This window comes from Streptomyces sp. NPDC028635 (assembly GCF_040637635.1).
In the GTDB taxonomy this organism is placed as follows: domain Bacteria; phylum Actinomycetota; class Actinomycetes; order Streptomycetales; family Streptomycetaceae; genus Streptomyces.
Genome location: NZ_JBEZWX010000038.1, coordinates 1 through 56843, shown reverse-complemented (window position 1 = coordinate 56843; position 56843 = coordinate 1). Strand labels below are relative to the sequence as shown.

The 56843-nt window shown below is 70.4% G+C and carries 47 protein-coding genes and 4 pseudogenes (1 of these 51 running past the window's edge); 19 read left to right on the top strand and 32 right to left on the bottom strand.

Annotated elements, in window-relative coordinates; translation table 11 throughout:
- From AB0E88_RS29470 to AB0E88_RS29425, 10 genes and pseudogenes are all read right to left on the bottom strand, one after another.
- Positions 1–987 (bottom strand): annotated as a pseudogene (locus AB0E88_RS29470) (MFS transporter); its annotated part reaches 207 nt to the left of the window's first position; the annotation flags it as partial.
- Positions 988–1094: 107 nt separating this feature from the next.
- The gene (locus AB0E88_RS29465) at positions 1095–2117 is read right to left on the bottom strand and encodes an ABC transporter substrate-binding protein (protein WP_361636785.1); all 1023 of its coding nucleotides are present in this window, start codon (positions 2115–2117) and stop codon (positions 1095–1097) included.
- Positions 2114–2908, bottom strand: coding sequence for an ABC transporter ATP-binding protein (locus tag AB0E88_RS29460; RefSeq protein WP_361636782.1), 795 nt, complete (start codon positions 2906–2908; stop codon positions 2114–2116). The genes AB0E88_RS29465 and AB0E88_RS29460 overlap by 4 nt, the downstream gene beginning before the upstream one ends.
- The gene (locus tag AB0E88_RS29455; RefSeq protein ID WP_361636779.1) at positions 2908–4038 is read right to left on the bottom strand and encodes an iron ABC transporter permease; all 1131 of its coding nucleotides are present in this window, start codon (positions 4036–4038) and stop codon (positions 2908–2910) included. Before AB0E88_RS29455 ends, AB0E88_RS29460 begins: the two co-directional genes overlap by 1 nt.
- 300 nt (positions 4039–4338) lie before the next feature.
- The gene (locus AB0E88_RS29450) at positions 4339–5685 is read right to left on the bottom strand and encodes a YcaO-like family protein (protein WP_361636777.1); all 1347 of its coding nucleotides are present in this window, start codon (positions 5683–5685) and stop codon (positions 4339–4341) included.
- A 10-nt stretch (positions 5686–5695) separates the two neighbouring features.
- Entirely contained in the window at positions 5696–7027 is a 1332-nt protein-coding gene (locus tag AB0E88_RS29445) for a YcaO-like family protein (RefSeq protein ID WP_361636774.1), read from the bottom strand.
- On the bottom strand, positions 7024–8613 hold the full coding sequence (locus AB0E88_RS29440; RefSeq protein ID WP_361636771.1) for a CocE/NonD family hydrolase: 1590 nt from the start codon (positions 8611–8613) through the stop codon (positions 7024–7026). Before AB0E88_RS29440 ends, AB0E88_RS29445 begins: the two co-directional genes overlap by 4 nt.
- Positions 8610–9446 carry a hypothetical protein gene (locus AB0E88_RS29435; protein WP_361636768.1) on the bottom strand — a complete coding sequence of 279 codons (837 nt, stop codon included), beginning with the start codon at positions 9444–9446 and terminating at the stop codon, positions 8610–8612. The genes AB0E88_RS29440 and AB0E88_RS29435 overlap by 4 nt, the downstream gene beginning before the upstream one ends.
- Positions 9447–9582: 136 nt before the next feature.
- A complete protein-coding gene (locus AB0E88_RS29430; RefSeq protein ID WP_361636765.1) occupies positions 9583–9771 on the bottom strand; it encodes a streptamidine-related RiPP repeat protein in 189 nt (62 codons plus the stop codon).
- 709 nt (positions 9772–10480) lie between these two features.
- On the bottom strand, positions 10481–10933 hold the full coding sequence (locus AB0E88_RS29425; RefSeq protein WP_361636762.1) for a MarR family transcriptional regulator: 453 nt from the start codon (positions 10931–10933) through the stop codon (positions 10481–10483).
- A 98-nt stretch (positions 10934–11031) separates the two neighbouring features.
- Here AB0E88_RS29425 and AB0E88_RS29420 point away from each other — a divergent pair, with 98 nt between their 5' ends.
- Positions 11032–11433 carry a hypothetical protein gene (locus AB0E88_RS29420; protein ID WP_361636759.1) on the top strand — a complete coding sequence of 134 codons (402 nt, stop codon included), beginning with the start codon at positions 11032–11034 and terminating at the stop codon, positions 11431–11433.
- Positions 11434–11446: 13 nt separating this feature from the next.
- Here AB0E88_RS29420 and AB0E88_RS29415 read toward each other — a convergent pair whose 3' ends face one another.
- On the bottom strand, positions 11447–12322 hold the full coding sequence (locus AB0E88_RS29415; RefSeq protein WP_361636756.1) for a helix-turn-helix transcriptional regulator: 876 nt from the start codon (positions 12320–12322) through the stop codon (positions 11447–11449).
- A 175-nt stretch (positions 12323–12497) separates the two neighbouring features.
- Here AB0E88_RS29415 and AB0E88_RS29410 point away from each other — a divergent pair, with 175 nt between their 5' ends.
- Positions 12498–13361 carry an NAD(P)-dependent oxidoreductase gene (locus AB0E88_RS29410; protein ID WP_361636753.1) on the top strand — a complete coding sequence of 288 codons (864 nt, stop codon included), beginning with the start codon at positions 12498–12500 and terminating at the stop codon, positions 13359–13361.
- Between the two features lie 214 nt (positions 13362–13575).
- Here the strand turns inward: AB0E88_RS29410 and AB0E88_RS29405 are convergent, their stop codons facing one another.
- The gene (locus tag AB0E88_RS29405) at positions 13576–14475 is read right to left on the bottom strand and encodes a LysR family transcriptional regulator (RefSeq protein ID WP_361636750.1); all 900 of its coding nucleotides are present in this window, start codon (positions 14473–14475) and stop codon (positions 13576–13578) included.
- A 285-nt stretch (positions 14476–14760) separates the two neighbouring features.
- Between AB0E88_RS29405 and AB0E88_RS29400 the strand changes: the two genes are divergently transcribed.
- From AB0E88_RS29400 to AB0E88_RS29390, 3 genes are all read left to right on the top strand, one after another.
- Positions 14761–15990: a serine hydrolase domain-containing protein gene (locus tag AB0E88_RS29400; RefSeq protein ID WP_361636747.1), complete on the top strand. Its 1230-nt coding sequence runs from the start codon at positions 14761–14763 to the stop codon at positions 15988–15990.
- 85 nt (positions 15991–16075) lie between these two features.
- Positions 16076–16477 (top strand): hypothetical protein, encoded by a 402-nt coding sequence (locus tag AB0E88_RS29395; RefSeq protein ID WP_361636744.1) that lies wholly within the window; start codon positions 16076–16078, stop codon positions 16475–16477.
- A gap of 797 nt (positions 16478–17274) precedes the next feature.
- Positions 17275–17463: a hypothetical protein gene (locus tag AB0E88_RS29390; RefSeq protein WP_361636742.1), complete on the top strand. Its 189-nt coding sequence runs from the start codon at positions 17275–17277 to the stop codon at positions 17461–17463.
- A 287-nt stretch (positions 17464–17750) separates the two neighbouring features.
- On the opposite strand, the gene AB0E88_RS29385 is transcribed toward AB0E88_RS29390, so the two are convergent.
- The 3 genes from AB0E88_RS29385 to AB0E88_RS29375 all read right to left on the bottom strand — a co-directional run bounded on the left by AB0E88_RS29385 (position 17751) and on the right by AB0E88_RS29375 (position 19678).
- The gene (locus AB0E88_RS29385) at positions 17751–18365 is read right to left on the bottom strand and encodes a DUF4865 family protein (protein WP_361636739.1); all 615 of its coding nucleotides are present in this window, start codon (positions 18363–18365) and stop codon (positions 17751–17753) included.
- Between the two features lie 27 nt (positions 18366–18392).
- Positions 18393–18803 (bottom strand): cupin domain-containing protein, encoded by a 411-nt coding sequence (locus AB0E88_RS29380; protein WP_361636736.1) that lies wholly within the window; start codon positions 18801–18803, stop codon positions 18393–18395.
- A 77-nt stretch (positions 18804–18880) separates the two neighbouring features.
- Positions 18881–19678: an MBL fold metallo-hydrolase gene (locus AB0E88_RS29375; RefSeq protein ID WP_361636733.1), complete on the bottom strand. Its 798-nt coding sequence runs from the start codon at positions 19676–19678 to the stop codon at positions 18881–18883.
- 79 nt (positions 19679–19757) lie between these two features.
- Here AB0E88_RS29375 and AB0E88_RS29370 point away from each other — a divergent pair, with 79 nt between their 5' ends.
- A complete protein-coding gene (locus AB0E88_RS29370; RefSeq protein WP_361636730.1) occupies positions 19758–20372 on the top strand; it encodes a TetR/AcrR family transcriptional regulator in 615 nt (204 codons plus the stop codon).
- Between the two features lie 127 nt (positions 20373–20499).
- Complete coding sequence (locus AB0E88_RS29365; protein WP_361636728.1) at positions 20500–20712, top strand: hypothetical protein; 213 nt, start codon at positions 20500–20502, stop codon at positions 20710–20712.
- Between the two features lie 225 nt (positions 20713–20937).
- Here AB0E88_RS29365 and AB0E88_RS29360 read toward each other — a convergent pair whose 3' ends face one another.
- Positions 20938–21102, bottom strand: coding sequence for a hypothetical protein (locus AB0E88_RS29360; protein ID WP_361636725.1), 165 nt, complete (start codon positions 21100–21102; stop codon positions 20938–20940).
- A 531-nt stretch (positions 21103–21633) separates the two neighbouring features.
- On the opposite strand from AB0E88_RS29360, the gene AB0E88_RS29355 reads away from it, so the two are divergent.
- Positions 21634–21876 carry a YozE family protein gene (locus AB0E88_RS29355; protein ID WP_361636722.1) on the top strand — a complete coding sequence of 81 codons (243 nt, stop codon included), beginning with the start codon at positions 21634–21636 and terminating at the stop codon, positions 21874–21876.
- Positions 21877–21903: 27 nt separating this feature from the next.
- Here AB0E88_RS29355 and AB0E88_RS29350 read toward each other — a convergent pair whose 3' ends face one another.
- Both AB0E88_RS29350 and AB0E88_RS29345 read right to left on the bottom strand, forming a co-directional pair.
- Positions 21904–22845 (bottom strand): diacylglycerol kinase family protein, encoded by a 942-nt coding sequence (locus tag AB0E88_RS29350; RefSeq protein WP_361636719.1) that lies wholly within the window; start codon positions 22843–22845, stop codon positions 21904–21906.
- Between the two features lie 199 nt (positions 22846–23044).
- The gene (locus AB0E88_RS29345) at positions 23045–23728 is read right to left on the bottom strand and encodes an HdeD family acid-resistance protein (protein ID WP_361636716.1); all 684 of its coding nucleotides are present in this window, start codon (positions 23726–23728) and stop codon (positions 23045–23047) included.
- Positions 23729–23963: 235 nt separating this feature from the next.
- On the opposite strand from AB0E88_RS29345, the pseudogene AB0E88_RS29340 reads away from it, so the two are divergent.
- The 5 genes and pseudogenes from AB0E88_RS29340 to AB0E88_RS29320 form a co-directional block, all read left to right on the top strand.
- Positions 23964–24056 (top strand): annotated as a pseudogene (locus tag AB0E88_RS29340) (IS5/IS1182 family transposase); the annotation flags it as partial.
- Positions 24057–24367: 311 nt separating this feature from the next.
- On the top strand, positions 24368–25426 hold the full coding sequence (locus AB0E88_RS29335) for a threonine aldolase family protein (RefSeq protein WP_361636713.1): 1059 nt from the start codon (positions 24368–24370) through the stop codon (positions 25424–25426).
- Positions 25427–25431: 5 nt separating this feature from the next.
- The gene (locus AB0E88_RS29330; protein ID WP_361636711.1) at positions 25432–26235 is read left to right on the top strand and encodes a TSUP family transporter; all 804 of its coding nucleotides are present in this window, start codon (positions 25432–25434) and stop codon (positions 26233–26235) included.
- An 800-nt stretch (positions 26236–27035) separates the two neighbouring features.
- Positions 27036–27545: a SigE family RNA polymerase sigma factor gene (locus AB0E88_RS29325; protein ID WP_361636708.1), complete on the top strand. Its 510-nt coding sequence runs from the start codon at positions 27036–27038 to the stop codon at positions 27543–27545.
- Between the two features lie 60 nt (positions 27546–27605).
- A complete protein-coding gene (locus AB0E88_RS29320; RefSeq protein WP_361636705.1) occupies positions 27606–28319 on the top strand; it encodes a hypothetical protein in 714 nt (237 codons plus the stop codon).
- Between the two features lie 33 nt (positions 28320–28352).
- On the opposite strand, the gene AB0E88_RS29315 is transcribed toward AB0E88_RS29320, so the two are convergent.
- On the bottom strand, positions 28353–28889 hold the full coding sequence (locus AB0E88_RS29315; protein WP_361636702.1) for a DUF6417 family protein: 537 nt from the start codon (positions 28887–28889) through the stop codon (positions 28353–28355).
- Between the two features lie 1087 nt (positions 28890–29976).
- Here AB0E88_RS29315 and AB0E88_RS29310 point away from each other — a divergent pair.
- Positions 29977–30570, top strand: coding sequence for a hypothetical protein (locus tag AB0E88_RS29310; protein WP_361636699.1), 594 nt, complete (start codon positions 29977–29979; stop codon positions 30568–30570).
- A gap of 1125 nt (positions 30571–31695) precedes the next feature.
- Here AB0E88_RS29310 and AB0E88_RS29305 read toward each other — a convergent pair.
- The 4 genes from AB0E88_RS29305 to AB0E88_RS29290 are packed head-to-tail and all read right to left on the bottom strand — an operon-like array spanning position 31696 to position 37397.
- Entirely contained in the window at positions 31696–33663 is a 1968-nt protein-coding gene (locus AB0E88_RS29305) for an acetoacetate--CoA ligase (protein WP_361636696.1), read from the bottom strand.
- On the bottom strand, positions 33660–35240 hold the full coding sequence (locus AB0E88_RS29300) for a bifunctional 3-(3-hydroxy-phenyl)propionate/3-hydroxycinnamic acid hydroxylase (protein WP_361636694.1): 1581 nt from the start codon (positions 35238–35240) through the stop codon (positions 33660–33662). Before AB0E88_RS29300 ends, AB0E88_RS29305 begins: the two co-directional genes overlap by 4 nt.
- Positions 35241–35259: 19 nt before the next feature.
- Positions 35260–36198, bottom strand: a complete 939-nt coding sequence (locus AB0E88_RS29295) for a fumarylacetoacetate hydrolase family protein (protein WP_361636691.1) — start codon at positions 36196–36198, stop codon at positions 35260–35262.
- Between the two features lie 53 nt (positions 36199–36251).
- Positions 36252–37397, bottom strand: coding sequence for a VOC family protein (locus tag AB0E88_RS29290; RefSeq protein ID WP_361636688.1), 1146 nt, complete (start codon positions 37395–37397; stop codon positions 36252–36254).
- 133 nt (positions 37398–37530) lie between these two features.
- Here AB0E88_RS29290 and AB0E88_RS29285 point away from each other — a divergent pair, with 133 nt between their 5' ends.
- On the top strand, positions 37531–38166 hold the full coding sequence (locus AB0E88_RS29285) for a TetR/AcrR family transcriptional regulator (RefSeq protein WP_361636685.1): 636 nt from the start codon (positions 37531–37533) through the stop codon (positions 38164–38166).
- A 67-nt stretch (positions 38167–38233) separates the two neighbouring features.
- Here AB0E88_RS29285 and AB0E88_RS29280 read toward each other — a convergent pair.
- A pseudogene (locus tag AB0E88_RS29280) lies at positions 38234–38404 on the bottom strand (IS256 family transposase); the annotation flags it as partial.
- Positions 38405–39090: 686 nt separating this feature from the next.
- Positions 39091–39630 (bottom strand): YrhB domain-containing protein, encoded by a 540-nt coding sequence (locus tag AB0E88_RS29275; protein WP_361636683.1) that lies wholly within the window; start codon positions 39628–39630, stop codon positions 39091–39093.
- Between the two features lie 286 nt (positions 39631–39916).
- On the opposite strand from AB0E88_RS29275, the gene AB0E88_RS29270 reads away from it, so the two are divergent.
- The gene (locus tag AB0E88_RS29270) at positions 39917–41887 is read left to right on the top strand and encodes an acyl-CoA dehydrogenase (RefSeq protein ID WP_361636680.1); all 1971 of its coding nucleotides are present in this window, start codon (positions 39917–39919) and stop codon (positions 41885–41887) included.
- A 45-nt stretch (positions 41888–41932) separates the two neighbouring features.
- Here AB0E88_RS29270 and AB0E88_RS29265 read toward each other — a convergent pair whose 3' ends face one another.
- The 5 genes from AB0E88_RS29265 to panD form a co-directional block, all read right to left on the bottom strand.
- On the bottom strand, positions 41933–42712 hold the full coding sequence (locus AB0E88_RS29265) for an EamA family transporter (RefSeq protein WP_361636677.1): 780 nt from the start codon (positions 42710–42712) through the stop codon (positions 41933–41935).
- Between the two features lie 251 nt (positions 42713–42963).
- A complete protein-coding gene (locus AB0E88_RS29260; RefSeq protein WP_361636674.1) occupies positions 42964–44049 on the bottom strand; it encodes a hypothetical protein in 1086 nt (361 codons plus the stop codon).
- Positions 44046–44798, bottom strand: coding sequence for a TauD/TfdA family dioxygenase (locus AB0E88_RS29255; protein ID WP_361636671.1), 753 nt, complete (start codon positions 44796–44798; stop codon positions 44046–44048). The genes AB0E88_RS29260 and AB0E88_RS29255 overlap by 4 nt, the downstream gene beginning before the upstream one ends.
- A 64-nt stretch (positions 44799–44862) precedes the next feature.
- The gene (locus tag AB0E88_RS29250) at positions 44863–46242 is read right to left on the bottom strand and encodes a DUF6002 family protein (protein WP_361636668.1); all 1380 of its coding nucleotides are present in this window, start codon (positions 46240–46242) and stop codon (positions 44863–44865) included.
- Positions 46243–46366: 124 nt separating this feature from the next.
- Positions 46367–46786, bottom strand: coding sequence for an aspartate 1-decarboxylase (panD, locus tag AB0E88_RS29245; protein ID WP_361636665.1), 420 nt, complete (start codon positions 46784–46786; stop codon positions 46367–46369).
- Positions 46787–47180: 394 nt separating this feature from the next.
- On the opposite strand from panD, the pseudogene AB0E88_RS29240 reads away from it, so the two are divergent.
- Positions 47181–47297 (top strand): annotated as a pseudogene (locus tag AB0E88_RS29240) (IS982 family transposase); the annotation flags it as partial.
- 3 nt (positions 47298–47300) lie between these two features.
- Here AB0E88_RS29240 and AB0E88_RS29235 read toward each other — a convergent pair.
- Positions 47301–48479, bottom strand: a complete 1179-nt coding sequence (locus tag AB0E88_RS29235) for a Cmx/CmrA family chloramphenicol efflux MFS transporter (protein WP_361636663.1) — start codon at positions 48477–48479, stop codon at positions 47301–47303.
- A gap of 565 nt (positions 48480–49044) precedes the next feature.
- On the opposite strand from AB0E88_RS29235, the gene AB0E88_RS29230 reads away from it, so the two are divergent.
- Positions 49045–49236 carry a hypothetical protein gene (locus AB0E88_RS29230; protein WP_361636660.1) on the top strand — a complete coding sequence of 64 codons (192 nt, stop codon included), beginning with the start codon at positions 49045–49047 and terminating at the stop codon, positions 49234–49236.
- A gap of 370 nt (positions 49237–49606) precedes the next feature.
- On the opposite strand, the gene AB0E88_RS29225 is transcribed toward AB0E88_RS29230, so the two are convergent.
- The gene (locus AB0E88_RS29225) at positions 49607–49834 is read right to left on the bottom strand and encodes a hypothetical protein (protein ID WP_361636657.1); all 228 of its coding nucleotides are present in this window, start codon (positions 49832–49834) and stop codon (positions 49607–49609) included.
- Between the two features lie 879 nt (positions 49835–50713).
- On the opposite strand from AB0E88_RS29225, the gene AB0E88_RS29220 reads away from it, so the two are divergent.
- The coding region (locus tag AB0E88_RS29220) for a DNRLRE domain-containing protein (RefSeq protein WP_361636803.1) at positions 50714–56843 on the top strand (6130 nt) is incomplete at its 3' end.

Here is a 56843-nt window from a genome sequence, read left to right as displayed (position 1 = left end):
GTTGAGGCTGACCAGGGCGTTGGCCATCTGCCAGCAGACGAGGGCGGCGAGTCCGGTCGTCAGGCCCGGGGCCAGCGCCCAGCAGGCCAGGAAGGCGGCGTTGGCAGCGAGGCCGCCGAGGGTGATCCAGCCGACCGGCGCGGTTTTCTGAAGGCGCGGCAGGACGGTGGCGGCGATGAGCGCGCCGAGGGCGGCTGCGGCCCAGAGCAGTCCGATGCGCCTGTCGTCGGTGGGCAGGCCGAAGCGGCGTACGGCGGTGACGACGATCAGTGCGACGACCGCCCCTTCGGTGAAGCTGTTGCCGATGCCCAGGAGGGTCAAGGGGCGCACGAGTGGGTGGCGGCGGATGTAGGAGAGCCCTTCGGCGATGTCGGCGGTGAGTGATCGACGGGGGGCGCCGGGCATCGCGGGTTGCGGGGCTGTGGCGGACAGGGTGAGGCGGGTGAGGAGGAGCGCGGCCGCTGTGTAGCTGAGGGCGTCGAGGGTGATGGCCGCCGGTGCGTCGAGGGTGGATATGAGTACGCCGGCGGCGGGTGGCCCCAGCAGGCTGATCAGGGTGCTCGCGCTCATCATGCGACCGGTGGCGCGGGCGATGCCGTCGCGGCCGACCAGGGCGGTGAGGGCACCGAACGCCGCCGCGTCGAAGAAGACGAACACGGCGGAGACGGCCGGTCCGGTCAGCAGCAGTTGCGCGGTGGTGAGCAGGTCGAGTGCGGCCGCGGCGGGTATCGCCGCTATGAGGGCGGCGCTGAGCCAGCTGCACCGGCTCAGTGTGCGGCGCCGGTCCCAGCGGTCGGCGAGCGCGCCCGCGGGTAGGCCGAGCACAAGGTAGGGAACGGCCTCCAGCGCGGTCAGGAGACCACTGAGGGACGCGCTGCCGGTGCGCTGGTACAGCAGGACCGGCAGCGCGACGGTGGTGACCGCGGAGCCGGACCAGGAGACGGCCCGTGCGGTGAAGAAGAGGCCGAAGCCTGTGCGATTGGCCATGGTCGGGTTCCTCGGGCGGTGGTGGGAGAACCGTGGGAGGACCAACACGAAAGGCGAATCCTGGGCGGCGGAGGGTCCTCCCACGGCTGCGGGCGCGGCGGCGGGTTTCAGAAGGCTTGCGGGTGCAGGGACTTGGCGAGGGTGACGGTTCCGTCGACGGCGCGGAGTTCGGAGAAGTCGGCGGCGGGTACGGCGACGAGCCGGTCGTCGCGGACGGCCTTGGTGGCGGCCAGGTGGGTCCGCAGCCACTGCTCCGATGCCTTCCGGTCGGCGTCGCCGGTGTAGTTGTAGACGAGTACGTCTGGGTTCTTCTTGGCGAGGGCTTCGGCGGAGAGCGGGGCGAAGTTGCTGCCCTCGGGGCCGGTGCCGGTCATCAGGTCCTTGCCGCCGGCCCTGGTGAGAATGTCGGAGTAGAGGCCGCCGGAGAGGGCGTAGAGCTGCTTGTCGACGATCTGCACCATGGCGACAGGTGTGGCGGGTCGGCCCTTGAGGGCCGTGTCGACGGTGGCGAGTTGCCTGCGGGTGTCGGCTGCGGCCTCGCGGGCGGGAGTTCCAGCGTCCAAGAGGTTGCCGAGCGCGGTGAGGTCCGCGGTGGTGGTGTCGAGGGTGGCGGTGCCGGTGGCCTTGGGGCAGAAGGCGCTGTCGATGTAGACGGGGACACCGAGTTTGTCCAGTTCGGCGATGGTGGGGAGCTTCTTGCCGTCGAACTGGTATTCGCCGTCGGCGAGGATGAAGTCGGGGCGGGCGGCGAGGAGGGACTCGCGGGAGATCTCCCCGGGTGCGAGGACCTTCACCTTGGCGTACTCGGTCGCGTAGGCGGGTTTGGGTGGGGACTGGTCGGTCCAGGTCTGGCCGGCGATCCGGTCCTTCAGGCCGAGTCGCAGCAGCAGTTCGGTGTTGGAGGGGAAGAACGACACGATGCGCTGGGGCGCGCTCTCGACCCGTACGGTGCGTCCGCAGTTGACGGCCTGGGCCGGGTAGGCCGTACGAGTGCCTCCGGCGGCCGCGTTGGCCGCCGGCCTGCCGTGGGTGGCGGGGGCCGGCGAGGTGCAGGCAGTCAGGAGGGTGGCAAGGACGGCCGCCGCAGCGCCGGACAGGGCGAGTCCCGGCCGACGGGAAGGGTGGTTCATGTGTCTACTCCGTTGGTGCTCGTGTCGCTTGGGGCGAAGCTCAACTGGGGGCGTCCGGTGAGCGGGTTGGTGGTGAGGGCGGCGCGGACGTGGAAGACGTCGTCGAGCAGTTCCGGGGTGAGCACGTCCCGGGGCGGTCCCGAGGTGACGAGGTGTCCGTCGTGCAGGACGTGGAGGCGGTCGCAGTAGGCGGCCGCGAGGTTCAGGTCGTGCAGTGCGGTGAGCGTGGTCACGCCGAGATCGCGGACGAGTTCCATCAGGTCCAGTTGGGTGCCGATGTCGAGGTGGTTGGTCGGCTCGTCGAGCACCAGCAACCGGCCTTGCTGGGCCAGGGCGCGGGCGAGCAGGACACGCTGTTTCTCGCCACCGGACAGGGTCGCGTACGGACGGCCGGCGGCGTGGGTCATGCCGACGCGCTCCAGTGCGTCCGTGACGATCCGGCGGTCGGCGGTACGGTCCTGGGTCCAGGCGGCGCTGTGCGGGGTCCGTCCGGCTGCCGCCACTTCGGCGACGGTGAAGTCGAAGGCGGCCGGGTTCTCCTGGGCGACCACGGAGGTCCGGCGGGCGGAGGTGCGCGGCGTGAGGTTGCGCCACACATCGTCTCCGCCGACCAGTACGGCGCCGGAGCCGGGCCGCAGCGCCCGGTAGACGGCCCGGAGCAGGCTGGACTTGCCGCTGCCGTTGGGTCCGACGATGCCGGTGACCTCTCCGGGCGCCGCGTGCAGGGTCGCCCCCGTGACGACCCGGACGCCACCGATGTCCAGGGTCACCGCTTCGAGGCGGGTCTCCATCAGGACTCCCTTCCGGCGAGGCCCTGGGCGCGTTCGCGGCGCAGGAGCCACAGGAAGAAGGGGGTGCCGGCCACTGCGGTGAGGATGCCGAGCGGCAGTTCCATGGGGGCGGCAACGGTGCGGGCGGCCAGGTCGGCGAGGAGCAGGAAGAGCGCTCCGGCGAGCGCGGTGGCAGGCAGGAGCGAGCGGTGGTCGGCGCCGATGAGCAGGCGCACACTGTGCGGGACGACCAGCCCGACGAAGGAGATCCCTCCGGCGACCGCGATGACCGCCGCCGTCAGCACGGCCGCCACGGCGAGGAGTTGCAGCCGCAGCGCGTGGACGCGGACGCCCAGGAGAACGGCGGTCTCCTCTCCCATGGCCAGCGCGTTCAGCGAGCGTCCGTGCAGCAGCAACCAGGCGGTGCAGGCCACGACCAGGGCGGCGGGCAGACCCAGGTCCCGCCACTGGGCGCCGGCCACGGAGCCCAGCAGCCAGAAGAGGACGCCGGAGAGCTGGTCGGGTCTGGCGCGCAGTTGGAGGTAGCTGGTGACTCCCTGGAGCAGGTACGACAGGGCGACCCCGGCCAGCACCAGCCGGGCGGGGGCGAGGGAACCGTCCCTGCGGCCCAGGGCGATGACCAGCGCGAGCGTCGCGCAAGCTCCCGCGAAGGCCGCTGCCGACACTCCGACGTGGAGCGGACCGAGCAGCCCGGCGGGGCCGAGGGTGAGCACGGCGACGGCGGCCAGGGAGGCGCCCGAGGTGACGCCGAGGACGTAGGGGTCGGCGAGCGGGTTGCGTACGACGGTCTGCAACACCGCCCCGGCAACCGCCAGTCCCGCTCCCGCGGCCAGCGCCAGCAGGGTACGGGGCATACGGGAACCCCAGATGATGGCGTCGTCGATCCCGCTGACGCCGGCCGGCCTGCCGTCCCCGGTCAGGTGGGAGACCAGATCGCGCCAGACCTCGCCGGCCGGCAGCGAGGCCGCGCCGAGCGCGACCGAGGCGAGAACGGCGGCCGGAAGGAGCAGCAGCAGGCAGGCGATCAGCGCACCGGCGGGGACCGCGCGGCTGCGCCCGGCGCTGCCCGTGCTTCCGGAACGGGAGGCAGTGGGGCGCGTGTTGGGCGACGACCCCGGGTACGGCACCATGACGCGGGCGGTCCGCAGGCCAGGCCGAGGCCGCGACTCCGCCTCCGGCGAAGACAGGGAACGGGGCTCGGCGACCGGCTCGGGGGCGGTCTCACGTTCCGGTGCGGGGGCGGCATCGGGTTCGGGTTGGTGTCTGGACGTGGGTGGGGGCTCGGGCCTTCGACCCGGCTCGGGCTGCGGTACGGGTGGCCTGTCCGAGGGATCTGCTCGGCCAACGGCGGGCGGCGGGGTGGTCACGATGTGGCCCTTCGGGCGTGTCTCGGTCGTGTGCTGAACGATGTCGTCGGCGCAAGGGAGCGCTCAGTGGGGCAGGGGCAGGGCGCGGCGGCGGGCGCCCCGCAGGGAGTCGGCGAGCCGGTCGCCGCCGAGAAACGGCATTCCGGCCGCGGTGTTGGAATAGAGGCCCGGGACGACCACACGGACCACGTGCAGGCCCGCTGCCCGGACATCGGGTGTCGTCACGTCCACGGCGACTGCTCGGTGGCCTGCGCGGTGGAGACGTGCCACCAGCGCGTCGAGTGTCTCCCCTGCTGATCGGCCTGGCGGGACCGGCTCGGACGGATGGGCGGTGCCCGTCGCGTCCTCTCCCTCCTTCAGGGCCAGGGCCAGTTCCGCTTCGAAGGCGTCCTGTATCCGGTGATCCAGGTACAGCTGAAGGTGGCAGCCGTAGTCCACAACATCCCGCAGGTCGCTGCGGTAGGCGGCGGCGTAGTCGCGTTCGGCGCGCCAGGGCTTGAGAGGGCTGCGGGGGTCGGCGGCGGCGCGCATGTAGGGGCCGTGCGGGTCGTCGTAGTCGGAGGTGAAGAGCTGGAGTTGGAGGGCCTCGCCGTACGCCTTGAGGAGCGCTGCCTCCTCGTCGGCGCGGGCGGCGACGCCGAGGGTGAGGTATCCGGTGGCGGTGTCATGCACCAGCGCCCCGGCGACCGGCAGCCCGAAGAGGTCGGGAAAGGCGAGGAAACGGGTGTCCAGGTCACCGCCGGGCCCCCGGGCGAACCGCTCCAACCAGGCGGGGGGTGCGATGGGGCGCAGGCCGGCGCGGCCGTGCCAGCCGAGGGTCATGGCGTCCCGTTCGACGACTTCGGCGAGCGCGCCGAGGCAGGCGTCGTACAGCGTGGGCCCGGCGGCGAGGCCGGCCTGGATGACGGGGTTGGTGCGCGGGCCGCGCGGCAGGACGTCGGCGGAGACGTAGGACACCCACACGAGGGACGCCGGGACGAGGACGGGTCCGCCGTCGGCCAGGTCGGTGCCCTCGGCCCACTCCACGACCAGGTCAGGGGTGAACTCGGTGACGGGGAAAGCCGGGTCGGCGTACTGCTCCCGCCCGTAGAGGGCGAGGGTGTCCGGGTCGATCGCGCGCAGGCCCCGGACGCACAGTTCCCGGTAGGAAGCGCGCACCAGTTCCGTGGGCACCAGGTTGCCGCAGTACCGCTCCGCCGCCTCGCCGAGGGCCGCGCCGAGGGCGGCGTCCGGGTCGGCGAAGGCGTAACCGGCGCCCGCGGAGTCGGCGGGCCACGGGCAGAAGCGGGAGGTGTCGCACAGTTCGGACGCGATGAGCTGGAAGCCTGCGGGAAAGCGGCCCGGTATCGGCGCCTGGGCCAGGCGGCGCACGATTCCGGTGCGCGGATCCGTCAGGAGCGGGTACGGCATGGTGTCCTCGTCAGGCCAGCGGGAGGGGATGGGGGTACAGCGCGTCCACGGGCCGGAGCCGGGAGCCGCCCAGATACGGGAACGCGGGCGGGGCGTTGCCGATCAGGCCGGGGACGACGACACGTACGACGCTGAGCCCGGCGGCGGCGACATCCTGGGTCGTCAGATCGACGCTGTGGGCGCGCAGTCCGGCGGCGGCGAGCCGTTCCAGGTAGACACGGCGCGGGTCTTCCTCCCGTACGGCCGGGATGTCGGCGAAGGCGAGGGCAGTCCGGTCCGGTCCGCGCAGGCGGTCCAGGGGTGCGCCCTGCATCCGGGGGTCGAGGTAGAGCTGGGCGATGGCCGGCAGGTCGGTCAGATCCCGGTAGTCGGGGCGAAAGGCGTCCCGGTAGGTGCGGTCCGCGCGGTAGGGGCGGAAGACATGGCTTTCCAGCGTCCCGGCGTCGACCGCCTGCCAGACCTCACTGCCCGGTTCGGCGAGCTGCCGGGTGAGGGAGTAGAGACCGTACGCCTCGACGAGCGCCTTCTCGGCGGCCGCCTCGGGGGTCGCCCGGCAGGCGCTGCCGAAGGCCACCACGCCACGCTCGCGGTCCTCCAGGAAGGCGGCGGCGACCGGCACGCCGAACTCGGAGGGGACGTGCAGCAGACGTACGTCCGGGCCCGGTCCTTCGCCGGGTGCGGGGCCGCCGAGACGCGAGGTCACGGTGCCGGCGTCGCTGATCGCGGAGGCCGGGGCGCCGGTGCTCCACCAGATGGTCGTGGCGTCGCGTTCCAGCAGCTCTTCGAGGGCGAAGCGCTCGGCGTGGGCGCGGTTCTCACCCGCCGCGATGCCGGAGTAGACCAGGGAGTGGGTGGGGGGCTCGGCGGCCCGCGGGCCGTGGAAGTAGTCGAGCCAGGCGAGGGAGGCGGGGACCATGGTCTCGCGTCCGTCGTGCAGGTCCCGGCCCGTCGTCCAGGCGACCGGCAGGTCGCGGGTGAAGGGGACGAAGGGGAAACCAGAGGTGGCGTACTGGGCAGGCGAGTACAGGGCGAGCGTGTCCGGGTCCAGCGCTTGCACACCCTCCGCGATCAGTTCGCGGTACGAGGCGATGCGCAGGCAGCCCGGGACGGCGTTGCCGCAGTACCGTTCGACGGCCTCACCGACGGCGGCGCGCCGCGCCCGTTCGTGGTCCCCGGCGGAGGCACCGAAGCCGAAGCGGTCGGCGAGCCACGGCGCGAACACATCGGTGCGGGCGACGCTGGCGCCGTAGCCGACCCACATCCGGGGCAGCCCGGGGCGGCGGCGCTGCGGTTCCAGCCGGGTGATCAGGCCGGTCCTCGGGTCGAGCAGGGCGTTGGTCACGGCGACGTCTCCTCCGTGGCGGTGCGGGGCAGGATCAGACGGGTGCCGTCGATCGGCCTGATGCGTACGGTCTGCTCGGCCACGGCGACGGAGGTGCTCCGGCAACGGTCGGCACCGGTACCGAGAGAGCGGGCCAGCCGGGGGAAGTCGCTGCTGGTGATCTCCAGTTGCAGCCGCGACCCGGCCGGGACCGAGACGGCGAGCGGACTCAGCCCGATCTCGTGGCGACTGCCGGATCCCGTACGTGCCGTGTCGACGCTGCCGTGGGCGAGTTCCAGCCGGCGGCCGTCGGAGGTGATCTCGGTCAGCCGCACGATCCAGTCCGTGGCGGGCGCGCTGCTGCGAGCGTCCAGGACCACGCTCGGCCGGCCCGCGACCGTCAGCGCTTGTGTGAGCGGGGCGCCGGTGAACCGTACGGCGTCGCCACGGGCGGCCAGGGGGGCCCGGTCCACGCCCGGCGCGCGGGAGGGGTACGGATCGGCGGGGTTGTAGAGGAAGCCGAACTCGGCGCCGACGGCCGGTGGGTGCGGGGCGAGGGCGCCGGCGGGGTGGGCGTACCAGACCGAGTCGGTGCTCGGGGGCGGCCAGGACGGGCCGGTCCACCATCGGTCGGCGCCCACGGTGAAGACGCGCGCCTCGCTGGTACCGTGCCCCGGCCCGGCCAGCACCTGTCGCAGCCAGTCGACCTGAAGCGCGCCCAGGTCGAGGCGTGCGTCCGGCCCGTGCTCCCGGTCTCCGATGCGCGTACCTGGGGCGTAGGCGAGATCATGTCCCCAGGGGCCGATGACCAGCGCGCGGGACGGACGGGGGGTCAGGGCGCTGCCCGCGCGGTCGAAGTGCTCCAGTACCTCGTCGACGAGGAGGTCGTACCAGCCGCCGATGTGCAGGGCGGCCATGGGCAGCTTTTCCAGCTCGGCCGTGTCCGGGCCCTCGGCCCGGTGCTCGGGGCCGTCCTCGATCACCTGTGCCCAGCCGGGGAGCCGGGCGCCGAGGCGGTCGGCCAGCTCCACGACGGGCAGGTGGTCGAGCAGTTCGGGGCACTCGCGGAAGACCAGGGCGGTCAGCCCGTCGCGGCTGGTGCGCCCGTCGGCCCGTTCCAGCCACCAGGCGGCGTGCTCGGCCAGCCGCAGGATGCCGCTGCGTTCGAACTTCGTCCGGCTCAGTGACATGGACGGGCCCATGCTCACCACGGCCCGTACCGCCTCCGGCCGTTCCGCCGCGAGCGCCCAGGCGGTGTGACCGGCGTACGAGCCGCCGTAGGCGACCAGCCTTCCGTCGCTCCACGGCTGCTCGACGATCCAGTCGGCAAGGGCCGCGCCGTCCCCGCGCTCATTGCGGTAGGGCTGCCAGACGCCGCCGGAGTCGTACCGGCCCCGGACGTCTTGGACCACGTAGGCGAACCCACGGCGCCGCCAGCCCGCCCCCTCGACGAGGTGGCCGCTGCGGCCGTACGGGGTGCGGGTGACGACGGTCGGCACCGGCCAGAGCTCGCGCGGCGGCACCTGGACATCGAAGGCGAGCGGGGTGCCGTCCCAGCCGGGCACACTCTCATTGGCGCGGATCGGCAGGCTGGGCCCGCGGCTCATCGGGCCGCCTCCGCATGCGCCGTGACCGGCAGGGGCAACACCCGGTGCCGGTCGGTGGCGAGCGTCGCTGGATCCACGACAAGTTGCGTGTCCCGGGCCGCCGGGACGCCCTTGTCGCGCCGGTGCAGCAGGTCCCCCACCAGCAGCCCGGCCAGGACGGCGGTCACGCCGGGCCCCGGCCACGGCACCGGCGGCAGGGCGTCACCGTCCAAGTACGACCAGTGGGCGGCGAGTTCGTCCGGCAGGTCGGCGGCGGCCAGCAGGCGGCCCCGGGTGTCCGCGTAGCCGACGGTGCGTCCGGGGACGCACATCGGACCGAGGACAAAACGCAGGCCCTCGGCATGGCAGCGGTGCCAGGACGTGGAGTGGCGCGCACACCACTCGTCCACGTGCTGCCAATGCGCGTCCGGCAGCCAGCCGGCGCAGGAGACCACGGTGTCGGCGGCCCGGACGGCGTCCTCGTCGAGGCGGCCTGTGGCGACGCGGGCTCCCGGCGGGAGGAGGGCGGCGACGGCGTGTGCCACCGGGTTGTCGCCCTCGATGTGCACGTTCCAGGGGGCAGTTCCGCTCTCGGCGGTCGTGCCCGTGGATCGCTCGTCGTCGTCGGCGATGAGCACTCCGCGCTCGCGCAGCGCCGTGCGCAGCGCGTGGGCGCTTTCGCGGCCGGGATGGTCGGCCGCTGCCGGGCTCGCGGCGCCGTAGGCGTCTCGCCGGGCGGAGGACAGCAGTGCGTGCGGACCGCGGATGCGGGTGAACCGCCCGTCCGGCGCGCTGTGCCGCCAGTTGCCGTCGGGTCCCGGGTACAGGTGGTGCCCGGGTGCGATGCGGTCCATGGGTGATGCCTTCCTCGGTGTGCCGTGCCGTTGTGCCGGTGGGGTGCGCCGCTCGGGCCGCCGCCCGTGGCCGGGCCACGGGCGGCGGTTCGGCGGATCGGTTGCCGGGAGCCGGCACCTCCCGCTCAGCGACTGATCAGGCGTTCCAGGCGAACGGGTTGTGCACCAGGGCGTTGGTGCCGGGGCCCTGCGGCGCCGCCAGCGAACCGTCGGCCTCCAGCTCCTCGAACGCGAACGGGTTGTGCACCAGGGCGTTGGTGCCGGGGCCCTGCGGCGCGGCCAGCGAACCGTCGGCCTGCAGCTCCTCAAAGGCGAGCGACTGCATGCTTGTCCTCTCGGTAAATGAAAACGACTTTCGTTTTCGAGAGGAGAGAGTAAGCAAGACCGGTCAGATGCACAACCCCCGACGATGGGACGGCTCCTCGCTACCAGCCATCAGGGCGGCGACGTGCGGGCTGCGAGGAGCCAACCGACGAGGCCGGGGCGACTGAGAGCACCACCGCCGATGCGGCAACCAACATCAAAGGGCAGGGGTGCACCGCACCCAGCCCGTCGCTCGCGGGGCAGCGAAGGACGCTGAAGCGGGAGGTGCCGGGTGACGAACTACCCGGCCGCCTTCGGGCGCTTGAGACCCGCAGCGCGGTGCGCCGGGCGGACGCCTACGATCCGTGGTCGCGTGAGGCACACCACCCGGCCGCCGCCAACTGAGACCCGGCCGTCCCGGGTGCGAGCCGAACCCGGCCGGCCAGTGCGTCCGACCGGCGGCCGGGTCAGGAAGGACTGCAATTTCTTTGCCGAGTTGTCGGAACGGGAGCCACGGTGGCACCGTTGCGGCGGAGCAGCGAGCAAGCGGCTGTCGCACCATGACTCGCAGTCAGGACCTCTGTCCCGAGCAATTCCCGAGCAATTGCGGAGGACTGGAGTGCGTGGCGGACGCGATGGGTGCAGTGGCTCGCCGCACCGCAGTGCCGGCCGTCACGGCGCCGGCGCTCCCCGGCCGCAGGGCGGCGGTTGGCGGCGGCCCGCCGCCACCCTCAGCGGGCCGGTCGGCCCTGACTGATCTCGTACAGGGTGATCAGGCTACGCAGGAACGCCTCTCGGTCGGCGACCGGAAGCCGGCCGAGCAGGCGTTCCTCGCCGTTCTGGACAGCGGCCCGGACGGCGTCACGGAGTCGGCGTCCCTCCGGGGTGAGGGACAGCAGGCGGGCGCGGCGGTCTTGGGGGTCCGGACGGCGGTTGAGGAGGCCGCGGGACTCCAGGTCGTCGAGCACGGCGATGATCCGGGTCTTGTCGGCGTGGATCGCCTCGGCCAGTGCGGTCTGGGTGCGCAGAGGCCTCTCGTCGAGGTGGGACAGCACCGCGTACCCCCACATGGTCAGCCCGTGCTCGGCGAGGACCGGCTGCTCGGCGGCCATCAGGGCACGGCCGAGGGGGACGACCAGAGCGGCGAGGTCGGGCCGGACCCCGTCCCCGGCGACTGCGTTCATGGCACCGAACCTACCTGTTGAACCTGCCTGTTGATTCCGCGTGGTGATCCCACCCGTTGACAGAATCGTACACTCAGGCAGATCGTAAGCACGTGCCTATGAAAATTCTGAGATCGTCCTGGATCCCCGGGCCGGACCACGGTCAGGGCGGCTCCGTCCTCGTCAGCGTCACCGACTTCCGGCTCGACCGCGCCATGGATCTGCCCCGCGTCTACCGGGCGGCCCGGCGGCTCGCGGCGGGCTGGCCGGCGTTGGAGGGAGCGCGGGGGATGTGGCTGTGGGCGCGCCCCGCCGGCCCCCGCTGCGGTGCGGTGGCCGTGTGGCGCGACGAAGCCGCCCTGCACCGGTTCATCGCCTGGCCGCCCCACGTCGAGATCATGCGCGCGTACCGGGGGCGGGGCACCCTGTCCTCCACCACCTGGCTCTCGGACGCCTTCGACTCCACCGAGACCTGGGCCCGCGCCCAAAGGCACCTGCTGGCCGGCAATCGGGCCTCGTGATACCGGAAGCGGGTCACTCGGGGTGCCGGCTCCCACCGACGAGATCGGCGTCCGCGTGCCCCAGCAGGACCATCGCGTCGTGGTCCGGGCTGCCCGGCTCGGCCTGGTAGACGATCAGCCGGTGCCCCTCGGTGCGGGCGACCTCGTACGCCTCGTAGCTCAACGTCATGGTGCCGGTGGCGGGGTGGATGAAGTGCTTGCGCCCGTTGGTGCGGTGGCGCACCTCGTACCGCTGCCACAGTGCCGCGAACTCCTCGCTCTTGACGATGAGTTCACCGACGACGCCGGTGACGTCGGGCGCGTCCGGGTACCGCCCGGCCGCTGCGCGCAGATGGGCGACGGTGGCTGCGGCGACGTCCTCCCAGTTGCCGTAGAGGCCCCGTGCGGCGGGGTGGAGGAAGGTGTAGCGGGCGGTGTTCCGGCGTGGCTCCGGCCACTCCTCGATGCCGGGGAGGAGGCGCAGACCTCGCGGGTTGGCCGCCAGGAGATCGTTGGCCCGGCCGAGCACGTACGCGGGACAGGGGTCGACGATGTCCAGCATCCGCAGCACGTCCGGGCGCAAGGCGCGCGCGGGCGCCGGCCCAGGGCCCGCCGCAGCGGCCCGGGGCGTGGCGGCCAGCTCGAACAGGTGCCGGCGCTCGTCCTCGTCCAGCCGCAGCACCCGGGCGACCGCGTCCAGCACCGCCGGACCCGGCCGGTGCTGCTTGCCCTGTTCCAGCCGCCGGTAGTACTCGATGCTGACGCCCGCGAGCAGCGCCACCTCCTCCCGGCGCAGGCCCGTCGTGCGCCGGCGCCCCGTGGTTGCCGGCAGCCCGGCCTGCTCGGGTGTGACCCTGGTCCGCCGCGTCCGCAGGAACTCTCCCAGCCCGGATGCCTTGTCGATGTCCACATGTCGAGTATGACGATCACTTCGCCGCCCGAGAGGGGCCCTGCGAAGGCCCCTCTCGGGCGGGCGTCCCGAAGAGGGGTCCGCCCGACCAGACTGGAGGCACCCGACGGCGCTGCACTGATGCGCCGGACGGGCGTCGAACATCGAACAACGCCAAGCGAAAGGAACGGCGGACATGGCGAACGTGGCGGTGGTAGGACTCGGCATCATGGGCCGGGGCATGGCCGAGAACCTGCTGAAGCACGGTCACGAGGTGACCGTCTGGAACCGCACTCCGCGGAAGACGGCCGAGCTCGCCGACGCGGGAGCCGCCGTGGCGGCCACCCCGGCGGAAGCAGCGGCCGGTGCCGATGTCGTCTTCGAAGTCACGGCCGACGACGACTCCTCCCGCGCGGTGTGGCAGGGACCCGACGGCATCCTGGCGGGTGCCCGCCACGACGCCGTACTCATCGCCTCCGCCACCTTGTCGGTCGACTGGGTCCAGGACCTCGCCACCCGGTGTGCGCAGCGAGGCGTGGCCTTCTACGACATGCCGCTCACCGGGGGAGCCGCCGCAGCCCGGGCGGGGAGCCTGGTTCTCCTCGCGGGCGGCGACGCGAGCGGTCTGCCCGCACTGCAGCCGGTCTTCGACGCGATCGCCCGGGACGTACGGCACTTCGGGCCTGCCGGGGCGGGCACCCGCTTCAAGCTGATCCTCAACGCCCTGCAGGCCGTCCACCTGGCGGGGTTCGGGGAGGCGCTCCGTCTGGCGGAGGCGGCGGGCCTGGACGCGTGCCAGGTCGGCGAGGCCCTGCTCGAACGCCCCGGAGGCGTGGTCACACGTCTCGCCTGGGACAGCTACCTGACCCCGCCGAAGCCGCTGAACTTCTCTGCCGCGTGGGCGCACAAGGACCTCACCTACGCGGCCCGGATGGCCGAAGACGCAGGCCAGGAGCACCTTCCTCTTCTCGACGGCGTCCTCTCCCTCTTCTCCGCCGCGCTCGCCGCGGGACGGGGCCAGGAGGACTGGAGCACGGTCAACCCGGCCGCACCTCGGTAACGTCGTTGGGGAGGCCCCCGGTTCGGGATGTGCCGTCATCAGTCGACAACGGCAGACCCGGACCGTGGTCCGGTCAGCCGGACCTGCAGCGCATGGTCCGCCGCGACTCGAAGGTGCCAGCAGCCGAGGAACGCCCATGAGCTCCTACTCCATACCGGTGCGCTGCCGTGAGCGCCCCGAGGAAACCGGGTGCAGGTCCGCACCCGGTGCCCGCTCAGCGGTCGTCGAAGTTCAGCGGCCCGAGATCCCCCACGACTTCGGCGAGTGCTCGGATGGGCTCGTTCTCGGACTCGGTACGCCAGACCAGTGCGTAGCTCAGCGGTGGCATGTCCCGGATGGGCAGCCAGCGGAGATGCGATATGGACCAGTGCCGGGTGACGTGGGCCGGGAAGCCGTGCACAATCTCCCCTGTCCCGACGAGGTGGATCAGGTCGTCGTTGTTGGTGATGATCCGGCTGCGTTCGATGGGACGACCCCGAGGGGTTTGGAAGGGCAGGTATCGGTCCTCCCAGTAGTCGGGCATCAAAGGTGCCGTGACGTGCTGGCGATCGGCGAGGTTCTCCAGGGTCACGGACGATCGCATGGCCAGCGTGTCCTCGATGGAGACGGCAAGCAGCCGGAGGTCGGTGAAGACGACGGGGCCCACGGTGAGGTCCGGATGCTCCACGGGCAGAAATACGACCAGGACGTCCAGTTCGCCATCGCGGAGTCTGGCGAACGGGTCGACGTAGGGCGCGCGGCGGATCTGCAATTCCCACTGCGGGTGGCGGGAACGGAACACCCGCCAGCAGTGATGCAGTTCGGCGATGTTGAAGGGAAGCATGCCGACCCGCAGGACCGCCGTCACTCCACGGGCGGCCAGTCGTGCGCGCTCCAAGCCGGCCTGTAGCCCCGCGTAGACCGGTCGCAGATCGTCACGCAGCTGCTGCCCCAAGGGGGTCAGCCGGATCTGCCGACGGTTCGAGCGGTCGAAAAACGTTCCACCAAGCCGCCGTTCCTGCGTCGCGATCGCCTGGCTCACCCGCGCCTGGGTGACGTGCAGACGAGCCGCCGTACGACCGAAGTGCAGTTCGTCCGCTAGCGTCAGGAAGATCTCGATGTCCCGCAGCTCCATCGGGGCAGGCCTTCCTTCATAACGGGTGGGTTATCGGCGCGTGCCCGAAGTTTATGTTGATCAGGTCCAGCGTCCGGGCCAGGGTTGGTCTCGGGCCCGCCGCCGGCAGCTGAGGCACTGGACCTCGAAATCCCCACCTGCGGATGGCAGCAGGAACCGCACGGCGATCGGGCTGCGCGCCCGTCAGATCAATGGCACCTCGGTGTTCGCGTCCGCCGCGTCTGCCTGATCGTGAGTGCCATACCGCGGACGGGTCACAGGACGGACATTGCAAGGAGATTTGAGATGAGGATGAGCAACCGCGGCTTCTCCGAGGGAGGGTTGCGCAAAATCCGCGAGGTGCTGGTACGCCATGTGGAGTCCGGGAACATCCCCGGTCTGGTCGCGCTGATGAGCCGGGACGACGAGACGCACGTCGAGGCGATCGGCACGATGCGGCACGACGGCGGCGCGCCGATGCGAAGGGACACGATCTTCCGGGTGGCCTCGACGTCCAAGCCGGTCACCATGGCGGCGGCGATGGTGCTGCTGGACGAGTGCAGGCTTCGTCTCGACGACCGGGTGGAGCCGTGGCTGCCCGAGCTCGCTGACCGGCGGGTGCTGAAGCGGATCGACGGGCCGCTGGACGAGACTGTGCCGGCGCGGCGGCCAATCAGCGTACGGGACGTGCTGACGTCCACATTCGGGCTCGGCATGGATATGACTGTGCTGGGCACGCCGATCATGGGCGCGGTCTTCGAGCAGGGGCTCACGCCCAACCTGCCTGAGCCGATGCCCGAGCCGGATGAGTGGATGCGCCGCCTGGGAACGCTTCCGCTGATGCACCAGCCCGGCGAGCGTTGGCAGTACCAGATAGCCAGCGACTTGCTCGGCGTGCTCGTCGCGAGGGTCACGGGCCAGTCGTTCGGAACGTTCCTGCGCGAGCGCGTCTTCGACCCGCTGGGGATGAATGACACCGGCTTCCACGTGCCCGCCGACAAGATCGACCGGCTGCCGACCCTCTACGCTCCCGACCCGCAGAGCGCGGAGTTCACCGTGTGGGACGAGGCGGAAGGGGGGCGCTGGAGCACACCTCCTGCATTCGAGGGCGGCGGCGGTGGGCTGGTGTCCACCGCCGACGACTTCCACGCGTACTTCCGGATGCTCTTGAACGGCGGGATGCACGGCGGCGAACGAATCCTGTCCCGGGCCGCAGTTGAGCTGATGACCACCAACCGCCTTACGCCCGAGCAGAACGCCGCCCGTACCGCCATGGCCCGCAACAACGTCCACATCTCGTTCGGCCAGGGACAGCACGGCGGCTGGGGTCTCGGGATGGCAGTGCGCACCTACCGCGGTGACTACGCACCCATAGGGCAGTTCGGCTGGGACGGCGGAAGCGGCACCTCGACCTACGCGGACCCGGACAACCAGCTCACCGGAATCCTGCTCACCCAGGTGGGGGCGTCCGTCCCGGATCCGGTGCAGCTCATGCACGACTTCTGGACCACGGTCTACCAAGCCGTCGACAACTGACGCCGGGCCCACCGAGGGTCAGATCTCCTCGGTGGGCCCCCGATCCGATCAATCCCGACACCTCGTTGCCAAGGAGCGCACAGCCATGTCCATCACCCTCACCGAGCAGGACAAGCTCACCCTGCGGACCGCCGCCTATGGCGCCATCACATTGCTGGCCGCCGCCGACCCCGCCGGCCGGCCCCACAAGATCGCCACCGCGGGCACCATCGCTCTGGGCTCGGCCACTGGCCTGGTCGGCCACGTGCTCGCCACGCCCCTGAGCGGCAAGGAACTGACGGGCAAGTCGACTGCCGAGATCGCCGACCGTGTGCTGCCGGCCCTGACCGCGTCCGTACGACTGCTCCACGAGCGGTCGCCTGCCGAAGCCGGCGACTTCCGCCGCACCGTCCTCGTCGCCCTCGAAGCGGCCCAAGCCCACCAGGGCGAAACCAAACCCGTCACGGCCGAGATGATCCGCAAGATCACCGAAGCCCTCAACCCCTGACCGAAAGCCCACCCTCGCGACCCCAGCCCCGGCGCCCGCGACCCCAACCGGGTACGGCAGGGCCCCCGCCCGCTGGTGCTGGTCCGCAGCGTGCTGCACCAAGCCCAGCCGTCGCACCGCCCTTGACGAGCCTGGCGCATACAGGCGTGCTCGGACTTCGCGGGGTGAACTCCTACGCCGCTGGATCTGCTGTCGGTTCTCGTGTACCAAGCCAAGGGCCTGGCCTGGGGGAACAAAGGTCATGCCCGGGAGGGTGCCGCAACGCGGGGTGCACCTCTCGGCGCAACGGTGGAGACAACCATCCAGGCAATGGTGGAGCCCACCAAGGAAGCAACCGGTTGGCGGACACCCAGGCGCAGCGTGAGCGGAGGCCATGCTGCGCCTGGGCAAGCCTCGCGTGTGGGCAAGCCGTGGCCGGCAGGGCTTGCCCACGTGGACGAGGCGGGTCATCAGGGTGCGGACCGGACCGCGCTCGAAGTCCGAGATGGTGCCTACGTGTAGCCGAAGCACTCAGCGAACTCGGAGGGCTTATGCGGGAGGTGGACGAGAGGGCGCACTATGAGCAGGCAAACGACTCGCATCGTCCGGGTCGGCCCGACGCAGCGAGGTTCGGAGGCGGCAGGGGGCGGTGGACGCCGATGGCGGCGGCGAGAACCTGCGGTTGCTGGCGGAGCCCGTTGCAGAGGGCGCCGGCGATGAGGAGGTCGGCTGTGATGGAGATGGCGCCCGGCGTACCTCACGCGTCGTTCGGTCAGGCCCTACGGTGCTGCCCTCACTCAACGAGCACGGGGTGTGCGATGTCGTATCGGGTGGACCTGGTCGTGAAGGCCGCGGGGGGCGAGGCGGGCGGTGAGGCGTTGCCGACCGGCTCTGCGCTGGCCTTCGAGGCCCTGGGCGACGGCCATCACGATCTCCCGGCCGTGCTGGCCGACCCGACCCGCGTCCCCGGTCCGGACGATGGGCAGGAGCGGGTCGGAGTCCCATGAACAGGCGCCGTAGTCTCCGCAGGGCGGACACTGGGGCGCCGTGGGACCGGACAGCCCGGTGCCCAGCCCCACGGGCGAGGGGCTCGCTTCCTGACCCCATGCCTGCTGGGTGCCTCCTCAGCTCCTCCACCGATTCCGCTCGAACTGAGCTGTCATCCGGATGCCGGAACCCCGCCCTGCCCGAAGGCAGCCACGTCCCCAGGCTGCATGTCCTGGCGTAGTCGTACGAGCCGGACCATCACCGTTCCAGGACTGGTACGGGTGTTTTCTCGCGGGTGGCTACGGGGCTACCAGACCTGGCCCTCCGGGAGTTCGGAAAGGCCTGGAGCTGACAGGTGAAGGACCTCGTAGTGTTCCGTGGCGTTCAGATCGGGGGCTGAGGTGTCCGCCCACAGGACGAAGCGGAGCAGTTGCCAGTGGTGGGGATCCACCGCCAGTGCGGCGGTGTGGACGCTGCTGTGGCGGGAGAGCTCGCGCAGGTGCTCGGTCTCCCGCTCGATCAGCGCGGACAGGCCCAGGCCGGTGCCGTCCGTGTCCGCGTCGATGGGCAGGGAGGTGAGACGTCGCGAGGCTGCCTTGGGAGGGGCGCTGCGGGAGGGACCGGCGTGGCAGGCGACGCCGGTCCAGTGGAGGGTGGCGGGGCGGCCGAAGTCGCGGACGATGTTCTGGAATCCGCCGGCGCCGACGAGGAAGCGAGCCATCGCCCCGGTGTCGTTCCACAAATAGAAGGGGGCGTACTGGTTGACGGGCGCGTTGTCCGTGCCGCGTTCGCGGATGAGGTAGGCCTTGAGGCCCAGTCCTGGGCGGTCGTCGAGGACGTGGCCGCCAGCGGCGACCCGCTTTCGGATGATCTTCATGTCGTAGTCGGCGGGGAGCGTGAGCTCGTACTGCTTGGCGTACATGGAGGGGGTGCCTTTCTTGGCGAACAGTCAGGGAGTCAGCGGGCCGGCGGAATCTTCGGTCTCGGTGACACGGGCACCGCGTTCGGCCTCGGTGCCGTCCGCGGCGGCTTCCTGGAAGGCCAGATGGGTCATGAAGCTGGTGGGCGCGGCTCCGTGCCAGTGCCACTCGCCCGGTGCGATGCGCACAGTGTCGCCGGCGCGGATGGTGTGCTTCCCTTCGCCGCGGCACTGAACGAGCCCGACCCCCTCGGTGACGTGAAGGACCTGGCCGAGCGGGTGGCGATGCCAGACGGTGCGGGCGCCGGGCGCGAAACGAACGCTGTCGACTTGGAAGCGCGACGATCCGTCGATGGTGGTGATTTCCTCGACCCATGCTGCGCCGTCGACCCAGTCGGGTGGCGCGGCGGAGATGGGGCGGGGTGTGCGGGACACATGCACGGGGGCAGTTCCTCTCTACTCGTGGGCGGGCGCAGATGCGTATACGGAGCGGCCCAGCGGACTTTTGTGGCAGCGGGTCAGAGAGGCAGCTCTTCGCCCGGAGCCGGGGTGAGGACCTCGTAGGGTTCGCCGCTCGCCGCGTCGAGGAAGCGGGCGAGTTCGTCGGGCTGGGTGGTGTAGAAGCCGTCGGCGTGAAAGCCGTCGTAGTGCATCGGTATCGCGGTCTTCGCTTGGAGGAGGCGGGCGGCGACGGCAGCGTGCTGGGCGTCGAGCGACGCCGGGTACGGGCTTGGCGGCTGGCAGTGTGGAAAACAGACGGTGGGTCCGTTGATGGGGGTGAGGACGGCGTCGAAGGGGCCGTGGCGGTGGGCGGCGCGCCACCAGTAGCCGTGGAACATGGTGTCGCCGAGGTGGATGACCCGGGTGCCGTCGGCTTCGATGGCCCAGGAGACCTGGGGGTCGCCGAGGGTGTCGACGGCGGGGACGGCGGCGATGGTGAACGGCCCGATGGTCGTGGTTTCCCACAGGTCCATGGGCCGGCGGGGGAGGTCGTGGGCGACGAGCTCGGCCTCGGCCTTGAGCGTCCACAGGTTCTCGTGGTCGTCGCCGCCGTAGGACTGCGGGTGCAGGACGACGCCGCCGGGGCGCAGTGCGCGGGCCAGGGCGCCGGCGTCGGTGTGGTCGCGGTGAAGGTGGGTGCACAGGCCGGCGAGCACATGACCTTCCGCGCGGGGCGGGACGACGTGCGGGAGCGGCACCCCTGCGAGCGGAGTGTCCTCCAGGACGCCTTCGGGCCGCCCGAGCAGGTCGATGACCAGGCTCTCGCCCTGTGCTTCGAGTTCCACTCCGGCCCAGCCGAGCCAACGGACACGCATGGGAAACGTCCTCCCGCTCAAGAATTACCGTACGATCGTTCGCCAATTTAGCAGACAGTCGATCGGTAAGATGAGTGGCATGAGGAAATCGGCTGAAGAGGCCCGCCGCACCCGCAACCGCATCGTCAGCGTCGCGGTGACCCAGGCCTCCAGCGCGGGACTGTCAGGACTGACCATCGGCTCGCTCGCGGAGACGCTCGACATGAGCAAGGCCGGGGTCGTCGGCCCCTTCGGCTCCCGCAGTGAGCTCCAATTCGCCGTCCTGGACCGGGCTGTGGACATGTTCCTGGAGGCGGTGGTGGCACCGGGGCGCGCCGCCGGGCCGGGCCTGCCGTGCCTGCATGCCGTGATCGACGCATGGTGCGCCTACCTGGTCGACAGCCCCTTCCCCAACGGCTGCTTCATCACGGCTGCCTCCTGCGAACTCGACGGGCAGCCCGGCGAGCTGCGCGTCCGCCTGCTCGACACGGTGACCCGCTGGCGCCGCTTCCTCGCCGAGCAGATCACCACCGCGCGCGACGCCGGCGACCTCGCCCCGGACGCCGACACCGACGACCTTGTCACCACCCTCTCGGGGCTCGCCATGGCCGCCAACCAGGAGATCCAGCTCCTCGGTGACAAGGGCGCCGCGGAGCGCGCCCGCCGCCTCATGCGCGCCGCGCTGTCCCACCACCGTCCCCGGCCGGCTGTCTAGCGTCGACTCCTCAGCCGGCGGCGCGTTCGGCGAGCGGCCGACGCCGCAAGGCGGTGTCGGCCACTCAGCGCGGAGGGACGGCGCAGCACACCATGCGCCGGTCAGGGCACCGGGTGGGGCTGGGGGCATGGTGCAGGTGATCGTGTATCCACCGGACAACCAGGGCGGCCGGCGCGTCCGTGCTGACGGCACGATCCTCGGCCGTGCCTACCGGCTCCGCGACGTCGTCGCCTTCCTGCAGGAGGCCGGCATGGAGGGGATCGACGACCTCGACGTCATCCGCTCCGACGACATCGAGTGGCGCGGCGGCGGCCCGGAGGTATGGGGCCGGCGGGACTGAGGGCGTGGGGTGTGAGGTGGCTTGCAGGCATCCGCAGCTGCCAGAAGAGCTGTCGTGCGGGAACGGGAACCGGTGACCCTGTCACGTCGGTGCTGGACCGGTGACGCGCCCGCGGTCACATGCGTGGGGCGCGGGCGCAGGGGCGAAGCCCCAGGGGTGCCATAGTGATCGTCGTGGTCTGAGAGCTCACGCCTTCGGTTGCTGCGGCGGTTCCGCGTGTTGGGACTATTCCTCGATCTCTGCCGCACTGTTCAGGCCGGCTTGCTGCAGGGTGCGCAGCACGGGGCGCCGCGCCCCCCGCACAGCGGCCGTCCCAGAGTGCAGCGTGATAGCCCGCAGCAAGGCGTAGGCACAGGCCAGCTCGATGCGGGTCACGTCGCGCAGGTCCACAATCCAGTTGCTGCGCCCTGCAAGCGTGGATCGTCGAGTCGCTCTTCCAGGGTGCGCAGGGCATGGGTGCTGATGTCTCCGGTCAGGGTCACTTCGGCGAGGTGCGGGGTGACGGCAGTGATCGTTACGTCTGGTCGCGAGGTGTGTGGTTCAGTCGGCACGGCGATCTCCTACGCTCCTCAGTTCCCTCCCTCACTTCAGTCTGCTCGTTGACGGCAGTGGTCGGCGAGGAGCGCCGGGTGTGCGGGAGGCTCCGGTGGGCCGGGGCGGGGCTGCGGCGCAGTGGGCCGAGTGCGGCCCTGGTTCAACAGGCTGGGAGCAGCATCGCCAGGACCATGAGGTGCTTGGTGGGGGCGGCTGAAGGGTGCCTTCACCGGGGCGGCCGGGCAAGGGAGAATGTCCTGGGCAGCAGTGGTGACTACACGGGCTGATGCGTACTGATCACGGTCGAGTTGCCGGTGAGGCTGGTGATCGGTTGCGATCATCGCTGGGCAGGGATTCATGTGCCGAGCATGCTCGAGGGGCTGAGTGATGCAGGGCTTCCGAGGTTGGTTGGCTCAGTTCGAGCAACCCCCCACGTCACTGGGAGACCTTGCCCGCCTTGCGGTCGGCGACCCAGCGTGGCCTGACGGCCCGGACCGATCCCGGATCTACACCGATTACATGGAGCGAGCGGGGGCCTCCCCCGCAGCACTGCAGACGTTCATCGATGCCTGGATCTTGTACGCCGCCACGCACGAAGAAGCGCCCACGGCACCCTCGACCGAACACTGAGGCCGCTTCAGGCCGGGGCAAGAGCGTTCAGCGGCGCGCCGTGGCATCCGGCGGGGTGGCGGGCCGGTTCTTCGGCAGCAGCACCCGCAGGGCGCCCGGCTGGATCTCGCACAGGACGGGCAGAGGAAGTCGGACCGCTTCGCCGTCGATACCGGCCTCGAGATGCCCCGTGTCGCCGTGCAAGGTGACGCAAGAAGCCGACCAGATGACAGCCCCTTCACCAGGCGGGCGGGCCCCGCGCTTGTGCTCGCGCAGTTCGCTGCGCAGGTGCCGCAGGAGGTCGGGGGGAGCCTGGGCCGGTCGTTTGAGGACGATGGCACCGAGCTGTCCGGTGGTGAGGGCGAGGCGGCGGCCCAGCCAGCGCGGTGTGGCCAGGTGGTAGGGATTGTTGGAGATCAGCACCACTTGCGGGCGCTCGACGATCCCCCAGGGGCTGTCCACTCGGGCGTCGACCCACTGCTTTCCGGTGAGGTAGTCGGGCGCCACGGAGGCAAAGGCGCGGGGTTTGTCCTCCCGGTATCCGGGCTCCAGCAGGGCGTCGGCGTACAGACCGAAAGAGACGTTGTTGACGAAGATGCGGGGGCCGAGCACCCCGAGATCTACTTGGGCTGTTTCGCCGTCGACCAGGGCGTCGAGAGCCTTGCCCGGGTCACCGAGGTCCAGGCCCAGGTCCCGGGCGAAGTGGTTGCGTGTGCCCGCCGGGATCACAACCAGCTCCCGTCCCGTGCCGGAAGCCACTGCCGCGACCGCCGACACGGTGCCGTCACCGCCCGCGACCCCCAGCACCCGCGCTCCCTGCTCGACGGCGTCTCGCGCGAGCGACGCCGCGTCCCGTTCCGCGCTGGTCGTCCAGACTTCGGCCCCCAAGACCTGGGCCCGCTGCGCCAGGCCGTAACGAGCCGCCTTACCCTCGCCCGAGCGCGGGTTCATTACGATCACCGGCTGGCCACGTGTCCGAGCGTCGGCCATCACCACACCTCCTCTGGGCGGCGCCCTCGGCCTTCGGCCGCCGGCCTGAAGCAGGACATCACAGTCTCCCGACGGGATGCGGGTGACACCTTCGATGGCGGGTTGACGGTACCTACACACGCCGCAGTGGCCTGGCACATACCGGTCGCCGCAGTCATCCGGCAGACGTCTGCCAGAAGCGGTGGCGCCGGCGCCGCGCTCAGTGCTGAGGGTGTGGCTGAGAGCCGAACGCAGGCCGCCGCCCGCCTTCCGTGCCCGGCGCCAGCCGGCCTGCTTCGACACGCATTCTGATCGCGTGGAACACCTCGATCACGCCGACGACGATGGCCACTACGCCCGCCACCAGGGTGAGCGCGCCGATCGAGGTGAACGGCGAGACGATCAGCACGATCCCCGCCAGCATGCCGATGATCCCGGTGAACAGCATCCAGCCACGCGCCGGCATGTCCGGGGCGGAGGCCGCCGTGGCCGTCACCATGACGCCACGCAGCAACCAGCCGAAGCCAATCCACAAAGCGAGCAGCAGGATGGACTCCAGGGTGCCTCGGAAACAGACCAGGCCGAGCAGGATGCTGAGCCCGCCGGTGAGGAAATGCAGTGCCCGCAGATGCCCCGGGATGTGCGCACCGAAGGCTGCGGCCAGCTGAAAGACACCGATGACCAGCAGATAGACACCGAAAAGCACACCAACGACCCGCAGTGTCTCTTCCGGCCAGGCAAGGACCACCACGCCCAGGGCAATCGCGGCCAGGCCCGTGGTGAGCAGGATCTGCCAGCCCATGTTCGCCACGGCCGCCAGGCCTCCGCCGAAAGAGGCCTCCTGGGTGCCGGTCTCATGCGATGCCGTAGTGCGGGTGCCTGCTGGGTCGGAGGGGGATGTCATACCGCCTCACCCTTCCATGAACGGCGAAGTGGACTCTTAACTTCCATCCTCACCCCGCCAGGGCACTTATCGCCTGGCGGGAACGGTGCCGGAAGGCAGGGCGCTGCGGCCGCGCCGTCGATGCCGAGAGCGCACCACCGCGCTGGTTGGCCGCGACAGCGACGGGACGGCCGGTGCCGTCCGTTCACCGCTGGTCGCGGCCGGGCACCGCCACGACTCTCTCGACCTCGAGGCCGTCATGGCCGGCATGCGCGTGCCCAGGATCGGGAACGGCAGACCCCGGACGAGACCGGACAGCGTGAGCGCGGACCGCGCGTACTCCTCCCGCGCAATGTGGGGTGATCCACGGGACACTGCCGGGGCGGCCGACCCGGTCGGCACCCCGCACGGCAAGCGTGGTTACCGCCCATTTCGTCGACGAGGCCGGCCACCCCCGGCTGCGGGCCCGCGACGAGATCCTCGCCTTCCTCACCGCACGCCTCACCCGCGCGAGCAAGCGTGCCCCCTGCGGACCGCGCGCGGACCCCCATGCTTTCCGTAATACGGAAATGACTTTCCAAAATAGCGCCGCGTTGTTACCGTACCTGGGCGCGCTCGCGAGTCGCCCACCACCAATAGGCCACGAACGAGAGGACCTTCGTGCTCTTACCGATCGATCTGCGCAGTGACACCCTCAGCGTCATCACCCCCGGCATGCGCCGGGCCATGGCGGACGCCGAGGTGGGGGACGACCTGTACGGAGGAGACCCGACGACCCGTCGGCTGGAGCGGCACTGCGCCGAACTGCTCGGCAAGGAAGCCGCGTTGTTCACCGCGAGCGGTACGCTCAGCAACCAGCTCGCCCTGCGCGGCCACACTCGCCGCGGCAGCGAGGTCATCACGGACGCCAAGTACCACATCAACTTCTTCGAGAGCGCCGCTACCGCCGACCTGTCCGGAGTGGTGCTCAACCCGGTCGACACCCCCGACGGCGTCCTCACGCCCACGCTCCTGGACGCCGCGGTGGACCGCAAACGCCGGGCGCGGCTCACCTCCAGCCCCTCCCTGGTGTGGGTGGAGAACACCGTCAACTACTACGGCGGCTCCGTCATCCGCGTCGACGACCTGGCGGGCCTGCGCGCCGCCGCGCTCGACAAGGGCCTGCCCCTGCACATGGACGGCGCCAGACTGCCCAACGCGAGCGTGGCCACCGGTACTTCCCTGGCGGAGTACGCGGCAACCGTCGACACCGTCGCGGTCTCCTTCGCCAAGGCGCTCGGAGCGCCGTTCGGCAGCATCCTGGCCGGACCGGCCGACCTCATCGAGCAGGCCGTCGTCCACCGCCTGTGGTTCGGCGGCGGACTGCACCAGTCCGGGTTCATGGCCGCCGCGGCCCTGTACGCGCTGGAGCACCACATCGACCGCCTCGCCGACGACCATGCCCACGCCCGCCTGCTGCGCGACCTCCTCGTCGAACACCCCGGGTTCACCGCGCCCGAACCGGCGACCAACATGGTCGTCGCGGACGTGTCGGGAACCGGCCTGGACTCCACCGAGTTCGTGCGGGCCGCCGCCGAGGTCGGCGTCAAAGCCGCACGCTGGACGGACACCCGGGTACGTCTGGTCACCCGGCTCGGCGTGGAGGAAAGCACCGTACGCGAGGCCGTGCGGCGGCTGCACCGGGTGGCCGAGCGGCACGGCGCCCTCACCGCGGGGTGAGCCGGATGTGGTCACCGGTCGACTGGCCGGGCTTCGGCGGCATCGCCCTGGCGGCGCTGCTGTTCCTGTGCGTGACGGCGTTCCTCGCCGGCGCGGTGGACGCCATCGTGGGCGGCGGCGGACTGCTGCAACTGCCCGCCATGCTCCTGGTCAATCCCGCAGGAGCGGTCGTGTACTCGCTGGCCACCAGCAAGATGGTCGGACTGGTGGGGACGTCGGCCGCCGCGGTCACCTTCGGGCGCCGGACACCGCTGGACTGGCGCGCCGTCGGGCAGATGGCCGCCCTGACCTTCCCCGCATCCGTTGCCGGAGCGGCGGTCGCCTCCGCGCTGCCGGCGTCCGTCCTCAACGCGGTCGTCCTGTGCGCGCTGGTCGTCGTCGGCCTCTACACCTGGCGCAAACCGGAGTTCGGCGTCGAGGAGAACCGGCGCTTCACCCCGCGCGGTGAGCTGCTCGCCATGGCGGTGGGCGGCGCGGCCATCGGATTCTGGGACGGACTCGGCCCGCCCGGCACCGGCTCGTTCCTGGTCTTCCTCCTTGTGGGCGTGATCGGATACGCGTTCCTACGGGCGTCCGCGGTGGCCAAGGTCGTCAACGTCGCCGCCAACCTGGGGGCGTTGGTGTTCTTCGTCCCCGCCGGGAAGGTGCTGTGGGGCCTCGGCGCGGCCATGGCCGTCTGCAACCTCGCGGGCGGTGTCGTCGGCGCCTCCGTAGCGATGAAGCGGGGTTCCGCCTTCGTCCGCAAGGTGTTCCTGGCCGTGGTGTCCGGTCTGATCGTCAGCGTCGTCTGGAAACTGTCCATGGCCTGACCCCCGACGCCCGCCGGTGCGTACGTCCACGACGCCGGCGGGCGGCACCACGATCTCCGGCACCCATGGCGTGGTCCACACGTCCGGTGCACGGAGGAGGCGGATGCCGAATCCTGGCGCCTACGGGCTGACGGGTATGGCACAAGCGCGGAGGATCGCCGTCTCGGTGGGTGCAGTCCTGGGCGTATCAGCGGCCGCTAGTACGGCCTCCGCTGTACCGCGGGCGTCGTCGAGGGGGACCTGGCCGTTGCAGCCGGCGGCCCTGAGGCGGCTCTCGATGGTGTCCTTGTTGCCCGCGGTTTTGCCACCTGTGCTGTAACGCGGCTCGGGCCACAGGTTCTCACCGGCGGCGAGGGCAAACGCCCCGCAGGCGGGTGCGAGTCGGCGAATCGAAGGCATATGAGAGCTCCGTCGGATCCGGGCCCGGCTGGGTACGCCGAGCGGCTGACGGCATGACACCAGCCCTCACGTCCACGCGAGTAGAACTCCGCGGTGAACAACAGACGACGTGTCCCCGGCCCCCGGCCCGCCCGTCGGTTGGGTGCGGCTCGAGGTGCCTGACCAGGGAAGCGTGCCGGCTCCGCGTCGTCGGCACGATGTCGTTCCTCTCGGCGACAGATCGGCCCGGCGCACCCCGCGTTCGGTGCCGAAGGCGCAGGTAAAGTGGCCGGCCGGGTCGGTTCGACGCCAACGTCGTCGAAGGAAGTTCGGCTGAGGCGGCCAGATTCCTGCTTCTCCCGGTGGGACGTAACCCAGGGGCCACAGCGTCTTTAGGGTGTGGACGACGAACAGGATCTCGGATGAAGCGCCGGTACGAAGAGGAATTCATGGCGTTCGCCGCTGCGCGATCCGCACCTCTGTTCCGCTCTGCGTGTGTGCTCACCAGCGGTGATGTGCATCTCGCAGAGGACCTGGTGCAGGACACGCTGGGCCGGATGTATGCCAACTGGCGCAAGATCGCGCAGATAGACGACCCGACGGCCTACACAAACACCGTGCTCGTACGAACCTACCTGTCCTACCGGCGCAGGCGCAGCAGCTCCGAGCAGCCCACCGGCGCCCTGCCGGACTCCGGTGCCACCAGTGAGCACGACGCCACGCTGCGGGTCACGTTGCTCGACGCTCTCGGCCGGCTCTCCGCCCGGGACCGGGCCGTGCTGCTCCTGCGCTACTGGGAGGACCGCAGCGTCGAGCAGACCGCCGCGATCCTTCAGATCCGGCCGGGCGCGGTGCGCAACCAGAGCATGCGCGCGCTCGCCCGGATCCGGGACCTTCTGGGCCACGACCTGTCAGAGCTCGTCAGCCCCTGACCGCGGTGCCGCAGCACCTACCTCGACCCTTTCACCGACCCCGAAACGCGGTGACCCACCATGCCCTCCGAAGAAGACTTCACCGAAGCTCTCCGCACCACCCTGCAGACCATCGAGCCGCCCAGCACCCCGTCACTTGTGCAGGCAGGTGTCCGAAATGGCCGGCGTAGGCGCCGCCGCCGTGCCGCGGCCGTCGGCGTGAGCGGAGCAGCCGTACTCGCGCTCGTCGGGCTCGGCGCGGCGGTCGTTCCCGGGCTGCTGTCCGACGGGCGACCGGCCGACGACTCGCTGGCCCGTCCGGCGGCCTCAGCCACAACCGCCTCGGCCACGGCATCCACCACCCCGAAGCCGACGTTCACCGGCACGCTGCCCGCCGACCGCGCCCTTGCCACCCTGACCGCACTGCTACCGGCCGGCCTGAAGCATTCGAGTCCTCCCGGCGGCCGGCAGTCCGGGCAGCTGTGGGTGGACGACGGCCACGGCAAGTCGCTGCTCGAAGTACACGTCTCCCGGCAGACCTCCACCACCGCTCTCCGCAGCCACGTCTTCGCCGGCACGACACCTCTGGCCGACGGCACCCTGATCGAGTCCCGGCAGGCACCCCCCGGAACAGGCCCCGGGCACGCGGCCGTGAACGTCCTGCATCCTGACGGGCTCTACGTCACCATCATGGCGTGGCAAGGGGCGAGTCAGAACGCCCCCTCGACCCGTACCACGCCGATCCTGACACTGGCCCAACTGCGGGCCATCGCAACCAGCTCGCAGTGGCAGTAACACCGGCAGCGGCCGTGCGGCGGACCGACACGATCACGGCAGCCAGATCACCCCGGGCTTCGGTGGCTGCCTGGCCGCGTCGCCGGGCCTGCCTCGACCAGACGGCGGCCGCCCAGGGCCTGGTCGAGTTCGCCGACTGGGAAGTCCGCGGAACAGTCCGCCTCCCAGAGGCGTCCATAGCCGTGGGCGGTCCGTCTCAGCGCTCAGGGCCACGACATGCTGGCCTACCCAGAGGCGTCCCGCCACCCGCACCGCACTCTGCACCGCCTGCGGCCGGGGAACAGCGCCCGGGCGGCCGGTCGCCGAATCGGCCCGGTAGGTGACCCCGTACTCGCGGGCGAACCAGTTGGCCCCCACCACCGAGCCGGTCAGCGCGCGGAGATAGAAGGCGTAGGCGACCGAGTCGGTCTGTGCGCGGGTGAGGGTCATGCGCCAGCGGTTGCCTGGCCGGTCGAAGTAGGCGGTGTGTACCCGTTCGATGAGGCCGTCGGCCGGTGGTACGCGCAGGTCGAGGGCGAGGTTCGTGTAGACGCGCAGGGCGTCCATCTGTGCGGGCCGCAGCTCGATCACCTGCTCTTGGGCTGCGGGTGGTGTGCAGTGTGGGGTGGGGTCGGGGGCGGCGTGCAGGTAGCTCAGGACGTCGTGGCCCCTGCTCGCTCAGGCGGGCGGCCCACAGCACCGGGCGCCCTCGTAGGCGGACAGTTCCGCGCGGGTCTCCCGGTCGGCGAGTTCGACCAAGCTCTGGGCGGCCGCCGTTTGCAGGGACTGCTGCAGGCCGGGCGGAATGGCCGTAACCAGTAAACAGCCGGACACGGCCTCTGTGCTCGCCGTACTGCACCGGTACACCGACGTCCTCGCGTACCACTCATCCTGAACAGCACCAAGGTGCGCGTCTCGCTACCCTGGTGAGAACCAGGACAGGCCGAGATCTCGGGGGCGGGCTGTGGTAGGTCGTTTGAGGTGGGCATATCGCGAGTGGCGTCGTCGCAGAGAGTGGCGCAGGCACCTGGCCTCCCTGGAGTCGTGGCTGATCGCTGCCGCGCACAAGGCTGTCTCCCAGGGCCTTGCCGACGCGCAAGGCCCTCCCCCTGGTCGCGCGTTCGTCGGGGTCCGAGACGTCCTCGCCCAGGTACGCCGCGACCTGCACCAACAGGCCATCCTGGGTGCCTCATTGTCGGTTAAATCCCGAGGAGGCAGCTGGGATGACGCGGTCGCCAAGGCGCGGGAAGACGAGCAGCGGGCGGACAACCTTGAGATCCCTGCCTGGACGGCTGCGGCAGCGCTGCGGTGGCTTGTCGAGAGGCGCAAGCTCCCGATCGACACGGACGCCTACGATCCCGTCTACGATCGCCCCGGTTCCTAGCGTGCCGAACTGACGGGGCCTCTCTCAACGCGTTGCCGCCCAGCGTCTGCGGATTCATCGTGGGATGTTCCCCATGGGAGTGCGCGCCGTCTGCGGAGACGCCGAAACCCGCAAGGCCCCACGCCAGAGGAGGAAGGATCGAATGCCATCGCTGGCGCAGGCCGTGATCCTCCTCGACGGCCGCAGCCTCACGCCACTGCATAGTGGGCGGCAAGTCGCGCAGGCGGACCATGAGTTGAGAGTTGTACGGTGCAATGGGCACTGGGTTGGCAACTTCGGGGAGGGCGCGGGCTGATGGAAGCGGGCGGACAGGAACAACCGGCGTACACACCCAGCCGACAGGACGTCCTGGCAGTGCTGGAGGCGCTGCCCCTGCCTTCGCTCCCCTTCGTGATCGCCGACAAGATGGCCGCCCAGCGCAGCGGTGAGCTTTCCCAAAGCGACTCGCCGCCCGCCTCGACAACGACGGTGCTCCAGGTGCTGCGCGAGCTGGAGAAGGACCACTTGGTCAAGGGATACACGCTGCACCAGTGGGAGGACCTAGGGATCAAGGTGCGGGATGCCGAGCGAGTCGTGCTCGACATGCTGGGCGACGTCCAGCGGGCCCACAGGACCCTGGAGGAGCCGGCGAGATGGACGGCTCTCCAGCTGGATCCCCAGGAGCCCGCGCATCTGACCAAATTCTGGTGGTCGGTGAACAACTGGCGCGACGCCCAGGCGGCCTGGATCAGGCGGCGCCGCGAAGCCGATCGCCAGAAGGCGGCTTTGCAGGCAGCCGAACAGGCCAGGCGGCACAGCCCAGTGCGAGACGCGGTGGATTCAGTCCTGAAGGAACGCGAGAGGCTGTACAAGTCCCGCACCCCCTTCGACGGCCCCCAAGGCGGGTGAACACCAACCAACGCAAGCCCAGGGGTGTGGAGCCTCACTCTTGGCGCCGACGCGCCCTACCTAAGGGTTCGGCGGGACATGGGGCCGTTAAGCCCCGGCAATCACACATTGCTGATCGCCGCTGAGCGAAGATCAAGACCGGCGTATTGATGAAGAGGTGTTGTTCTGACCCTGCGCTATTACGTTCGAACTTGTGACCGATCCCGTTCCGACGCGACTAATGCTGCTTCGCTTCCTGGAGCGCGTGCAGGTCCGTGACCTGCAACGGACCCGCCGGTGGATCGCCGAGGAAGAACGCCGCGAGGCGGAACGTCAGCGTGGCTTGGCCGCCCGCCCCCGGATCCGGACTGGCCGATCCAGTACGGCCTGAACCGCGACTTTGAAATCGAGGCGGTTCGTCTGCCCTGGGCACACTCATAACGAGCTGCTTTGCCACCATGGAACCTGGCGCGTAGGCGCATTCCAGTTCCTACCTGCTGGGGCCGGATTGCCCTCTACGATCCGGAGCATGCTGGATCCCCGCGCTACTGGAACGGATCACCGTACGACGCGCGGGAACTGGACGAAAGCGAAATGCAGCTGGCGAAAGGGCGGGCCGAGCGGATCGCAATGATCGTTTGCCCGTGAAAGTGTCCTCCGGCCGGGTAAGTGCGGGTGGGCGCCTGGGCGTGTCGAAGCAGGCGGTGCGAACGCGGTCGAGGAGGCCGTCGGCCGGCTCCACGCGCAGGACCGATTCAAGGTTCGCGTGGACGCGCAGGGCGGCCGGGCCGAGACTGGCCCGGCAGGCTTTGCTGCCGAGCCAGTCTCCGAACTGCAGACCGTTCCGCGCTGTGCCTCGGCTCAGCTGATAAGCCACTTGTCGATCACGTAGAGGATCGCTCCGATGACCCCGAGGGCCAGCCCGGCCAAGATGAACCAGTCTGTGTTCCCGTCGTTCTCAATCCAATCCCCCCGTCGCTCTCCGGCACCCGGATCACCGACAGCAGCACCTCGAGCAGCAGACACAGCAGCGCCCCGGACCCAAGCTGATCCGGGGCGCTATCGGGCACCGGTCAGGCCGTCAGATGACTAGCAGTTGTCCGGCCGATCACGTGGGGGCCGCCACGACGGCGGCGAGCACGGTGGTCATCCGCTGGTCCTGCCCCTGCGGCGCTCGGCGCCCAGGCGGGCGAAGTGGTCGATGAGGTCGGGAGTGTCCACCGCGGCCGGGTCGACGGCCTGCTCGACCGGGGTGCCCTGGAGCAGCCGCTTGACCGGGACCTCCAGCTTCTTGCCGGTACGGGTGTGCGGGATGCCCGGCACTTCGATGACCTCGTCAGGGACGTGACGAGGCGAGGCACCGGCACGGATGGCGTCCTTGATCCTCTCGCGCAGGACGTCGTCCAGGGTCACACCGGCGGCGGGGACCACGAACAGCGGCATCCAGTAGCCGCCGTCCGGCTCCTCGGCGCCGATGACCAGGGCCTCGGCGATCTCGGGGAGGCGTTCGACGGCATCGTGGATGTCAGCGCTGCCCAGGCGTACGCCGTTGCGGTTCAACGTGCTGTCGGAGCGCCCGTGGACGATCACCGAGCCATGGCCCGTGACCGTGATCCAGTCGCCGTGCCGCCAGACACCCGTATAGGAGGAGAAGTAGGCGTCCCGGTAGCGGGTGCCCTCGGGGTCGTTCCAGAAGTACAGCGGCATCGAGGGCATCGGGCGGGTGACGACCAGTTCGCCCACCTGGTCCGCCACCGGCGAGGCGTCGGCGTCGTACGCGGCCAGCGCCACGCCCAGGTGCGGTGCTGACAACTCGCCTGCCCACACCGGCGTGTTGGGGGCGCTGCCGGCGAAGCCGGAGACGATGTCGGTGCCGCCGCTGATGGAGGCCAGCAGGACGTGCTCACCGACGTGCTCGCGGACCCACGGGTAGGCAGACGCCGGCAGGGCGGACCCAGTGCAGCCGACCACACGGATCGCGGACAGGTCGTGCACCGAGGGGTCGATGCCGAACTTGGCCATGCCCAGGAGGTATTGGGGGCTGGTGCCGAAGACGGTGACCCGGTGGCGCGCGGCCAGTTCCCACAGGACGTCGAGTTTGGCGAAGGGGGCCGGACTGCCGTCGTACGTACATGTCGTGGCGCCGGTGAGGAGGGTGGAGGCGACCAGATTCCACATCATCCAGTGGGTGGTGGTGTACCAGAGCAGGCGGTCGCCCGGGCCGAGGTCGGAGTGCAGGCCCAGGGTCTTGAGGTGCTCCAGCAGGACGCCGCCGTGGCCGTGGACGATGCCCTTGGGCAGGCCGGTGGTGCCGGAGGAGAAGACGACCCACAGGGGGTGGTCGAACGGCACGGGTGTGCAGGAGAGTTCCTCGCTGCGGGTCGAGGCGTCCTCCCAGGGGACGACCAGCGATGGGTACGGCTGCGACGGCCAGGGCAGGCCGACGTGGTCCACCAGCAGGGTGGCCTTCAGTGTCGGCAGTGCGCGGGCGAGGTCGAGTACGGCGTCACGGCGGTCGTGGGTGGTGCCGTTGAAGAGGTAGCCGTCGGCGGCGATCAGCACGGTGGGTTCGAGCTGGGCGAACCGGTCGGCGGCGGCCTTGGGCGCGTAGTCCTGTCCGCACACCGACCAGACTGCGCCCAGGCTCGCGGCGGCGAGGAAGGCGACGATGGCGTGCGGGGTGTTGGGGAGGTAGCCCACTACCCGATCGCCCCGGCCGACGCCCAGGTCGCGCAGGGTCGCGGCGACCGAGGCCACCAGGGCACGCAGCCGCTCGCCGGTCACCTCGTACCCCGAGCCGGTCTCGTCGAGAGCGATGATCGCCACGTCGTCGTCCCGGACCTTGCGCAGGGCGTGGTGGGCATAGTTGAGGGTGGCGCCGGGGAACCAGCGGGCGCCGGGCATGGTGTCCTCGGCCAGTACCTGCTCGTACGGGGTGTCGGAGTCGATGTCGAAGTAGTCCCACACCGCGCCCCAGAAGCCCTCCAGGTCGGTGACCGACCAGCGGTGCAGGGCGGCGAAGTCGTCGGGGTCGATGCCCTGGCGCCGGGCGAACTCCGCGATGCGACTGGCGGCCGCCGTCTGCGGGTCGGGGGTGAAGAAGGGCGTACTCATCGCGTCGTACTCCTCAACAGGCTTTTCAGGGACGTCCGTTGCGAAGGCACAGGGCTTCGGGTGGTGTGCAGCAGGGGCGCCCAGGCGGGGGTCGACGTGAAGTCCCGGCTGCCCGAGGGGACGACGTCCATCACGATCCGGTCGGGCCGCAGCAGGACCGCGTCCGCGCGTCCGGCGCGCAGCCAAGCGGCGAGGGTGCCGTCGTCGCCGAGGTCGGTCACCGGGACCGCGTACACGCCGAGACCGTGCGCGAGCGCGGTCAGCGCGGGTCCGGGTTCGGTGGCGGTCAGCACGGCGAAGGAATCGCCGAGCGCCTCGTCGAGACGGGTACGCCGGCCACTGACGCTCACCCACGGTTGCGGGCAGTGCGTGCCCGCCAGCCCCCGGCGGACACCGCGCCGCACCAGCGGCCCGGCGGTCAGGGGCGGGCTGAGGTCGCGGCCGGCCAGCTCGGTCAGGCCGGGGATGCGGCAGGCCGCGGCCAGCGACTTGCGGCGGAGCGCGGCGGCTGCGTCCTGACCGCCGGTCATGGCCCATCCCATGGCGACGGCGAGGCGGACCACATGCCGGGCGTGCGGCTTGCGTTCGCTCTCGTAGGTGTCCAACAGCCGTTCGTCGCCACGCTGTCGGAGGACGCGGGCGAGTTTCCAGGTGAGGTTGTAGGCGTCCCGCAGTCCCGAGCAGAGCCCCTGTCCGATGAACGGCGGGGTGAGGTGGGCGGCGTCACCGAGGAGGAAGACCCGTCCGCTGTTCCAGCGGTCGGCGACGCGGGCCCGGAAGGTGTACTGCGTCTCGCGGACGACTTCGAAGTCCCCGTCGTACGAGGTCGGCAGCCACGGGGCGATCAGCTCGCGGACCGTCTCCTGGCCTTCCCGCTGCCGGAACTCCCAGCGGTAGCGGGTCTCGTTCACGCGCATGAAGGTACCCGGCCGCTTGGGGTCGCAGACCTGGTCGACGCCCTCCCAGCAGCGGACGGGGCCCGTCGTCTCGGCGTCGATGACCGTCCAGTGTTCCTCGAAGTGCAGGTCCTCCCAGACGCCGCCGATCGCCTCGCGGGTGAGGCTGTTGGCGCCGTCGCAGCCGAGGACCGCCTCGGCCCACAGTTCGTGCTCGCCGGTGTCGTCGCGGTAGGCCACGCGCACCGGGCCCGTGGTGTCGGGGCCGACGCCGGTGACCTCCACGCCCGCGCGCAGTTCACACTCGGGATGCCGGGCCAGTTCGGCGCGCAGCACGCATTCGAGCTCAGGCTGGTCGAACATGCTGGATTGCGGATAGCCGTGATGGCCTTGCCGGGAGCGCCGGAACTCGGCCATCACCCGGTGGCGGGCGTCCAGCAGCCGCAGACCGCCCGCGGGGCGAGAGATCGCGGTGAACTCCTCGCCGACGCCGGCGGCCTGGAGGATCCTGTGGATCTCGTCGTCGGTGGCGACGGCGCGCGGGAGTGGGTAGACGTCCCGATGGCGTTCGAGGACGACGCTGCGGACGCCGTACCGGGCCAGGAGGAGGGCGGCGGTCACGCCCACCGGTCCGGCCCCGACGATCACGACGGGCACACGTGAGGCTTCAGCGACGGTCATGTGCGGCTCACCTCGGGTGTCAGTTCGCGTCAGCGACGGGCGTGCGCTGCTCGCCGAGGTCGATGCGGCCGTCCGGCGTCGCGATCGTCGCCGCGATCACGTCGCCCGGACTCAGGTAGTGCGGGTTCTTCGCCTGGCTCTTGAAGAACGCCTTCCATTTCACGGCGGGCGGCAGCAGCGCGCCGATCTTCTCAACGGCCTTCGGCGGGGCCTTCAGGGCCGTGCCGCCGGGAGTGCCGGTGAGCAACAGGTCTCCGGCGTCCAGGGTCTGGAAGCGGGCCAGCAGGGTCAGCGCCTGCCCCGGGCGGACGATCATGTCGGCCAGGGTGCGGTCCTGGCGCAGCTCGCCATTGACGCTCAACGTAAGCCGCAGGTTCAGGAGATGGGCGAAGTCCTCCGGCTCCAGCAACGACAGGTAGGGACCGGTCGGCGTGAAGGTGGGGTACGACTTGCTCTCGTAGAACTGCGTCTTGGTCAGCTGCACCTCACGGGCGCTGATGTCGTTGGTGATCACCAGTCCGGCCACGTACGCCGGCAGGTCCCGCTCCTCGACGACGGTGCCGACGGGCAGGGGCGCGCCCATGACGAGCCCGAGTTCGATCTCGTAGTCGAGGAACTTCACGTGGGCGGGGCGGACGACGGCGTTGCCGGGGCCGCTGATCGAGCCGGACGCCTTGCGGAAGAACGCGGGCGGGATGTCGCCCTTGAAACCCGAATCGCGGGCGTGACTACGGTAGTTGACCATCTGGGCGACGACCCGGCAGGGCGTGGTGACCGGCGAGAGCGCGACCAGGTCGGCGACGGGCGTGCCCGCTTCGCCAGAGGCGGCGGCCTCCCGTACAGCGGCGCGGTCGGCCAGCAGCTCGGCGGTGGTGACGGCCTTGGTCTCGACAGGGACGGCCCGGCCGCCTCGGACGACCCACCAGCCATCGGCGGTACGCAGGACATTGGTGCTCATGTCAGTGCCTTCGTGAGGGGATTCGCTTACAGGGTTCACTCGCGTGCGAGGGTTCAGGAGTTGGCGGCCTTGAGCAGGCCGAAGAGTCGCGCCGGGTCCATCTCGTTGTCGCCGCGCAGGGCCTCGATGACGTCGCGGACGCGCTGCGGGGAGGGGCTCGTGCCGAGGAAGTCACGGGTGGCGGGCGGGCCCCACTGGGCGAGGCCGCTGGTCGACATGGGCGCCCAGCCGGGCTCGACGTCGCAGGAGAACAGGTCGCCGTCGGCGAAGTGCTCCAGCATGAAGTGGTCGGGATCGCGCCAGTAGTCGAAGAGCTGGCTGCCCTGGATGTGCCGCCCGATGCCCCAACTGCGCTTGTAGCCGCGCTCCTTGAGGTACTCGCCGCCGGCGGCGATCGAGTCCAGGTCGGTGACCTGATAGGCGGAGTGGACGTATCCCGTGCCCGGCCCCAGGTGCATGGCCAGGGTGTGGTGGTCGGCCGGCACGCTGCCCAGGTCGCAGCGGATGAACGCCATCGTCGGGCCGCGGCCGCGCTGTCCGTCCAGGAACAAGAAGTCCGACACGATCATTCCGAGGGTGTCCAGGTACCAGTCCAGGGCCCGGGCGAACACCCGGGTCTCCAGAACCACATGGCCCAGCCGCTGGATCCGGGACGGCTCGCGCGGCGGACGCTGGGCGGCGTTCGTGCGACGGTGATCCGTGCCGAAGTTGAGGAGCAGCGGCTGCTGTTCCGGCAGCGCGGGAAGCTGTTCGCCGCAGTGCACGACCCGCACCGGGAAGCCCGCGGGGTCGAGCAGGTCGACCAGCTTGCCGCCTCCGGGTACGTCGGCGTCCCGCACGTCCCGGCCCATCGCGCGGGCCAGCCGGTCGAGGTCGGCCCGCTCGGCGGCCCGGAACGCGGGGCCGATGAAGCGGGACGTACGTCCCTTGCGGATCACCATGCAGGGCGAGCCGGCGAAGGTGCCGCGCAGCCACAGCTCCCGCTCGGTGCGCGCGGCGATCCCGAACCCGAAGTCGCGGGCGAAGACCTCCGCGCGGTCCAGGTCGGGCTTCTCGAACTCCAGCCAGGCCAGGTCGGCGACCTTGATCACGGGATTCCGGGAGCGGCCGGGGTGTTCGCCGCGCAGGGCGCCCTGCTCACTGTGGAGATCTCGGTGGGCCGTGATGACGTCGGCCCCGTGGACGCGGGTTTCAGACATGGTGCCCTCCGAGCATCATTGCCGTAATGATGGAATCATCAACTGTGACAGTTCCGTCGTCAAGGTGTTCGCGGCAAGAGATGATGGATTCATCAGGACTGCGACCGCCATCGCCCGCGGTTACACTCTGCGCATGTCTACGTCAGCCCCGCCCGGCAACCGGTTCGAGCGTCGTCGCGCAGAAACCCGCCGGGCTCTCGTGCGCGCGGCCCGGCAGATTCTCGCCGAGAACGGTGACACCAGCGCCAGCATCCAGGCGATCGCCGAGCGCGCGGACGTGGGGTTCGGCTCCTTCTACAACCACTTCGACTCCAAGGCGGAATTGTTCGAGGCGGCGGTGGTGGACGCCCTGGAGGAGTTCGGCCAGAACTTCGACGAGCGCCTGGCCGGGATCGACGACCCGGCGGAACTCGTCGCGGCCGGCTTCCGGCTCAGTGCCCGGATGGCCGATTCCAACCCGGAGCTGATGCAGGTCCTGCGCCGCCGGGGCCTCGGGCGCATCCATTCGGACAACGGGCTGGCCCGCCGGGCGCTGCGGGATCTCCAGGTCGGCATCACCTCCGGCCGTTTCACCGCCCTTGACCCGGTGGTCGCCCAGTCGGCACTGGGCGGAACGCTGCTGTCCCTGGTGGAGTTGCGCTTCGCCCGCCCCGAGGTGGACGGCGACGAGGCCGCGGTGGACCTCGCCGCGATGGTCCTGCGCATGCTGGGCCTGTCGCCGGACGAGGCCCACGAGGTCGCCCGGCGCCCCCTCCCCGACCTCGACTGACCGCCCTGCCGCTATGCGCTCGACGACGAGTCCGGGCGGAAGGTGGTGGCGCCCTGGCCCCGAACCATCCGGCGGCGGTGGTGACCTTCCCTGGCAGTTGGTAGCCGTTACGCACGACCAGACGGCTACCGCTTTCGTCCCGCTGGTCGGATAACTCGGCTATGTAGGAGTTGACCTCGGCCTCCAGCGCGGCGGCCAGCATCCGGCGTGCACCCTCTCGGACGATCTCGTCCAGCAGCGATGCCCCGCCAGGGGTGGTGCCGTCAGCGTCGACTACGAATGAGCACGGACGTGCTTTCCCGACCGACGCGCCCAGACCCGGTCTCGCTCCTCCGGCTCGTACGGTTCGACGTCAGCCGTGCAGCCTTCAAGCAGCTCGGTGAACGCGGCACGGAAGGCGGGGACCTCGCGGCGGCAGGCTCCAAGCAGGTCCAGGTACTCCTCTACCGGCCAGCTGGCCAGCGTGCCGGAGCGGGCGAGGTCCAGGCCGAGGGTGTCGATCCGGTACCTGTCCTCCGTGTCGAGCAGCAGGTAGAGGGTCAGCTGCCATGCTTCCGCTTGGCGCAGGGTGTGGGTGTGTCGGGTGCTCTTGCAGTCGAGCAGCAGTCCGTCGACGGCAAGGTCGGCGTCCGCGGCGATGCGTTTCGGTCGGGAATGTGGGCGCTGGCGTGCAGTCCTCCGGCTGTGTGCGGGTTCGCAGGTCGTTCAGCGGGCCGTCGGCGGCCTTGCAGAGCGGGGCGACGACGTCGTCGACCATGTCGCGGTGGGGCAGCTGGAGCAGCCGGTCCAGGGCGGAGGCACCGGGTCTTCTTGGGCTGCAATGGCCGGCGGGGTGAAGGCGAACCCGGATCGGCACCATGGTCCGCCGACTTACCCGGCGAGAGCCGGCCGCACGGCCAGGATGCCGTCCCCTTAGCCGGACCGCTACCGAACCGGGCCGGCCAGGGTGCTGATGCGCAGCGGAGGGCACGGCTCCAGCGTCCTGGTGAGGTCGACCAGCTCCTCCGGCGGCTCGTCTCCGTCCCGGATGGCCATGACGTAAGCCTTCGCCTGCTGCAGCCCCAACCGCGGGGCCCGCTTCCGCAGGTGGCGCATCGCGGCCATGGTCCCCTCGGAGTGCACGAGCGCCTCAACGGCCGCGATCAGCGGATCGGGCGGCCGGACGCCCCTGATCTGCTGGAGGTAGAGATCTTCCCAGACATCGGCGACGTATGTGGTGGCAGGGATGTGGTGGATACTCCCGTCCTGCCGGTCCACTAGGTAGGGCCCGTGGCCCACCAGCATCTTCCCGATGTCGCGGCTGGTGATGTACTCCACCGATTGCCAGACGACCAGCCACCCGAGAGCGTGCTCCTTTACGTGGCAGACGGCAAGCTCGGGGAGTCGTGCCATCCATGGTGACTCCTGCCGCTGTCTCGACAGCAGGCCCTCCACCAGCTCCACGGCGCGCTCCTTGGTAACCACGCTCCTCATCTTTCACCACGGCGCAAGCGGTTTTTGATCCGCAAGCTGGGCAGTTGCACATGCCTGGGTCGTGAATGATCATCACGAGATACAGCCACGCGGCATACTGCCTGGCCGGCTCGGATTGCTACGGCATTCGGTGGCCGACGGCCCGCCGGTCAAGGTACCCGCGGACAGCATCACACTCGACGCGCAGGGCACCACTGGTCCCGATCCCTGCGCCGACCCCTCTGGGCGTCGGGGCCCCGCGCCGGTTGATCGTCGCGGCTCGGGGTAGCGAAGCGGCATGGCTACCGAGAACACCTCCGCCCCCGCAATCGGCCGGCTCGAGCCTGAGATCGACGTCCCGTCCCTCACCGCGGTCCTCGACGGTGAGTACGCCGAGATCCGGGACCTCGTCCGGACGAACCTGGTCACCCATGCCGCCGTCCTCGACGAGGCCGACACGCTCGGCATCGACGCGTTCCGCGAGAGGGTCCGCGACGTCGTCGTCCAACTGGCCGCGACCGGTCAGACCGGCATGGGCTTCCCCGCCCTGTACGGCGGCGGGGACGATGTCGGCGCGTCGATCGCCGCCTTCGAGACCTTGGCGTTCGGCGACCTCTCCGTCCTCGTGAAGGTCGGCGTCCAGTTCGGGCTCTTCGGCGGAGCGATCCTGCATCTCGGCACCGACCGCCACCACAAGACGTACCTGCCGCGCCTCGTCACCGGAGAGCTGATGGGCTGCTTCGCCATGACCGAGGTGGGTCACGGTTCCAACGTCCAGGCGCTTGGCACCATCGCCCGCTACGACCCCGAGAACCGGGAGTTCGTCCTCACCACCCCCGACGATCAGGCCCGCAAGGACTACATAGGCAACGCCGCCCGCCACGCCGAACTCGCCGTCGTCTTCGCCCAGCTGGAGGTGGAGGGCCGCTCCGAGGGCGTCCACGCGTTCGTCGTCCCCCTGCGGGCGGACGGCCGCATCCTGCCCGGTGTCTCCATCGAGGACGACGGCCAGAAGATGGGCCTCAACGGCGTCGACAACGGCCGCATCCGCTTCGACGGTGTACGCGTCCCCCGAGAGGCGCTCCTTGACCGCTTCGCCCGGGTCACTCCCGAAGGGACCTATGAGAGCACCATCGAGAACCCCGACCGTCGGTTCTTCACCATGCTCGGCACCCTCGTGCAGGGCCGGGTCAGCGTCGCCGGTGCCGGCGTCAGCGTCGCCAAGGTCGCACTGACGGTCGCCACCAAGTACGCCGACCGGCGGCGCCAGTTCAAGGCATCCCCGGACACCGCGGAACAGGTGCTCCTCGACTACGGCCTCCACCAGCGCCGGCTGCTCCCCCTCCTCGCCCGCACCTACGCGCTGCACTTCGCCCAGGACGTCGTACGAGCCCAGTTGCACGAAGTCTTCTCCGGCGTCGAAGACGACCCGCAGGCACGGCGCCGCCTCGAATCGCGGGCCGCCGGCATCAAGGCGCTCGCCACCTGGCACGCCACCCGCGTCGTTCAGGAGTGCCGCGAGGCGTGCGGCGGCGCCGGCTACCTCGCTGTGAACCGCTTCGCCGCCCTCAAATGCGACAGCGACGTCTTCACCACCTTCGAGGGCGACAACCACGTGCTCCTCCAGCTCGTGGCCAAGGGCCTGCTCACCGACCACGCCGGCGAGTTCGAGGACCTCGACCAGCTCGGCATGGTCCGCTACGTCACCGGCCTCGCCGTCGAGACCGTCATCGAACGGACGTCGGCGCACAAGCTTCTCGAACGCGTCCGCGACCTGCTGCCCGGCGGTGACGCGTGGGACCGGGAAGCCGCACTCCTCGACTCGGAGTACCACCTCGCCATGGTCCGCTTCCGCGAGGAGCACATGCTCGCCGGCCTCGCCCGCCGCATCAAGCACGGCACAGACCGGCAGGACGAACCCGGCGCGGTCTTCTCCGAGGTCCAGGACCACGTGATCGCCCTCGCCCGGGCCCACGTCGAACGGCTGGTCACGGAAGCCTTCGTCGACAAGGTGCGCGCACTTCCCGAAGGTGGCGAGAAGGTTGCCCTTGGGCTGCTGTGTGACCTGTTCGCGCTCTCGACCATCGAAGCCGACCGCGCCTGGTTCATGGAACACGGTCGGCTGACTGCCCAGAGGTCCAAGGCGATCAGCCGCGAGGTGAACGAGCTCTGCCGCAAGGTGCGCCCCCTCGCCGTCGACCTCGTCGACGCCTGGGGCATCCCGGCCCCCGTCCTGCGGTCACCGGAGCTCGTCGGCCCCGCCGGCTGAGGTGTGCCGTCGCAGCGTCGGGTGAAGGGCGCGGGCGCGCTGCATTCACGTGTCGAGCGTGGTGAGGGGTGACCGCGCTGGATCGGTGTCGGTGTCGTTGCGGTGTTTTTCGCGGTCGCTGCGGGTGGCACCGATGGATGCCAGGGCCACGGCGGTGATGCCGAGCCACTGCGGCACGCTGAGGTGCTGATTCAGGAAGAGAAGTCCGATCAGCGCGCCGATGGCGGGTTCGAGGCTCGTGAGTACGCCGAAGACCCGCGGGGAGAGCCTGCGCAGTGCCTCGAGCTGGAAGGAGTAGGGCAGGACACTGGAGAGGATCGCCACGGCGGCGGCCAGGGCCAGGGTGGCGGGGGCGAACAGCCGGGTCCCCGCCTGGGCGAGACCATAGGGGAGGCTGAGCAGGGCGCCCCAGGTCACCGCCAGGGCGAGGCCGCGGCCGTCGGGAACGCGGTCGGCGAGGCGTTTGCCGACCAGGATGTAGCCGCCCCAGCAGCAGCCGGCCAGGGCGGCGAACCCCAGACCTTCGGCGTTGAGGTGAGAGCCTGAGGCGCTGAGCAGCACCACGCCCGCGGCGGCGAGACAGGCCCACAGCAGGTCGGCTGCGCGGCGGGACCCGACCGCGGCGATGAGGAAGGGCCCGGTGAACTCCACCGTGGTGGCGGCACCCAACGGCAGGCGGTCGACGGCCTCGTAGTAGCTGAGGTGGTGTACGGCGAGGAGCGTTCCGGCGCTGATGAGCACGGCCCAGGTGGTCCTGTCCCATCGCAGTCCTGGGCGCCATAGGGCGATCAGCACGGCGGCGGCGATGAGGAGCCGCAGGGTCACCACTCCGGCCGGGCCTACGACCGGGTAGAGGCGGGTGGTCAGTGCGGCACCGCCCTGCAGTCCGACGACCCCGCCGATGACGAGTCCGGGGGCCGGGACGGCCCCCAGCCCGCGGCCGATCCATGCCGCCGCGCTGCCGGGATGACTGGTCTGCTGAGTGATCTTCGCTCTCCTTCGAATCGGGTACGGCGGGGCGTGCGGTGGCAGGGGCAGCGGGGCGGGGGTGAGCCGGCGGAGCTTCCGGTGAGGTGTCAGTCCGGCTTGGCCCGCAACGTGTCGCGCAGGGCGAGCAGTTGGCTGGTGAGCTCCGGGACGCTGTCGGTGGGGTGCTTCGCGGAGGTGTCCGGCAGGTGGGCGGCGAGCGCGGAGGCGGCTCGTCGGCCGAAGTGGATCCGGCCGGAGGGGGTGACGACAACGCCGTCGAGTTCGGCCATGCGCTGCTGCCAGGCGATTGCCTCCTTTCTCGTGATGCCGGGCGGCAGGTCGAGAGTGATCTGCTGGTTGCGGATGCGGACCGGATAGCCGCCGGGGAGCCCGAGCGGGCCGGGCAGATCGGCGTACGCTTCGGTGCCGGCGGCCAGCCGGGCCAGGAAGAGCGCCGCGGTGTGCCCGGTGACGGCGTTCAGCTCTTCCCGACCGCAGGCGCGGTGCGCGGCGAGCAGTCCGCCCACGTCAGGCACCGGCTGGTCGTCCAGCCACGCCCGGAGCTCGTCACGTGGATCGGCCGGTGCGTGCAGATGGCTGTGGTGGGCGAGCACCCTGAGTCGTACCCCGGGACGCGGCCGCAGTACGGCGTGGAGTGCGGCGGCCAGAGTTGCCACGTTGCCGACCCCGCACGCCACCGGGATCCCTTCGGCGTGGAGCACGGGGTTGACCGCATCCGGATAGCAGGCGTTGACGAACACCGCCGGGACGCCGGCGCGCTGAATGGCGCGGGCCACCTCGCGCGCCAGGACGGCGTGGAGCGGCAGCGCCAGCCCGAAGCCCGCCTCGGAGAGGAGGCGGGTCCAGGCGGACGGCGCGTGGGCCCCTTCCCACGGCGACTGCACCGAGGCGCAGTTGACCACGACCCGCGGTGCGATGCGTTGCAGCAGCCACGCCGTCTGATCCCGGTCGGAGGCGTCCAGCGCGGTGGCACGGAACCGTGTGGCACGCGAGGAGGCGGCCGCACGCGCGTTGGCGATGCACGCGATCTCCTGCGCCGCGGTTTCGTTCCGGGCCAGCACTGTCACCGTGCCGGGGGCCGGATCGGCGACGGCCAGGGAGTAGCAGATACTCCGGGCCAGCGAGCCACCGCCGACCACTGCGATGTCCCGGTCCGGTGCGGTGTCGGTCACGGTGTGGGCCGGTGCGCGATCTGGATGCGCCGCAGGTGCCGCCCGATGTCGGTGAACGCGTTGCGGGCGTGCAGCATCCGCCAGTTGTCGAAGACGAGCATGTCGCGGCGCTCGTACTGGACGGCCACGTGATGGTGTTCGAAGTACTCCTTGGCATCGGCGAGCAGCGGTCCGATGCGTTCTTCGTCGCCGCGTACCAGGTTGTTGAAGGAGTAGCGCACGATGGTTCCGTCCGGGTGGTCCTCGATCACGGGGTGTTCCGGGTGCAGGTCCAGGCCCAGGTGGCGCATCGCGTCGGTGGTCTCCCATGCGAAGACGTGTTCGCGCAGGTAGGCGCGGTCCCCTTCGGTGAGGGTCTCGGTCCAGGCGCGTGCGTCGGCGAGCGTGGTTTCGCCTCCCGCACCGGTGTTGGGCGTCTCGCACCACAGCGCGAGGTACCGCGGGGGCAGCCCCTCGAAGTCGTATCCTTCGGAGTGCGGGTAGAGGGGCTTGGTGTTCCCCGCGTGGTAGAACTCCTCCATTCCCGGCTCCGGGGTGACATCGCCGACGAGCACACCCGTGTACTGCGGCACGAAGTCGCCCAGGCGCTTGCAGAAGGCCACCGGGTCGAAGGTGTCGGGGACGTTGCACATGAACACGTAGCCGTGGCGTTCCATGAGGCTGTGGAAGCTCTTCCACAGCAGGTCGTCCGCCAGCGGCGCGCCGTTGAAGTCGGTCAGGGACAGCAGACTGTCGGGCTGCCTGGTCACGGTCCTTACCTTTCCAGTTCTCAAGGGGAGGGCCAGGGGTCCGGCCAAAGGATGTGCGGCGCGATCAGCGGCCGTCGGCGGCGCGTACGGCCTCTTCGATGTGCGCCGTCAGCTCCCCGACATCATTCGCCGTGAGACGGTGGCCGGCGGGCAGCGGGCAGTAGTCCTGGTCGCTGTAGCTGCCGGAACCGTGAATGAGCACGTCCTCGCCGGCCGGGAGCACGCCGCGATCGGCAGCGTTGAGCGTTCCGGTCACCGCCATCACCAGCGACCACTCCCGCAGCCTGCGTGGGTCTGCGGGCAGTGCGACGTCGGTGTCGCGGAGGAGGGCCCGCACCTCCCCGTAGCGAGTGATGCACTCCTGGAGCGAGACGACGATGCCGCCTCCGCCCTGCGCGGCGATGATCGGATCCATCTGGGCCGAGGTGACGGGCCGCCGGGTGTAGAAGGTGGGATCCAGGTGCTCGTCGGGATCGTAGGTGGTCGCCGGGAAGTGCGGGTCCTGGTCCTGGTGGTACAGGCCGGTCGCCGGATCCAGCTCGTAGGCGGGCAGGTTGGCACGGTCGTGCGTGCCGTGACGCAGACTCAGCACCATGTCGGGGGTGCCGAGATGCTGGACGAGGAAGTAGCGGGCCTGCGGCGACCGGCCCTCCTGGGTGACGATCTGGTGCCCCAGGTGGTGGCCGAGGAGCCCGAACGCGCTGGAGACGGAGTGCACATGAGTGCGTGCCGAGTGGTCGGTGGGCAGCAGATCGCGTTCGGCGAAGGCCCGTACCATGTCCGCGGCACGGTAGTTGTCCAGGCCCAGCGTGTACCAGACGCGGATCCCGTACTGCTGGTGCAGGCGCTCCGCATGACCGGTGGCGAATGCGGTCGCGAGCTCCTTCACCGCCGCCGGCTCCGCGCACTCGTGCACCACCAGCGGATTACGGCGCCGCAGCGATACGTCCTCGCTGAGCGGCGATGCCCACAACTTGCCGACGGAGGCGCCCGGTACGACGCTGGTGATCTGCAGTTGGTCGGATGTCACCAGCCCGCACGCAATGGCGCGGTGGACGGCGTCGCGCAGCGCGGTGGCCTTGTTCGCCGACGACGGGGTGACGATCATGATGCGCTCGCCCGTCTCGGTGATGTGGCGCACTGCCCGGGCCACGATGGTCAGGGAAGCGAGCGTCTTCGTGGTCCGGGTCGCCGGGTTGCGCATCAGGTCCAGCAGGCGCAGCCGATGGCCGTGGTACCGGGGAAGTTCGGTGACTGCGATCTCCGATGCCGAGAAGAACTCCTCCAGGGCGGAACTCGGCTCGGGCAGCCGGAAGGCGGGCGAGAAGACCTCGCCGGCGGCGCGGTGGTGTTCGAGTACGGCCAGTGAACGGCTCAGCTCGGCGTGATAGTGGGTGAGGGCGTTCTTCAGAATGGTCGTCGGTGCGGAAAGCGTGGCGGCCAATTCAGTCCCGTTCGTGACAAGGGGCGAGGAGGAAGGAAGGGGGCGTCGGCGTTGCGGGAGGGGGCACAGCTCCGCCGCCGATGCCGGGCCCCGGGGTCGGCGTTCCGGTCCGGGGCCCGGTGAGTCAGGCTCCTGCCACCTGGTCGCCGCGGATCAGGCCGCTTCCCGGCGGCACTTCGGCAGGATCGCCGCCGAAGCCGGTGATCTTGTTGTTTGCGTCCACGAAGACAACCTTGGGTACGAACTCCTCGGCTTCCTCGGGCGTTACCGAGGCGTATGACACGATCAGCACGATGTCCCCGACTTGCGCCTGCCGGGCGGAGGGCCCGTTGACGCCGATGACGCCGGAGCCCCTCGGGCCCTCGATGACGTAGGTCGACAAACGGGCTCCGTTGGTCACGTTGACCAGGTCAATCTTCTCGTGACGTCGGATCCCTGCCGCTTCCATCAGGTCCACGTCGATGGTGATGGACCCGACGTAGTTCAGGTGCGACTGAGTGACGGTCGCACGGTGGATCTTGGCTTTGAGTGTCTCGAAATGCACGGCTGCCCTTCGCTGATGCGTTCTGTCATGCGGTGAGCTCGGTGTCGCGACAGCCAGAAGAGTGGCATGAGCAAATCCTCACCACAAGGCGAGATGATCAACGAATTCCATAGGTAAACCCGGGTTTAGACGACGAGAACCGCGGAGTACGGCCCAGCGTGCCCGCCCGGAGCCCGTGCGGTTTCCGTGCCCCGCGCGACACTCCAAACTCGGGCTTTGTGCTTCCTTTGCTCAAGGCTCACCGAGGAGGCGCGCCGAGTATGTCCTGGGAGCGCACCAACTGGGTGGTGTTCCACGGCGGTTGGGCGGTTCCATCCAGTCGGCGACACAGCGCGCGACCAACGCACCTACGACGAACAGCTCGAGGTGGCGCCGGCCGCGCTCTCGGGGCTCGTGCGCCCGCTCACGGGAGACCGTCAAACGCTTCGACCTGGCCGGCTGGGCGAACCGCGGCTGCTGCCGCTCCCACTCCCGCTTCTGTTGGGGCCTGAAGTTGCCCTGGTGTGCACCCCGTTCACCGGAGCACCGCGGTGCCTCGGCCGACCGCAATCACCGTGCGGAAGGGGAAGGCGATGAGCAGCGCGATGGCGACCAGGAATCCGCTCGACCACAGCGGCCCCAGGCTCCCGGCTCCAGTGCCGAGGGTGGTCGCGGCGATGAGGGGGCCGACGGCGGCTCCGACGTTGAGTGCCGCTGTCGCATACGAGCCGGCCATGGTGGGGGCTCCTGCGGCCTCGTAAAGGACGCGCGTGATCAGAGTGCTGCCCAGCGCGAACGACAGGGCACCCTGGACGAACACGAGGCCGAGCAGGGCGACCGGCTTGTCGGCCAGCACGGCCAGGGTCGGCCAGCCGATGAGCAGCAGCGGACCGCCGACCGCGATGACCGGGCCGGGATGCCGGTCGGCCAGTCGACCGGCGATGGTGACCCCGGCGAAGGAACCGATGCCGAAGAGCACCAAGGCGACAGAGATCCACAGCTCACTCAGCCCGGCGGTGCCGGTCACGACGGGGGCGAGGAAAGTGAAGCCGGCGAAGGTGGCCGCGTTCACCAGCGCGCCCAGCAACATCACCAGGATCAACCGTGGCCGCGCCAGTTGGGCGAGCTCCGCTCGCAAGGCCGGTCCGCGAGTCGCCTGTTCTTTCACACGTCCCGCTGGGATGCCCTTCAGGATGCCGAGAGCCGCAGGCAGACAGAGAGCGGCGACAGCCCAGAATGTGGCCCGCCAGCCGAGCGACGTGCCGAGCACCGAGCCACCGGGGACACCGGCGATCGTCGCTGCGGTCGTGCCTGACAGCAGCACGGCCAGTGCACGTCCCTTCTTGTCGGGCGAGACCATTTTGGCGGCAGCCGTCAGAGCGGCAGCGAGGAACCCTGCGTTCGCGAGCGCGGCAACGACCCGGGTGGCGAACAGGACCGGGAAGCTCGTGGTGCCGGCGCCCACCACGTGAGCTGCCGCGAAAGCGAGGATGAATCCGAGAAGGCTGGGGCGCCGGGGCCAGTTGCGGGCAAGTGCGGCCACAAGGGGGGCGCCGACGGTCATGCCGACGGCGAAGGCAGCGGTGAGCGAGCCTGTTGTACCGACGGTGACGTCGAGATCCGAGGTGATGTCCGGCAAGAGGCCGGCGAGCATGAACTCCGAGGTGCCCATGGCGAAGACCGCCACGGCAAGCAGGTACAGCGGAAGAGGCATCGAGTGGCTCCGAGGTGAGGAGAGGCACGAGAAGGTCATCTCGTCACCGCGGCCAGTCCCCTGGGCGCACTCGTCCGGCCGCATGCCGCATGACGCGGCGGCAGGGCTACGACCTCAGTGGATCAGGGGGCTGACGGCGTGACCGAAAGCCCCCACCTTGTCTGACTCAGGACTCGACATGGCCCGCACGCTACCCGACCGATGCCTGTCGAGGCACCTCGGTTTCACCGGCATCGGCCTGTGTCACCAAGGTCATGTATCGCAACACCGAGCGGGGGTCGCAGCGTGGCGCGGCAGGGGCTTCGCCCGCGCCCTGGTCGCCGACGTGCAGCCGGCGGCCGGCGCCCGCGAGAAGGGGTAGTTCGGAGCGGCCATCCTGTACGTCACGCACGAGCCGGAGCTGACCGACTTCTACGCCGGGCTCGGCGTCCCCCCTCCCTCGACGGCACCGACATCCCCACCCCGGCCCGGGCTCATCTGCAGCAGCATCTTCTCGGCTTTCATGATCAGCACCCGGACCGTAGGCTGGCCCGAACAGTACGGCAGCAGTCAACAAGGGGGCCAGATGAGCAACTTGGGCGACAGCATGGCATCGAAATACTCCGACCTGGCGTGGCGGCACAGCGAGAGGGCCAACGAGGCGTTCCAGAACTGGACGCTCCGCAAGGCGCAGGAGGACCACGCGGAGGCGATGCTCCACGCCCAGATGGCCACCATGTACGCGGGGATGGCCGCAGCGACGAAACTCACCAGCTGACGGCGAAGGGGCCGGCGGCCGCGCGCCAGGCCGGGGCGGTGTCATGCACGCCGTCGGCTGCGACGAGGCCACCGGCTGGGGCGCCGGTGCTGACGCTGGAGCGGGCTTTGGACGTAATGCAGCAGCCGGGCGCCCGGCTGTGCTCGCTACGCGGCGCCGCAGCCGAACTGGATCCCGTCCTCCGCGGCTTCGAAAAACCTGAGCAGCAGGTCAGCGGTGGGCGAAGCCGCCGATACATACCGAGGGCGCCTCTAGCCCAAGGGCGCCCTCGGTGCTGTTACGGCAACTGCCGTACGGCTGCGCTGCCTTGTGAACTTCCACCCGGAACCAGACTCGTCGTAGCGCGCAGCACCCAAGCGGGCCGTCCCGATCAGCCCGTCGATGTTGAGGTGGCGACCATCAATATCAGCGGGCCCTGGCCCGGCAGGGTCGCCGTCAGGTCGCGGTTGACCACAGCGAGTGCAGCCTCCAGCTTCGGCCACTGGCCGGGCTCGGCCTGCCTGGGCTCCGGGAGATGCTGCCAGCCATCGTCAGGGCCGAGACTGAGATCGGAGAATCGGTTCACCGGGGCATCGTCGCAGCCAAGCAGAGATTCCACCCATCAACCCTGCACATGGTCGACCACCGCCCTCCTGGCGGACGGCGACACATGGGCCGAGGCGGGCACGATCGCCTGGCTCTCGGCCCTGACCATCGCCGCCTTCGGCGTCGTCGCCGTGCTGCACGGCGTCGTTCAACACCGGCGCCGCACCCGGCAACCGCAGCGGGCGCCTCCCGCCGAGCGGCAATACCACGTCACCGGACCGGCAGACTGACAGCTCCTACCCTCGCCACCGGCGGCGTCCGTGACCCGGCAGTCCGGCGGGAATCGCGTACACCCTGGAGCCGCGGCCGGCTGTGACGGGGCTTTGACCACCCCTCCTTCAAGCGTCGGCACCGTCGACGTGCCGCCATCGCTCCCCCGCTTCCCCGGCACCTGCCCCACAGGGCGCGACGGCGGACACGCCATCCCGTCCGTGCGTGTGCACGGGCTCATCGGGTGTGGTGCATGCACCAGCGGAATGGCGGCGGCTGTCCCTGCGCCCTGCACCTTCGGTGGCTGGGCGGAGAGGGCTCGGTGTCAGTGTGGGCGGGCCTGTCCTCCCCCTGTTGAACGGCTACAGGCGCCGGCTGATGGCCTCGACCCGCTCGCAACCGTTGGGTACGGCTGACCACCGGGAATGCAGAAGTTCCCCCGCCTTACAACGGTTCCGTCACGATCAGAGTTCTCAGATTGCGACGGCGACCCGGTTTACTTCCTTCTTTCCCGTTTCCAGCTTTCTTGCTTGTCGTGTGCACTTCGTATGCTCCCTCCTCGGCCCATCACAGGGTCTTCACATGGAGGTTGACCATGCATCAGCACTCTTACCCGCCGCGAAGGCGCGGGAGAATCTTCAAGAAGGCGACCGTGCCCATAGCCGGTGCACTCACCCTTGCGATATCTGTCTCGCTCCTTGACGGAACCGAGACGGCCTTTGCCGCGCCCGCGACCGGCTCCTCAGCCGCAGCTGCCGACGCCGGCAAGCGCTGGGCGACTCAGGCAGCCGATCTGCCGTCGGCCCGGGTGGCGGCCCGGTTGTCAGGCAAGCGGGTCGAGGCGCTCTCGGAGCGCACGGAGACGTCGACGACGTGGGTGAACCCCGACGGTTCGCTGACCACGGAACTGGCGGCCGGCCCGGTGCGCTTCCAGCGCGACGGCAAGTGGGTCGACGTGGACCTGGACCTGGCGGCCCGCGCCGACGGTTCGGTCGTGCCGACGGCTCACCCGCAGGGTCTGGTGCTGGGCGGCAAGGGCGGCAGCCGGCCGGCGTCGCTGAAGGAGGCGGGCCAGGCCGCGGCGCGCACCCTGGTCACCCTGGGCCAGGGCCAGGAGCAGGTGGAACTCCAGTGGAAGGGCGGTCTGCCCGCCCCGGTCCTGGACGGCCCGAAGGCCACCTACCGTGACGCCGTGCCCGGTGCGGACGTCGTCGTGGAAGCCACACGTACCGGCTTCGAGCAGTACGTCACCATCAAGCAGCGCCCCACCACCGACGGCTACGCCTACACCATGCCGTTGAAGGCCAAGGGCCTGAGGGCCAGGCAGCAGGCCGACGGCAGCGTGGTGTTCACCGACGCCAAGACCGGCAAGCAGCGTGCGGTGATGCCCGCCCCGGTGATGTGGGACGCCGGCGTCGACAAGGTGTCCGGCGAGCACACCCACCGCGCCAAGGTCGGCCTGAAGGTCGTGCAGCACGGCTCGAACATCGACCTGGTCTTCACCCCGGACGCCGGCTTCCTGGCCGATCCGAAGACGACGTACCCGGTCACCGTCGACCCGTCCACGGCCGCTTTGTCCAATGTGTTCGACACGTATGTGCAGCAGGGTGAGACGGTCGACTGGTCGGCCGACACCGAGCTGGACCTGGGCAACCCGGGCACGAAGAACGCCGACGGCACCCCGCGCACGGCACGCTCGTTCGTCACCTGGAACACCGCGCCGTTCGCGGACGCGCTGGTGTCGAAGGCGACGCTGTCGCTGTGGGACTTCCACTCGGGCAACACGGACTGCAAGGCGTATCCGTGGGAGGTGTGGGACACCGCCAAGCCCACCACCGCCTCGCGCTGGACCGCGCAGCCGGCCTGGAACCAGAAGTTCGCCACGTCGACGGCGACCACCGGCAACCCGGGCTGCTCGACGCAGCCGGACGGCTGGATCACCGCGGACGTCACCAACCTGGCCCAGACGTGGGCGTCGGCGAAGAACGCCACGTCCAACATGGGCCTGCGCGCCTCGGACGAGACCACGAGCCTGCCGTGGAAGCGGGTGAACTCCGCGAACGCGGCTTCCAACCCGCCCAAGCTGGTCGTCACCTACAACTACCGGCCGCGCACGGGCACCGACCAGCAGGCCGGCCCGCCGTTCTTCAAGGACTCGAGCGGCACCTGGTACGTCAACACCCTGACCCCGACGCTGCGGGACACCTTCGCGGACCCGAACAACGACAAGGTGCAGGGCTTCTTCCAGATCGCCGACAACACCACCGGCACCCAGGTCGGCTCCAACATCGCGTCGGCGTTCGTGCCGGCCGGGCAGCCCGCCTCGGTGACGGTCCCCTCCGGCCTGCTCGCCAACGGCAAGACCTACAAGTTCCGCACCACCCCGTACGACGGCACCAGCTACAACCTCGGCTGGTCCAACTACGCGGTGTTCACGGTCGACACCTCCGCGCCGTCCGCGCCGACGTCGGTGACGTCGACGGACTACCCGAGCACCGCGTGGGTGAAGGGTGTCGGCCAGGCCGGCAACTTCACCATCACGCCGCCGGCCGGTGACCAGAACGGCATCGAGTGGTCGCTGGACGGCACCACCTGGACGAAGGTGTCCACCGGGGGCACGACCACGCCGGTGACGGTGACCCTCAAGCCGACGAAGGCGGGCACCAACACGCTGCAGGTGCGGGCCACGGACAAGGCGGAGAACAAGTCCGAACCCGTCTCCTACACCTTCCACGTCGGCCCCGGCGGCGTCACGTCACCCGACGAGGGCACCCGCACCGCGGCCCGCGTCCCGCTGACCGCGGAGGCCGACAGCTCCAAGTACGACCACGTCACCTTCTCCTGGCGCCGCGGCGACGCCGACACCTGGACGCCGATCCCGGCCGGTGACGTCACCAACGCCGGCCAGCCGCTGACCGCCTGGCCGATCGCGCTGAACGCGGGCAAGAGCCCGAGCCTGGCCTGGAACGCCACCAGCACCGTCAACCCCGACGGCGCCGTACAGATCCGCGCCGACTTCACCGGCCCCAACAGCGCCACGGCGTCCTCCGACCCGGTGGGCATGGTCGTGGACCGCACCGCCGACGGTGCGGCGAGTGAGGACGTCGGCCCGGGTTCGGTGAACCTGCTGACCGGTGACTACACCCTGTCGGACACCGACGCGTCGTTCTTCGGCATGACGGTGACCCGCACCGCCTCGTCCCGCTCTCCGCAGGCCGGCGCCGGCCAGGAGGGCCAGGCGGCCATCTTCGGCAAGGAGTGGCTGTCCGGGACGGTCGCCGAGGCGACCGACTCCGACTACACCGAGATCCGCAAGACGTCGGCCACCTCGCTGGACGTCGCCACCGTCGACGGTTCGACGGTCAAGTTCACGTCCAACGCGGCGAAGACGGGGTGGGTGCCCGAGACGGGCGCCGAGGACCTGACCCTGACGGGTTCGTTCACCTCCGGTGACTTCACCCTGTCCGACACCGACGGCACGGTGACCACCTTCTCCAAGGTGAACTCCTCGGCCACGGCGTGGACGGTGTCCAGCTCTCTGTCCGACGGCCTGGCCAACTCCACCACCAAGGTGGTCTCCGAGGCCGTGACCGTGGGCGGCAAGACGCTGGCCCGTCCGAAGCGGATCATCGCCGCGACCACGGCGACGACCCTGGCGACCTGCGAGGCCGACCCCTCGGTCAAGGGCTGCCGGGTGCTGGAGTTCGTCTACGCTCCCACCACCACCGCCACCTCGGTGGCGTTCGGCGACGTCAAGGACCAGGTGTCCGCGATCAAGCTGTGGGCGACCGCTCCCGGCGCCGCCACGGCCACCGCGACCACCGTCGCCCAGTACGCCTACGACGACGCCGGCCGGCTGCGCGAGACCTGGGACCCGCGGATCTCCCCGGCCCTGAAGACGGCCTACGCCTACGACAGCGCCGGCCGGGTCATCACCCTCACCCCGCCCGGTCAGCTGCCGTGGACCTTCACCTACGGCCAGGCCGGGTCCAACCCGGCTGCCGGTGCCGGCATGCTGCTGAAGGCCTCGCGGCCCACGCTGACCCCGGGCACGGCCGGCCAGACCAACGGCACCGCCGACACCACCGTGGTCTACGGAGTGCCGCTGACCGGGTCGGCGGCGCCGAACGACCTCGGCGCGACGGCGACCGCCTCCTGGGGCCAGACCGACACACCGACCGACGCCACCGCGGTCTTCCCCGCGGACCAGGTGCCGCTCGGCAACGACGGCGCCACCCTGGCCGCGAGCGACTACAAGCGGGCCGGCATCCACTACCTGGACGCCTCCGGCCGCGAGGTCAACGAGGCCACGCCCGGCAACCACCTCACGGTCACCGAGTACGACGCCTTCGGCAACACGGTCCGCACCCTGAGCGCGAGCAACCGTGAACTGGCGCTGGGCACCACCACCGCCCAGCAGGGCGAGCTGACCGACCTGGGCATCAACGGCCTGTCGACGGGCGAGCGCGCCCAGCTGCTGTCCTCGGTGTCCGTCTTCAACACCACCGGCACCCGGGTGACCGACACCTACGGTCCGCTGCAGACGGTCACCCTCGCGGGGAACCTGACCAGCGGCACGACCACCCTTGCGGCCGCGGGCAGCCAGATCACGGGCCGCCGGCACACGGTCAAGGAGTACGACGCGGGCCGTCCCACCGACGGCACCGCCACGGTCAAGGACCAGGTCACCAAGGAGACCATCGGCGCCCAGCCGCGCTCGTGGCCCGACCTGACCGCGGACGCCCGGGTGACCACCACCGGCTACGACTGGGTCAAGGGGCTGCCCACCAGCACCACGCAGGATCCGGGCGGTCTGGCGCTGACCACCACCACCAGCTACGACGACCAGGGCCGCGTCATCAAGACGGCCCTGCCCGCCTCCACGGGTTCCGACGCCGGAGCCACCGTCACCAGCTACTACACCGCTGACGGCACCGGCCCGTGCGCCGGCCGGCCCGAGTGGGCCGACGCGGTCTGCCAGACCGGCCCGGCTGCGGCCATCACCGGCGGCGGCTCCAACCCCACCCAGCTGGTGACCAAGACCACCGAGTACGGCCAGTTCGGGCAGACCACCAAGGTCACCGAGACCGCCAACGGTGTCACCCGCACCACCGCCACGAGCTACGACGCCGCGGGCCGGCCGACCACGGTCACCGTCACCGGCGGCATCGGCACGGCTGTCCCGGCCGTGACCACCACCTACGACAGTGCCACCGGCCAGGCCGTCAAGCAGACGTCCACCGCCGGCGGCACCATCACCAAGACCTACGACCAGCTCGGCCGCCTGATCTCCTACGCGGACGCGGACGGCGCGGTCACCAGCACCCAGTACGACGCTCTTGACCGGCCGCTCAAGGTCAGTGACAGCGTCCCGTCGACCACCACCTTCACCTACGACACGAACATCGACCCCCGCGGGCTGACCACGTCGATGACCGACTCGGTCGCCGGCACCCTCACCGCCCGCTACGACGCCGACGGCGACCTGAACAAGCAGACGCTGCCCGGCGGTTACACCATGGCCGAGGACCAGGACACGACCGGCACCGCCACCAGCCGCACCTACACCCGCGACAGCGACGGCACCGTCCTGGTCTCCGACAGCATCACCGAGAGCATCCACGGTCAGTGGGCCGGCCACGCCGGCACTCCCGGCGTCACCGCGTCCCAGTCCTTCGCCTACGACAAGGCCGGACGCCTGACCCAGGTGCAGGACACCAGCCCCGACGCGGTCTGCACCACCCGTACCTACACCTTCGACAAGAACACCAACCGCAAGACCCTGGCCACCGCCGCCGCCGGTGTCGGCCTGGACTGCACCACCAGCGGCGCCACCACTACCGGCTACACCTACGACAGCGCCGACCGGCTGGTGGACAGCGGCTACACCTACGACGCCTTCGGCCGCACCACCGCCCTGCCCGGCTCGACCATCGGCTACTACACCAACGACCTCGTCCAGCAGCAGACCGCCGGCAACCAGCGCCAGACCTGGACCCTGGACTCGGCCCTGCGCCGACGCGGGTTCACCACCGAGAGCAACACCTCCGGCACCTGGACCCAGACCGCTTCCAGGCTCAGCCACTACGACTCCGACAGCGACAACCCCCGCTGGATCGTCGAGGACACCGCCACCGGAGCACTGACCCGCAGCGTCGACGGCCTCGACGGCAACCTCGCAGCCACCACCACGAAAACCGGCGACACCGTCCTCAGCCTCACCGACCTGCACGGCGACAGCGTCCTGCAACTGCCCGCCGACAGCAGCGTGGCACCGACCGTCCTCGACTACGACGAGTACGGAAACCCCCGCACCGGACAGCCCGCCACCCGCTACGGCTGGCTCGGCGGCAAGCAGCGCTCCAGCGAGACCCTCACCGGCCTCACCCTCATGGGCGTGCGCCTCTACAACCCCACCACCGGACGCTTCCTGTCCACCGACCCGGTTCCCGGAGGCAGCGCCAACGCCTACGAATACTGCGGCGGTGACCCCGTCAACCAGTTCGACCTCGACGGCAAGTGGTGGCGCCCGTGGCGTTCCCACCGACTGCGTCGCTGGTCGGCCAACGCCCTGGGCTGGGGGCTTTCCCACGTCGGGAGCAGATACTTGGGATACCACTGCTCCTACCGCTACGGTCTGCGGGTGTGCCGCGGCGGAGTAGGCCTTCACGCACGAGGCGGTACCACCATCGGCAGCACCTACTTCACCTCCAGCAACCCCGAATACATCTCGTACAACCGGATCCGGCACGAGAAGATTCACCGGCGTCAGTGGCGCCACTACGGACTGGGATTCATCATCCGTTACGCGC

Excerpts from the sequence above, each read along its gene's own strand:
- AB0E88_RS29310 (WP_361636699.1), top strand. The coding sequence starts at position 29,977 with ATGGAAGCGGGCGGACAGGAACAACCGGCGTACACACCCAGCCGACAG.
- AB0E88_RS29425 (WP_361636762.1), bottom strand. The coding sequence starts at position 10,933 with ATGAACGCAGTCGCCGGGGACGGGGTCCGGCCCGACCTCGCCGCTCTG.
- AB0E88_RS29270 (WP_361636680.1), top strand. The coding sequence starts at position 39,917 with ATGGCTACCGAGAACACCTCCGCCCCCGCAATCGGCCGGCTCGAGCCT.
- AB0E88_RS29355 (WP_361636722.1), top strand. The coding sequence starts at position 21,634 with ATGCAGGGCTTCCGAGGTTGGTTGGCTCAGTTCGAGCAACCCCCCACG.
- AB0E88_RS29440 (WP_361636771.1), bottom strand. The coding sequence starts at position 8,613 with ATGAGCCGCGGGCCCAGCCTGCCGATCCGCGCCAATGAGAGTGTGCCC.
- AB0E88_RS29295 (WP_361636691.1), bottom strand. The coding sequence starts at position 36,198 with ATGAGCACCAATGTCCTGCGTACCGCCGATGGCTGGTGGGTCGTCCGA.
- AB0E88_RS29285 (WP_361636685.1), top strand. The coding sequence starts at position 37,531 with ATGTCTACGTCAGCCCCGCCCGGCAACCGGTTCGAGCGTCGTCGCGCA.
- AB0E88_RS29345 (WP_361636716.1), bottom strand. The coding sequence starts at position 23,728 with ATGACATCCCCCTCCGACCCAGCAGGCACCCGCACTACGGCATCGCAT.
- AB0E88_RS29235 (WP_361636663.1), bottom strand. The coding sequence starts at position 48,479 with ATGCCTCTTCCGCTGTACCTGCTTGCCGTGGCGGTCTTCGCCATGGGC.
- AB0E88_RS29390 (WP_361636742.1), top strand. The coding sequence starts at position 17,275 with ATGTCGTATCGGGTGGACCTGGTCGTGAAGGCCGCGGGGGGCGAGGCG.
- AB0E88_RS29320 (WP_361636705.1), top strand. The coding sequence starts at position 27,606 with ATGCCCTCCGAAGAAGACTTCACCGAAGCTCTCCGCACCACCCTGCAG.
- AB0E88_RS29370 (WP_361636730.1), top strand. The coding sequence starts at position 19,758 with ATGAGGAAATCGGCTGAAGAGGCCCGCCGCACCCGCAACCGCATCGTC.
- AB0E88_RS29365 (WP_361636728.1), top strand. The coding sequence starts at position 20,500 with ATGGTGCAGGTGATCGTGTATCCACCGGACAACCAGGGCGGCCGGCGC.
- AB0E88_RS29435 (WP_361636768.1), bottom strand. The coding sequence starts at position 9,446 with ATGGACCGCATCGCACCCGGGCACCACCTGTACCCGGGACCCGACGGC.
- AB0E88_RS29325 (WP_361636708.1), top strand. The coding sequence starts at position 27,036 with ATGAAGCGCCGGTACGAAGAGGAATTCATGGCGTTCGCCGCTGCGCGA.
- AB0E88_RS29410 (WP_361636753.1), top strand. The coding sequence starts at position 12,498 with ATGGCGAACGTGGCGGTGGTAGGACTCGGCATCATGGGCCGGGGCATG.
- AB0E88_RS29420 (WP_361636759.1), top strand. The coding sequence starts at position 11,032 with ATGAAAATTCTGAGATCGTCCTGGATCCCCGGGCCGGACCACGGTCAG.
- AB0E88_RS29305 (WP_361636696.1), bottom strand. The coding sequence starts at position 33,663 with ATGAGTACGCCCTTCTTCACCCCCGACCCGCAGACGGCGGCCGCCAGT.
- AB0E88_RS29395 (WP_361636744.1), top strand. The coding sequence starts at position 16,076 with ATGTCCATCACCCTCACCGAGCAGGACAAGCTCACCCTGCGGACCGCC.
- AB0E88_RS29230 (WP_361636660.1), top strand. The coding sequence starts at position 49,045 with ATGAGCAACTTGGGCGACAGCATGGCATCGAAATACTCCGACCTGGCG.
- AB0E88_RS29465 (WP_361636785.1), bottom strand. The coding sequence starts at position 2,117 with ATGAACCACCCTTCCCGTCGGCCGGGACTCGCCCTGTCCGGCGCTGCG.
- AB0E88_RS29330 (WP_361636711.1), top strand. The coding sequence starts at position 25,432 with ATGTGGTCACCGGTCGACTGGCCGGGCTTCGGCGGCATCGCCCTGGCG.
- AB0E88_RS29400 (WP_361636747.1), top strand. The coding sequence starts at position 14,761 with ATGAGGATGAGCAACCGCGGCTTCTCCGAGGGAGGGTTGCGCAAAATC.
- AB0E88_RS29290 (WP_361636688.1), bottom strand. The coding sequence starts at position 37,397 with ATGTCTGAAACCCGCGTCCACGGGGCCGACGTCATCACGGCCCACCGA.
- AB0E88_RS29450 (WP_361636777.1), bottom strand. The coding sequence starts at position 5,685 with ATGCCGTACCCGCTCCTGACGGATCCGCGCACCGGAATCGTGCGCCGC.
- AB0E88_RS29455 (WP_361636779.1), bottom strand. The coding sequence starts at position 4,038 with ATGGTGCCGTACCCGGGGTCGTCGCCCAACACGCGCCCCACTGCCTCC.
- AB0E88_RS29405 (WP_361636750.1), bottom strand. The coding sequence starts at position 14,475 with ATGGAGCTGCGGGACATCGAGATCTTCCTGACGCTAGCGGACGAACTG.
- AB0E88_RS29375 (WP_361636733.1), bottom strand. The coding sequence starts at position 19,678 with ATGCGTGTCCGTTGGCTCGGCTGGGCCGGAGTGGAACTCGAAGCACAG.
- AB0E88_RS29350 (WP_361636719.1), bottom strand. The coding sequence starts at position 22,845 with ATGGCCGACGCTCGGACACGTGGCCAGCCGGTGATCGTAATGAACCCG.
- AB0E88_RS29430 (WP_361636765.1), bottom strand. The coding sequence starts at position 9,771 with ATGCAGTCGCTCGCCTTTGAGGAGCTGCAGGCCGACGGTTCGCTGGCC.
- AB0E88_RS29300 (WP_361636694.1), bottom strand. The coding sequence starts at position 35,240 with ATGACCGTCGCTGAAGCCTCACGTGTGCCCGTCGTGATCGTCGGGGCC.
- AB0E88_RS29460 (WP_361636782.1), bottom strand. The coding sequence starts at position 2,908 with ATGGAGACCCGCCTCGAAGCGGTGACCCTGGACATCGGTGGCGTCCGG.
- AB0E88_RS29385 (WP_361636739.1), bottom strand. The coding sequence starts at position 18,365 with ATGTACGCCAAGCAGTACGAGCTCACGCTCCCCGCCGACTACGACATG.